49 protein-coding genes, 1 tRNA gene and 1 pseudogene (2 of these 51 only partly in view) are annotated in these 56513 nt (G+C 73.1%); 13 read left to right on the top strand and 38 right to left on the bottom strand.

Annotated features, from left to right (window positions below; genetic code table 11):
* Window positions 1-667 carry the 3' portion of a TetR/AcrR family transcriptional regulator gene (locus PUR26_RS26105; RefSeq protein ID WP_329875634.1) on the top strand. The gene continues 8 nt to the left of window position 1, outside the view, so the window shows 667 of its 675 coding nt (coding positions 9-675); its start codon lies beyond the left edge, outside the window; it ends in the stop codon at window positions 665-667.
* A gap of 201 nt (window positions 668-868) precedes the next feature.
* Here the strand turns inward: PUR26_RS26105 and PUR26_RS26100 are convergent, their stop codons facing one another.
* Window positions 869-1699, bottom strand: a complete 831-nt coding sequence (locus tag PUR26_RS26100; protein ID WP_329875892.1) for a trans-aconitate 2-methyltransferase — start codon at window positions 1697-1699, stop codon at window positions 869-871.
* A 131-nt stretch (window positions 1700-1830) separates the two neighbouring features.
* Here PUR26_RS26100 and tamR point away from each other — a divergent pair, with 131 nt between their 5' ends.
* Window positions 1831-2328 (top strand): MarR family transcriptional regulator TamR, encoded by a 498-nt coding sequence (gene tamR / locus PUR26_RS26095; protein WP_329875632.1) that lies wholly within the window; start codon window positions 1831-1833, stop codon window positions 2326-2328.
* Here tamR and PUR26_RS26090 read toward each other — a convergent pair.
* The 9 genes from PUR26_RS26090 to PUR26_RS26050 form a co-directional block, all read right to left on the bottom strand.
* Window positions 2287-3051, bottom strand: a complete 765-nt coding sequence (locus PUR26_RS26090; RefSeq protein ID WP_329875890.1) for a response regulator transcription factor — start codon at window positions 3049-3051, stop codon at window positions 2287-2289. The two genes, tamR and PUR26_RS26090, sit on opposite strands and share 42 nt — an antisense overlap.
* A 293-nt stretch (window positions 3052-3344) precedes the next feature.
* The gene (gene galK / locus PUR26_RS26085) at window positions 3345-4487 is read right to left on the bottom strand and encodes a galactokinase (protein ID WP_329875630.1); all 1143 of its coding nucleotides are present in this window, start codon (window positions 4485-4487) and stop codon (window positions 3345-3347) included.
* A complete protein-coding gene (gene galE, locus PUR26_RS26080; RefSeq protein WP_329875628.1) occupies window positions 4484-5512 on the bottom strand; it encodes a UDP-glucose 4-epimerase GalE in 1029 nt (342 codons plus the stop codon). The genes galK and galE overlap by 4 nt, the downstream gene beginning before the upstream one ends.
* Window positions 5509-6552, bottom strand: coding sequence for a galactose-1-phosphate uridylyltransferase (galT, locus tag PUR26_RS26075; protein ID WP_329875888.1), 1044 nt, complete (start codon window positions 6550-6552; stop codon window positions 5509-5511). Before galT ends, galE begins: the two co-directional genes overlap by 4 nt.
* A gap of 352 nt (window positions 6553-6904) precedes the next feature.
* Entirely contained in the window at window positions 6905-7597 is a 693-nt protein-coding gene (locus tag PUR26_RS26070) for a response regulator transcription factor (RefSeq protein WP_329875626.1), read from the bottom strand.
* 229 nt (window positions 7598-7826) lie between these two features.
* The gene (locus PUR26_RS26065; RefSeq protein WP_329875624.1) at window positions 7827-9704 is read right to left on the bottom strand and encodes an outer membrane protein assembly factor BamB family protein; all 1878 of its coding nucleotides are present in this window, start codon (window positions 9702-9704) and stop codon (window positions 7827-7829) included.
* A gap of 127 nt (window positions 9705-9831) precedes the next feature.
* Window positions 9832-11517 carry an outer membrane protein assembly factor BamB family protein gene (locus PUR26_RS26060; RefSeq protein WP_329875622.1) on the bottom strand — a complete coding sequence of 562 codons (1686 nt, stop codon included), beginning with the start codon at window positions 11515-11517 and terminating at the stop codon, window positions 9832-9834.
* A gap of 16 nt (window positions 11518-11533) precedes the next feature.
* Window positions 11534-13372 (bottom strand): outer membrane protein assembly factor BamB family protein, encoded by a 1839-nt coding sequence (locus PUR26_RS26055; RefSeq protein WP_329875620.1) that lies wholly within the window; start codon window positions 13370-13372, stop codon window positions 11534-11536.
* A gap of 247 nt (window positions 13373-13619) precedes the next feature.
* A complete protein-coding gene (locus PUR26_RS26050; RefSeq protein WP_329875618.1) occupies window positions 13620-15422 on the bottom strand; it encodes an ABC-F family ATP-binding cassette domain-containing protein in 1803 nt (600 codons plus the stop codon).
* 143 nt (window positions 15423-15565) lie between these two features.
* Between PUR26_RS26050 and PUR26_RS26045 the strand changes: the two genes are divergently transcribed.
* On the top strand, window positions 15566-16219 hold the full coding sequence (locus PUR26_RS26045; protein WP_329875616.1) for a lipoprotein: 654 nt from the start codon (window positions 15566-15568) through the stop codon (window positions 16217-16219).
* A gap of 37 nt (window positions 16220-16256) precedes the next feature.
* On the opposite strand, the gene PUR26_RS26040 is transcribed toward PUR26_RS26045, so the two are convergent.
* From PUR26_RS26040 to rsmI, 7 genes are all read right to left on the bottom strand, one after another.
* A complete protein-coding gene (locus PUR26_RS26040; protein ID WP_329875614.1) occupies window positions 16257-17594 on the bottom strand; it encodes an acyltransferase family protein in 1338 nt (445 codons plus the stop codon).
* Between the two features lie 48 nt (window positions 17595-17642).
* A complete protein-coding gene (locus PUR26_RS26035; protein WP_329875612.1) occupies window positions 17643-18551 on the bottom strand; it encodes a 4-(cytidine 5'-diphospho)-2-C-methyl-D-erythritol kinase in 909 nt (302 codons plus the stop codon).
* On the bottom strand, window positions 18548-19408 hold the full coding sequence (gene rsmA, locus PUR26_RS26030) for a 16S rRNA (adenine(1518)-N(6)/adenine(1519)-N(6))-dimethyltransferase RsmA (protein WP_329875610.1): 861 nt from the start codon (window positions 19406-19408) through the stop codon (window positions 18548-18550). Before rsmA ends, PUR26_RS26035 begins: the two co-directional genes overlap by 4 nt.
* Window positions 19405-20751 carry a ubiquitin-like domain-containing protein gene (locus tag PUR26_RS26025; RefSeq protein WP_329875608.1) on the bottom strand — a complete coding sequence of 449 codons (1347 nt, stop codon included), beginning with the start codon at window positions 20749-20751 and terminating at the stop codon, window positions 19405-19407. The genes rsmA and PUR26_RS26025 overlap by 4 nt, the downstream gene beginning before the upstream one ends.
* Window positions 20752-20857: 106 nt before the next feature.
* A complete protein-coding gene (locus PUR26_RS26020) occupies window positions 20858-21727 on the bottom strand; it encodes a TatD family hydrolase (protein ID WP_329875606.1) in 870 nt (289 codons plus the stop codon).
* A gap of 28 nt (window positions 21728-21755) precedes the next feature.
* Window positions 21756-22289, bottom strand: coding sequence for a hypothetical protein (locus PUR26_RS26015; RefSeq protein ID WP_329875604.1), 534 nt, complete (start codon window positions 22287-22289; stop codon window positions 21756-21758).
* Window positions 22290-22417: 128 nt separating this feature from the next.
* Window positions 22418-23317: a 16S rRNA (cytidine(1402)-2'-O)-methyltransferase gene (rsmI, locus tag PUR26_RS26010; RefSeq protein ID WP_443077167.1), complete on the bottom strand. Its 900-nt coding sequence runs from the start codon at window positions 23315-23317 to the stop codon at window positions 22418-22420.
* 52 nt (window positions 23318-23369) lie between these two features.
* Here rsmI and PUR26_RS26005 point away from each other — a divergent pair, with 52 nt between their 5' ends.
* The 4 genes from PUR26_RS26005 (at window position 23370) to PUR26_RS25990 (ending at window position 28134) form a co-directional block, all read left to right on the top strand.
* Window positions 23370-25130, top strand: coding sequence for a dolichyl-phosphate-mannose--protein mannosyltransferase (locus PUR26_RS26005; RefSeq protein WP_329875600.1), 1761 nt, complete (start codon window positions 23370-23372; stop codon window positions 25128-25130).
* 133 nt (window positions 25131-25263) lie between these two features.
* Window positions 25264-26886 carry a penicillin-binding transpeptidase domain-containing protein gene (locus PUR26_RS26000; RefSeq protein ID WP_329875598.1) on the top strand — a complete coding sequence of 541 codons (1623 nt, stop codon included), beginning with the start codon at window positions 25264-25266 and terminating at the stop codon, window positions 26884-26886.
* A 117-nt stretch (window positions 26887-27003) separates the two neighbouring features.
* The gene (locus tag PUR26_RS25995) at window positions 27004-27855 is read left to right on the top strand and encodes an EamA family transporter (protein WP_329875596.1); all 852 of its coding nucleotides are present in this window, start codon (window positions 27004-27006) and stop codon (window positions 27853-27855) included.
* A gap of 66 nt (window positions 27856-27921) precedes the next feature.
* Window positions 27922-28134 (top strand): hypothetical protein, encoded by a 213-nt coding sequence (locus tag PUR26_RS25990; protein ID WP_329875594.1) that lies wholly within the window; start codon window positions 27922-27924, stop codon window positions 28132-28134.
* Here the strand turns inward: PUR26_RS25990 and PUR26_RS25985 are convergent, their stop codons facing one another.
* From PUR26_RS25985 to PUR26_RS25970, 4 genes are read right to left on the bottom strand one after another with little or no spacing between them, the layout of a single operon-like run.
* Entirely contained in the window at window positions 28135-29310 is a 1176-nt protein-coding gene (locus PUR26_RS25985; protein ID WP_329875592.1) for a serine hydrolase domain-containing protein, read from the bottom strand.
* A 45-nt stretch (window positions 29311-29355) separates the two neighbouring features.
* A complete protein-coding gene (locus tag PUR26_RS25980) occupies window positions 29356-30117 on the bottom strand; it encodes an energy-coupling factor ABC transporter ATP-binding protein (RefSeq protein WP_443077166.1) in 762 nt (253 codons plus the stop codon).
* The gene (gene cbiQ, locus PUR26_RS25975; protein ID WP_329875588.1) at window positions 30114-30875 is read right to left on the bottom strand and encodes a cobalt ECF transporter T component CbiQ; all 762 of its coding nucleotides are present in this window, start codon (window positions 30873-30875) and stop codon (window positions 30114-30116) included. The genes PUR26_RS25980 and cbiQ overlap by 4 nt, the downstream gene beginning before the upstream one ends.
* A 1-nt stretch (window position 30876) precedes the next feature.
* Window positions 30877-31947, bottom strand: coding sequence for an energy-coupling factor ABC transporter permease (locus PUR26_RS25970; RefSeq protein ID WP_329875586.1), 1071 nt, complete (start codon window positions 31945-31947; stop codon window positions 30877-30879).
* Window positions 31948-32105: 158 nt separating this feature from the next.
* Between PUR26_RS25970 and PUR26_RS25965 the strand changes: the two genes are divergently transcribed.
* Window positions 32106-32462 carry an SsgA family sporulation/cell division regulator gene (locus PUR26_RS25965; protein ID WP_329875584.1) on the top strand — a complete coding sequence of 119 codons (357 nt, stop codon included), beginning with the start codon at window positions 32106-32108 and terminating at the stop codon, window positions 32460-32462.
* Window positions 32463-32611: 149 nt separating this feature from the next.
* Here the strand turns inward: PUR26_RS25965 and PUR26_RS25960 are convergent, their stop codons facing one another.
* Entirely contained in the window at window positions 32612-34861 is a 2250-nt protein-coding gene (locus tag PUR26_RS25960; protein WP_329875582.1) for an MMPL family transporter, read from the bottom strand.
* A gap of 192 nt (window positions 34862-35053) precedes the next feature.
* Entirely contained in the window at window positions 35054-35626 is a 573-nt protein-coding gene (locus PUR26_RS25955) for a TetR/AcrR family transcriptional regulator (protein ID WP_329875580.1), read from the bottom strand.
* A 224-nt stretch (window positions 35627-35850) separates the two neighbouring features.
* Between PUR26_RS25955 and PUR26_RS25950 the strand changes: the two genes are divergently transcribed.
* Entirely contained in the window at window positions 35851-39180 is a 3330-nt protein-coding gene (locus PUR26_RS25950) for a S41 family peptidase (RefSeq protein WP_329875578.1), read from the top strand.
* Window positions 39181-39589: 409 nt separating this feature from the next.
* Here the strand turns inward: PUR26_RS25950 and PUR26_RS25945 are convergent, their stop codons facing one another.
* The 4 genes from PUR26_RS25945 to PUR26_RS25930 all read right to left on the bottom strand — a co-directional run bounded on the left by PUR26_RS25945 (window position 39590) and on the right by PUR26_RS25930 (window position 43203).
* A complete protein-coding gene (locus tag PUR26_RS25945; RefSeq protein ID WP_329875576.1) occupies window positions 39590-39793 on the bottom strand; it encodes a hypothetical protein in 204 nt (67 codons plus the stop codon).
* A gap of 100 nt (window positions 39794-39893) precedes the next feature.
* The gene (locus PUR26_RS25940; protein ID WP_329875574.1) at window positions 39894-40790 is read right to left on the bottom strand and encodes an SDR family oxidoreductase; all 897 of its coding nucleotides are present in this window, start codon (window positions 40788-40790) and stop codon (window positions 39894-39896) included.
* On the bottom strand, window positions 40787-41707 hold the full coding sequence (locus PUR26_RS25935) for an alpha/beta fold hydrolase (RefSeq protein WP_329875572.1): 921 nt from the start codon (window positions 41705-41707) through the stop codon (window positions 40787-40789). Before PUR26_RS25935 ends, PUR26_RS25940 begins: the two co-directional genes overlap by 4 nt.
* Window positions 41704-43203 (bottom strand): flavin-containing monooxygenase, encoded by a 1500-nt coding sequence (locus tag PUR26_RS25930; protein ID WP_329875570.1) that lies wholly within the window; start codon window positions 43201-43203, stop codon window positions 41704-41706. The genes PUR26_RS25935 and PUR26_RS25930 overlap by 4 nt, the downstream gene beginning before the upstream one ends.
* A gap of 150 nt (window positions 43204-43353) precedes the next feature.
* Between PUR26_RS25930 and PUR26_RS25925 the strand changes: the two genes are divergently transcribed.
* The gene (locus tag PUR26_RS25925; RefSeq protein WP_329875886.1) at window positions 43354-43983 is read left to right on the top strand and encodes a MerR family transcriptional regulator; all 630 of its coding nucleotides are present in this window, start codon (window positions 43354-43356) and stop codon (window positions 43981-43983) included.
* 39 nt (window positions 43984-44022) lie between these two features.
* Here the strand turns inward: PUR26_RS25925 and PUR26_RS25920 are convergent, their stop codons facing one another.
* Together PUR26_RS25920 and PUR26_RS25915 are read right to left on the bottom strand one after the other, a co-directional pair.
* On the bottom strand, window positions 44023-45072 hold the full coding sequence (locus PUR26_RS25920; RefSeq protein WP_329875568.1) for a DUF6528 family protein: 1050 nt from the start codon (window positions 45070-45072) through the stop codon (window positions 44023-44025).
* 71 nt (window positions 45073-45143) lie between these two features.
* Window positions 45144-45944 carry an exodeoxyribonuclease III gene (locus PUR26_RS25915; RefSeq protein ID WP_329875566.1) on the bottom strand — a complete coding sequence of 267 codons (801 nt, stop codon included), beginning with the start codon at window positions 45942-45944 and terminating at the stop codon, window positions 45144-45146.
* 50 nt (window positions 45945-45994) lie between these two features.
* Between PUR26_RS25915 and PUR26_RS25910 the strand changes: the two genes are divergently transcribed.
* Both PUR26_RS25910 and PUR26_RS25905 read left to right on the top strand, forming a co-directional pair.
* Window positions 45995-46528 (top strand): GNAT family N-acetyltransferase, encoded by a 534-nt coding sequence (locus tag PUR26_RS25910; RefSeq protein ID WP_329875564.1) that lies wholly within the window; start codon window positions 45995-45997, stop codon window positions 46526-46528.
* Between the two features lie 127 nt (window positions 46529-46655).
* Window positions 46656-47660 carry a trypsin-like serine peptidase gene (locus tag PUR26_RS25905; protein ID WP_329875562.1) on the top strand — a complete coding sequence of 335 codons (1005 nt, stop codon included), beginning with the start codon at window positions 46656-46658 and terminating at the stop codon, window positions 47658-47660.
* A 96-nt stretch (window positions 47661-47756) separates the two neighbouring features.
* Here the strand turns inward: PUR26_RS25905 and PUR26_RS25900 are convergent, their stop codons facing one another.
* From PUR26_RS25900 to galU, 9 genes and pseudogenes are all read right to left on the bottom strand, one after another.
* A complete protein-coding gene (locus tag PUR26_RS25900) occupies window positions 47757-48254 on the bottom strand; it encodes an FBP domain-containing protein (RefSeq protein ID WP_329875560.1) in 498 nt (165 codons plus the stop codon).
* 25 nt (window positions 48255-48279) lie between these two features.
* Window positions 48280-50220, bottom strand: coding sequence for an RICIN domain-containing protein (locus PUR26_RS25895; RefSeq protein ID WP_329875558.1), 1941 nt, complete (start codon window positions 50218-50220; stop codon window positions 48280-48282).
* A 724-nt stretch (window positions 50221-50944) separates the two neighbouring features.
* A tRNA-Ala gene (locus PUR26_RS25890) sits at window positions 50945-51018 on the bottom strand.
* A 60-nt stretch (window positions 51019-51078) separates the two neighbouring features.
* The gene (gene sepX, locus PUR26_RS25885) at window positions 51079-52200 is read right to left on the bottom strand and encodes a divisome protein SepX/GlpR (RefSeq protein WP_329875556.1); all 1122 of its coding nucleotides are present in this window, start codon (window positions 52198-52200) and stop codon (window positions 51079-51081) included.
* A gap of 145 nt (window positions 52201-52345) precedes the next feature.
* Entirely contained in the window at window positions 52346-52969 is a 624-nt protein-coding gene (locus PUR26_RS25880) for a GNAT family N-acetyltransferase (protein WP_329875554.1), read from the bottom strand.
* Window positions 52966-53463, bottom strand: a complete 498-nt coding sequence (locus tag PUR26_RS25875; protein ID WP_329875552.1) for a MogA/MoaB family molybdenum cofactor biosynthesis protein — start codon at window positions 53461-53463, stop codon at window positions 52966-52968. The genes PUR26_RS25880 and PUR26_RS25875 overlap by 4 nt, the downstream gene beginning before the upstream one ends.
* A gap of 119 nt (window positions 53464-53582) precedes the next feature.
* Window positions 53583-54056 (bottom strand): annotated as a pseudogene (gene moaC, locus PUR26_RS25870) (cyclic pyranopterin monophosphate synthase MoaC); the annotation flags it as partial.
* A 153-nt stretch (window positions 54057-54209) separates the two neighbouring features.
* Window positions 54210-55508: a molybdotransferase-like divisome protein Glp gene (gene glp, locus PUR26_RS25865; protein WP_329875550.1), complete on the bottom strand. Its 1299-nt coding sequence runs from the start codon at window positions 55506-55508 to the stop codon at window positions 54210-54212.
* 5 nt (window positions 55509-55513) lie between these two features.
* A complete protein-coding gene (gene galU / locus PUR26_RS25860; RefSeq protein ID WP_329875548.1) occupies window positions 55514-56416 on the bottom strand; it encodes a UTP--glucose-1-phosphate uridylyltransferase GalU in 903 nt (300 codons plus the stop codon).
* Between the two features lie 93 nt (window positions 56417-56509).
* Between galU and PUR26_RS25855 the strand changes: the two genes are divergently transcribed.
* On the top strand, window positions 56510-56513 hold the start of the coding sequence (locus tag PUR26_RS25855; RefSeq protein WP_329875545.1) for a 5-formyltetrahydrofolate cyclo-ligase. 590 nt of this gene lie beyond the right edge of the window; the window shows 4 of its 594 coding nt (coding positions 1-4); its start codon is at window positions 56510-56512; the stop codon falls past the right edge of the window.

The raw sequence follows: 56513 nt of genomic DNA, 5'->3' as shown, positions 1-56513 counted from the left end.
CGACGTGGCGATCGACGGCGGCAATCCCAGCAACGACAAACCCAGGCGCGGGCGCAGGGTCCGGATGACGGGCGCCGAGCGCCGCCAGCAGCTGCTCGACATCGGTCGCGCGCTCTTCGCCGAGCGGGGTTTCGAAGGCACGTCGGTGGAGGAGATCGCGGCGAAGGCCGGGGTCTCCAAGCCGGTGGTGTACGAGCACTTCGGCGGCAAGGAGGGGCTCTACGCGGTCGTGGTGGACCGTGAGATGCGCGAGCTCCTCGACATGGTCACCGGGGCCCTGACCGCGGGCCATCCGCGCGAGCTGCTGGAGCAGGCCGCCTTCGCGCTGCTCGACTACATCGAGTCGTACACGGACGGCTTCCGGATCCTGGTCCGGGACTCGCCGGTGGCGCAGTCGACGGGTACGTTCGCCTCGCTGATCTCCGACATCGCCACCCAGGTCGAGGACATCCTGGGCCTGGAGTTCAAGGCGCGCGGCTTCGACCCGAAGCTGGCCCCGCTGTACGCGCAGGCGCTGGTGGGCATGGTGGCGCTGACCGGCCAGTGGTGGCTGGACGCCCGCAAGCCGAAGAAGGCCGAGGTCGCGGCACACCTGGTGAACCTGGCCTGGCACGGCCTGGACGGCCTGGAGCCCAAGCCGCGGCTGATAGGCCACCGCAAGAGCTGAGCGCCGGGGCCGGTGCCCCCCGCGCGGGCGTGCCGCACCGCGGCCCGCGCCCGGCCCCGGACGACCGACCGGGACGCCGCACCCCTTCGACGCCCCGGTCTTCGTAAGTCGTCCTGCAAGGACGGGCTCACCGCGTCGTCTCCGCCGGCGCGGTGGGGGCCGGTGCCGCCGGCGATGTGTCCCGGTGGATCGCTGCCGGCATCACTCCCCCTTCCGCGCCACGGCGAAGATCCGGCGGAACGGGAAGACCGTGCCGTGCGGGCCCGGCGGATACGCCTCGCGCAGCAGGTCGCGGTACTGGCCCATGAACTCGGCGGCGGCCTCGTGGTCGTCGTCGAGGGCGGTGAGCACCGGACGCAGCGCGGTGCCCTTCACCCAGTCCAGGACCGGGTCGGGCCCTTGGAGGAGCTGCGAGTAGACCGTCTCCCAGACGTCCACCCCGGCACAGCCCAGGTCGGTGAGCCGGCCGAGGTAGTCGGCCGGGTCGAGGACGTGGTGGAACCGGCGGCCGTGATCGCCGAGCCGGGAGCGCCACTGCGGGGTGTCGCAGAGTTCGCCGAGGAGGGCGTGGCTGGGCGAGGTGAAGTTGCCGGGGACCTGGAAGGCCAGGACTCCGCCGGGCGCGAGCCCGTCGAGCCAGACGGGGAACGACTCGGGGTGGTTGGGAACCCACTGGAGCGCCGCGTTGGAGACGATCAGGTCGTACGGCTCCTCCGGCGTCCAGTGCGCGGCGTCGGCGGGGCGGAAATCGAGCCAGCCGCCGCCGGGGGTGGTGCCGGAGTAGTACTTGCCGGCCTGTTCGAGCATCTCGGGCGAGAGGTCGAAGCCGGTGATGCGGGCGTCGGGCCAGCGATCGGCCAGGAGCGCCGTGACGTTGCCGGGCCCGCAGCCGATGTCCGCGATGCGGGCGGGCCGGCCCGTCGCGGCCGCCGGAAGGTCGGGTATCCGGGTGAGCAGGTCCAGGAACGGCCGGGTGCGATGAGTGGAGTGGCGCAGGTACTGCTGTGGATCCCAGATCGGTGCGGAATGCATCATGAAGCCCCCTTGCTGGAACGGCGTACCGAAGCGGAACAGAGTCCCGGCCCGGTTCTGCCCAGAGGTCCAGCAGAATATATCTTGACATCAAGAGACTTCATGTCGACAGATCCCCTACACTGATCGACATGGAGGACGAGGTCGATCGACTGGTCGCAGCATGGCGTCGCGAGCGCCCCGACCTCGACGTGGAACCGCTGGAGGTGCTCAGCCGGGTCTCCCGACTCGCACGCCATCTCGACCGCGCGCGCCGGCTCGCGTTCGCCGAGCACAGTCTCGAGCCCTGGGAGTTCGACGTCCTCACGTCGCTGCGCCGGGCCGGTGCCCCCTATCAGCTCTCGCCGGGGCAGCTGCTCACCCAGACCCTGGTCACCTCGGGGACCATGACCAATCGCATCGACCGGCTCGCCAAGAAGGGCCTGGTCGAGCGGCTGCCCGACCCCAGCGACCGGCGGGGGGTGCTGGTGCGCCTCACCCCGGAGGGCCGTGACCGGGCCGACCAGGCCCTGGCCGGTCTGCTCGACCAGGAACGCGCCATCCTGGCCGAGCTGTCCCGGGCCCAGCGCGCCGAACTGGCCGCGCTGCTACGCCAGCTGACCGCCCCGTTCGACAACATCCCCGGCTAGTTCCGCCGGCCCCACGCCCGCCCTGCGCGCCAGCGCGACGGCGGCCAGCGTGGAGTGCACCCCGAGCTTGCCCAGCACGTTCTGCATGTGCGTACGGACGGTGTGCGGGGACAGGAACAGCCGCTCGGCGACCGCCTTGCGGCCCAGGCCGGCCACCATGCAGCGCAGCACCTCCCGCTCGCGCGGGGTCAGCGACTCCACGAGCCGCTCGCTCTCGGTGCGGTGCTTGCGCGCGGCCGTGAGCTCCCGCAGCACGCCCGTGAGCAGCGCGGGCGGCAGATGCGTCTCGTCGCGCAGCACGCCCCGTATCACCGCGAGGAGCCGCTGGAGCGAACAGTCCTTGGCCACCCAGCCCGATGCGCCGGCCTGGAGCGCCAGCGCCGCCCGGCGGGGGTCGTCCTTCTCCGCGAGCACGACCGTGCGCACGGAGGGCTGGCCGGAACGGACCCCGCCCACCAGCGAGATGCCGTCCACGATGCCGTCCGCGCCGTTGTCGGGGACCACCCGGGCCACCGTCCCGGCGGCCGCGGCCCCCAGGTCGGCGTCGACCAGCAGCACATCGAACCTGCGGCCCTCGGCGGCCGCCCGATCGAGGCAGCGCAGCGCGGCGGGGCCGCTGCCGGCCGCCGTGACATCGACGTCGGGCTCGGCGGCCAGGGCGGCTGCCAGCGACTCGGCGAAGATGCGGTGATCGTCCACCACCAGAACCCGGATACGGACCACTGACACCCCCATGCGTCGAGGAAGCGGACCAGCCGCGGGTACGGCGCCCGGAGAGGGAGAGGCACAGTGGCCGCACGGCCGCCGCCGTGCAGTGACTGCTACCCCCGCCCCGGGCGTCGTACCCGGCTGTCTCGCCCCCTGATCAGCACCGGCCCCCACCGGCGCTGTGCATCAGAGTACGGGCGGCCGGACGGAGCGGAAGGTGATTTGCAGAACTGACCGGCCGGGGTGTTCATGGTGTGCCGGTTGTGCCGTAACGCAGCGGAAGTCGACTGACTTCCGCCCGGTTCGGGTCAGTACAGGCGCCGGGCACCCGCCGAGGGCACGGCCGGGAAGACCCGGGGCGCCATGTGACCGGCCTCCGCGAACGCGGCCTCGACGGCCTTGGTGACGGTGTCGGCCTCGGCCGCCTCGGTGAGCACGATCGCGGAGCCCCCGAAGCCGCCGCCCGTCATCCGGGCGCCCAGCGCCCCGGCGTCGTTCGCGGCACGGACCACCAGGTCCAGCTCGGGGCACGAGACCCGCAGATCGTCCCGGAGCGAGGCGTGGCCCTCGGTGAGGACGGCGCCCACCGCCCGGACGTCTCCGGCGTCCAGCAGGGCTATGGTCCGCTCGACCCGGTGGTTGTCCGTCACCACGTGCCGGACGTACGAGCGAACCGTCTCATCGCTCAGACGGCCGAGTGCCTCGGACAGCTGCGCGTACTCGACCTCGCGCAGCGTGCGCACGCCGAGCGCCCGCGCACCGGCTTCGCACCCGGCGCGCCGCTCGGCGTACGCGCCGTCGCCCAGGGCGTGCTTGACGCGGGTGTCGACGACGAGCAGCCGAAGTCCGCGCGCGGCGAGGTCGAAGGGCACCTGACGCAGCGACAGGTCACGGGTGTCGAGGTACAGGGCGTTGCCGTCGGCGCAGCAGGCCGACGCCATCTGGTCCATCACGCCGCAGGGGACGCCCACGAAGGCGTTCTCGGCGCGCTGGGCGAGGACCGCCAGCTCGCGGCCGCTCAGCCCGAGCGCGTACAGGTCGTTCAGGGCCAGCGCCGTGACCACCTCGAGAGCGGCCGACGAGGAGAGCCCGGCGCCCGTGGGCACCGTCGAGGAGAGATGGATGTCCGCACCGGTGACGGCGTGACCGGCCTCGCGCAGCGCCCACACCACGCCCGCGGGGTAGGCGGCCCAGCCGGTGTCGGACAGCGGGCGCAGCGCGTCGACGTCCAGCTGCACGACCCCCTGGTCCACGTCGGCCGAGTGCACGCGCAGCCGGCCGTCGTCACGCCGGGAGACGGCGGCCACGGCGGTGTGCGGGAGCGCCAGCGGCATCACGAAGCCGTCGTTGAAGTCGGTGTACTCACCGATCAGGTTGACCCGCCCGGGGGCGGCCCAGACACCTTCGGGCGCCGCCCCGTACAGCTCCCGGAACCCGTCCGCGACGCTCACGCGCCCGCCCCCCGCTCGCCGTGGCGCTCCTGCGCGAACTTCCACGCGTCGGCGACGATGCCGGCCAGGTCCGCCCGGGACGGCTGCCAGCCGAGCCGCTCGCGCGCGGTGGCCGCCGAGGCGACCAGCACGGCCGGGTCGCCGGCGCGACGGGCGGCGACGACCTCGGGGACGGGGTGGCCGGTCACCTCGCGGACGGTCTCGACGACCTCGCGGACCGAGAAGCCGTTGCCGTTGCCGAGGTTGCAGATCAGATGCTCGCCCGCGGGGACCGCCCCGGTGGACATCGCGGCCATGGCGAGCAGGTGCGCCTCGGCGAGGTCGGCGACATGGATGTAGTCGCGTACGCAGGTGCCGTCCGGCGTCGGGTAGTCGTCGCCGTACACCGAGATCGACTCCCGCAGGCCGAGCGCGACCTGGAGCACCAGGGGGATGAGGTGCGACTCCGGGTCGTGGCGCTCGCCGCAGTCGCCGTGGGCGCCCGCGACGTTGAAGTACCGCAGGGAGACGGCGGCCAGTCCGTGCGCGGCCGCCTCGCCGGTGATCATGTGGTCGACGGCGAGCTTCGAGGCACCGTAGGGACTGGTGGGGGCGGTGGGGTCGGTCTCGGTGATCGGGGTGGAGACCGGCTCCCCGTACGTCGCCGCGGTGGACGAGAAGACCAGCCTGCGCACGCCCGCGTCCCGCATCGCGGCGAGCAGCGCCATCGTGCCGCCGACGTTGTTCGACCAGTACTTCTCGGGGTCCGTGACGGACTCGCCGACCTGGGAGAACGCGGCGAAGTGCAGCACGCCGTCGTACGAGCCGTCGAGGTGTCGCGCGGCGTCCTGCACCCGGCCCTCGACGAACTCCGCGCCCGCCGGGACGCCGGCGCGGAAACCGGTGGACAGGTCGTCCAGCACGGTCACCGTGTGGCCGGCCGCCAGCAGATGCGCGGCGACCACACCGCCGACGTAACCGGCCCCGCCCGTCACCATGTACTTCGCAGGTCCGGGGGTGGCCCCCCGGACGGATGCAGCCTTCATGCGCTCGCTACCTCTCGCAGTCGCCTGGCCGCGGCCTCCGGCGGTACGTCATTGATGAACACGCTCATGCCGGATTCCGAGCCCGCCAGGAACTTCAGCTTGCCGGAGGTACGGCGGATGGTGAAAAGCTCGAGATGCAACGCGAACTCCTCGCGGCGCGCGTCGCCGAACGGCGCCTGGTGCCAGGCGGCGATGTACGGCGTGGGCGGCTCGCCCTCGCCGAAGATCCGGTCGAACCGCCTCAACAGTTCCAGGTAGACCTGTGGGAACTCTGTGCGCGCCGGGTCCTCCAGCGCCCGCAGGTCGGGCACCCGGCGCGTGGGGTACAGGTGGACCTCGTACGGCCAGTGCGCGGCGTACGGCACGAAGGCCACCCAGTGGTCGGTCTCCAGCACGACCCTGGTGCCCGCCGCGCGCTCCCGCTCCACGAGGTCGTCGAAGAGGTTGCGGCCGGTCTTCTCGTGGTGGTCCGCGGCCGTGCGCTGCATCAGCGCGGTGCGGGGGGTGGTGAAGGGGTAGCCGTAGATCTGCCCGTGCGGATGGCCGAGGGTCACCCCGATCTCCGCGCCCCGGTTCTCGAAACAGAACACCTGCTCCACGCCGGGCAGTTCGGCGAGCTCGGCGGTGCGGTCGGTCCACGCCTCCAGGACGAGGGCGGCCTGCTCCTCGGTGAGATCGGCGAACGAGGCGTCGTGGTCGGAGGTGAAGCAGACGACCTCGCAGCGGCCGGAGTCGCCGGCGAGCGAGGGGAAGCGGTTCTCGAAGACCGCCACGTCGTAGTCGCTGTCCGGGATCTCGCTGTGCCGCCCGTCCCGGGACGGGCACAGCGGGCACTCGTCGGCCGGCGGGTGGTAGGTGCGGGCCTGGCGGTGCGAGGCGATGGCGACGTGGTCGCCGAGCAGCTCGTCGTGGCGGACCTCGGAGGCGGTGGCGACCGGGTCGAGCGGCCGCTGGTCGACGGCGTCGCGCACGGCGTCGTCCCGGGAGTCGTAGTAGACCAGCTCACGCCCGTCGGCGAGCCGGGTCGACGTCTTCTTCACTCCGGGACCCTCCATCGGCATCCACTGCCCCATACACCCAACATAACCTCACACAAGAAATCACAATCCAACAGGAGTCGTCAACGCTCCGCGCGGGTGAACCGGCGCCCCCGGCCCGGTGGCCCCAGGCACGACGAAGCGCCGACGGCCCGTGGGCCGTCGGCGCTTCGTCGATCCGGGCGGGCGTCACACCGGCGGGCGTACACCCGGGCGGGTGCCACACCGGCGGGCGTACACCCGGGCGGGCGTCCCGCCCCTCCCCCGCCCCCTCCGCCCCCGGCGCCGGAAGCGGCGGGGGCCGGAAGCGGCGGGGGTCGGACCCCGGGCCAAGCGGCCGGGGCGGGCCGGGGGATCACCCGGCTTCCTGCCCCTTCGGCGCCCCGACCGCGGCGCGGTCCAGCAGGCCGGTCCGGGCGGCCAGCGCCGCCGCCTCCAGCCGCGACCCGACGCCGAGCTTCATCAGCACCCGCTGCACATGGGTCCGGGCGGTGCTGGGCGCGATGCCCATGCCGGCCGCGATCAGCCGTGTGTCCTCGCCCTCGGCGACCCGGACCAGCACCTCCACCTCGCGCGGCGTGAGGATCCGCAGCAGCCGCTGACCCTCGTCGTCGGGCTGCGCGGCCGGGTTCAGCAGCTCGGCGAAGGCCCCCTGGAGCAGTTGCGGCGCCACCGCCGCCTCGCCCGCCCTGGCCTTGACCATGGCGCGCTCGACGCCTTCGATGCGCTCGTCGTGGCGTACGTAACCGGAGGCTCCGGCCGCGAAGGCCGCGGCGATCCCGCGCGGGCTGGGCACCGGCCCCAGCACCACCACCGCGACCTGGGGGCGGTCCCGCTTGATCCGCACGATCGGCTCGAAGACGCCCGGTTCGGCCGGCGACGCCGTACCCAGAAGACACACCTCGGGCGCTCTGCTCACCACCAGTTCGGCCGAGCCCGCCGTGGGCGCGGCCGCCGCGAGCACCCGGTGCCCGCGCAGCTTCAGAGCCGAGGCGAGCGCCTCGGCGAGCAGTCGGTGATCGTCGACCACCATGAGCCGCACGCCCATCGAGCAACCCCCATCCCCCTGGAGTCGGCCCCCCGCCCCCAGCCAGTGCGCCCAGCCCTATTGCCCCGGCAAGCTACACGCTTGTTCGACGTCGTGCGCCCCTTACTTGTCAGAAGCCCCCCAGAATGTCGAATTCTTCGTCAAACAGGGCTACTTGACGCCTCTCATGCTGACGGCCCGGCACGTCGGACGTCCGACGTGCCGGGCCGCTGAGCGGATTTCCGTGCGATCAGCTGGTGGAGTACGAGAGAGCCAGGTACTCCTTGTCGTCGGAGGAGGCCGACGTGCTGGGCGCGGAGAGCATCGTCTCGGAGATGAACATCCGGCCGGCCGCGTAGTGGATCTCGGCGTACTCCGGGGAGAAGCTCGTCTCCGCGTCACGGACCGCCTCGTCGGCCGGGTTCTCCAGCAGGACCGTCTGCTTGAAGGTGCCGCCGTCGATGCTGACGATCTGGCCGCCCTTGTCGTACGGCGGGACCTTGTAGACGATGATGTTGCCGCCGTCCATGCGCAGCGGGAACATCGAGTACCGGTCGCCGGCGTCGGCCTTGTCGCTGGTGGGCTTGCCGGTGGTGAGGTCGAACGACACGATCTCGTTGGTGTCGCCGTACTCCCCGGTGCCCTCGTGGTCCTCGGTGGGCAGGTAGATCCTGCCGTTGCCGACGGCCACCTTCTGGCAGCTCTCCACCTCGGTGGAGCGGCAGCGGGCGGCGAACCGGTCGGCGTCCGCGGCGATCTTCACCTTGAGCTTGCCGGTCTTCTCGTCGATGGAGAAGAAGTCCGAGATGCCGGAGCCGTCGCCGGCGGTGTCGCCGACGTCGGCGGCGACGACCAGCGGCTTGGTGGAGACGATGCTCGCGTACTCGACACCCGCCGGAAGCTTGAACGACGAGAGCGGCGCCCCGGTGGCCGGGTCGAGGTTCTGGATCGTCACGTACTGGTTGTCGTACGGCCCGCACTTGCGCGCCGCCACGAGGGCCTCGCCGCCGCCGTAGCCCATGTCGTAGCAGGACTCGGCGTTGACCTGGGGCTTCCACAGCTCCTTGCCGGTGGCGAGGTCCCAGGCGGCTCCGCCGTCGGTGCCGCCCGCGGCGACCGTGCCGGCGCCCACCGTGACCTCGGTGAAGCGGGCCTTCTGGTCACCGGAGTTGCCGCCGGTGACGGACTTGCTCCACAGCAGCTTGCCCGTGTTCAGGTCGATGACGCCGACCTCGCTGCAGGGCTGGTAGTTCTTCGGCGGCACCCGCTTGGCGGGCTCGAAGGCGATGGCCGTCCGGTTGTCCTTGGAGACGTGCCGGGACGCCGCGCAGACCTGGCCCGTGAGCGGGATGGTCCAGAGGGTGGATCCCTTGGCGATGTCGTAGCCGACGACCGAGTTGACGCCCGTCTTGACGTACGCCTTGTCGGTGACCCATGAACCGCCCACGTCGGTGGTGTCGGTGACCTTGGGCTGGGGCAGCTGGAAGGCCAGCTTCGCCTGGGTGTTGGCGGGCGCCTTCTCCTTGCCGCCACCACCGAGGCCGCTCGTGCCGCCGGAGTCCTTGCCGCCCTCGGTCGAGCCGGAGGTCCCCTTGGCCTCGTCCGGCTTCCCGTCGCCGCCACTGCTCGTGGCGTACCAGACGCCACCACCGATGATCAGGACCACGGCGACGGCCGCGGCGATGATGATCTGCATCTGGGCGGACAGCTTCCTGCCGCCGCCGCCCGGCTGGGGCGCCATCGGCTGCTGCATGGGAGCGGTCGGGTAGCCGTAGCCGTACCCGGGCTGCTGGCCCGGGGCCTGACCGGGGTACTGCGGCTGGGTCGGGTACTGCCCGGGGGCCTGGTTCGCGTACGGGCCGGGGGCCTGCCCCGGGGCCTGCGGGTAGCCGTAGCCCGGGGGCTGGGCGCCCGGCGGGGGCGTCTGCGGCGGCTGGCCGGGGGCCTGCGGGTAGCCGTAGGCGGGCGGGCGGTCGCCCTGCGGCGGCGGGGTGGGCGCGCCGAAGCCTCCCGGGGGCGGGTCCTGCGGAGCGCCGAAGCCGCCGGGCGGAGGGTCCTGCGGAGCGCCGAAGCCGCCCTGCGGGGGCGGGCCGGGCGGCTGGTTCGGCGGGGGCGGTGGCTGCGTCATGGGGTGCGTACCTCTGAGGAGTCTGAGGAATTGGAGGAGTGCGGTGTCCGAGGAGGAGGCCCGGGCCGGGCGCTCCGGCGGACGCGAAGGTGCGGGCGTCGGTGGCTGTGCCGGGGTCGGGACGCGGTCACTTGCCGAAAACCATCATGGTCTCCCTCTTCCTCTCCTCCTCGTCGTTGGCGGCGAAGACGGTGCTGGTGACCACGGTGTAACGGCCGTCCTGGTACAGGGCGTCGGGGAAGTCCAGATGGCTCTCGACGCCGGCCGCCGCGGTGGGCAGCCGGAGCAGGACCCGAGGCGTGGTCGCGCCGGGCGCGACGACCGCCAGCGACCCCCGGTCGCCGTCGAGCGCCGCGAACACCCGGACCAGCAGGTCGGGCCCTTCCATCCGCATCGGCGTCATGATCCCCTGCGTCGGCGCGGTGATGCGCCGCACCTCCCGGCCGGAGGCGAGGTCGAAGGCGACGATGGTGTTCGTCTTCTTGGGGTCCGATTCCAGCGAGGCGATGTAGAAGGTCGTGGCGTCCGCGACGACCCGGCATGCCTGGAGGTCGTTCGTGGCGGAGACATTGTCGTCGCACGCCCGGTTGAACGGTCCCTTGCCTTCGAGCGCGGACCGCTTGGTGCCGTTGTCGTTGAGGACGATCGTGTCCCGCTGGTCCGTCTTGGGGGCGTGGATCGCCACGATGAGCGGCTGGACCGAGTAGATGAACTCGACCTTGTACCCGCGCGCCAGCTCATGGGTCCAGCGGGCCTTGCCGGTGGCCGGGTCGAGCTCCTGGATCTGCTCGTGCGGCATCTCCACGGTGCTGTCCTCGCAGCTGACCGCGGCGATCAGCTTGACGCCGCCGCCGAAGGAGTACGGATGGCAGGTACCCGGTCCCCGGCCGAACAGCCGCGTGCCGTCGCTCAGCCGGTACCCCGTGGAGTAACTGGTGCGGCCCGCGGTGACCGTGTTGCCGCTGATCACCACGGAGATGTCGGCGAAGACGTCGAACTGCCCCTCCTTGGTGATCTTCTGCTGCCAGCTCTCCTTGCCGTCGGCGAGGTCGATCACCTTGAGCAGCCGGCAGTTGCTGTCCGAGGACGTGGTCTCCCGCACCAGTACGGCGATCTTCCCGTCGGCCGACATCTGGCGCGAGGCCCGGCACAGTTCGGTGCCGAGCGGCACCGTCCACTTCAGCCGGCCGTCCTTGGCGGAGTAGCCGGTGACCGAGCGGTACAAGGCCGTGACGACCGTGTCGCCATGGCTCCAGGGGCCGAACATCTCGCCGCCCCTGCTGGGCATGTCGACGGTGTTCTTGCGCATCCACAGCATCGTGGCGTCGCCGGCCACGCGGCTGCCGTTGACGCGGGCGGTGGTGGCGGGGTCGAGGCCCTCGGTGGCGGTCCCGCCCGACGGGCCGGGCGAGGCGCCCGCCGCGGGCCCGGACGCCGAGGGGCTCTTGGCGCCCGCGGCGGCGGGCGTGTCGTCCTGGCCGTCGCCGGACAGGGCGTACCAGGTACCGCCGCCGACGACGAGCACGGCGGCGAGGACCGCGGCGAGCAGGGCCGTGGTCCTCCGGGACCGCGTACGACCGGCGCCACCGGGCGCGGATACGCCGGGGGCGTCACCGGGGGTGCCGGGAGCGCCGGGAGCGCCGGGAGCGCCGGGAGCGCCGGGGAACGGTTGCTGCCGCTGGTCCGGCGCCTGCCCCTGACCGCCGTACGGGTTGAGTCGCCCGTACGGCCCGTCCTGGGGGTACTGGCCCTGCGGAGGCGGGGCGGGTTGCTGCGGTTGCTGCGAATGAGGCTGTTCGGGTGTGTGGGTCATCGAAGTCGCGTGGCCGTCACTTGCCGAAGGCCATCATGGTCTTCGTCTGCTTCTCCTCGGCGTCGTTACGGGCGCTGACGCGGCCGCTGGCGATGAAGAACCTGCCGCCGGCGTAGGCGTACTGCGCGTCGTAGAAGTCGCTCTCGATCTCCGCCGTCGAAGCCGGGTGCTGGAGCAGCACCTTCGGGGCTCCACCGGTCGGCGCGAGCGTCGCCACGGCGCCGCCGCGGTCCCACGAGCCCTCCATGTACACCAGGACGTCACCGCCCTCCATCCGCAGCGGGAGCATGGTCCGCTCGGCGCCCGCGGGGGCACGCCACTTGGGCTTGCCGGTGTTCAGGTCGAAGGCCACCACGTCGTTGGTGCCGTTGGTGAGCTGCGTGGGCACGGTCGACATGTAGAAGGTGCTCGCGTCGGCGGCGACGCCCACACAGCCCTCCAGGTTCTGGCCGAAGATGACGAAGGTGCCACCGCAGTTGGGCTGGAACTTGTCCTTGCCGCCGTCGAGCGTGGAGCGGAGCTTGCCGGCGTCCGTGAGCGAGAAGACGCTCCACTTCTTCTGCTCGCGCTGGGTCGCCGAGACGACGAGCGGGCTCACCGAGTAGACCTTGTCCACCTCCCAGCCGGTGGCCAGGGCGTAGGACCACTTCGGCTTGCCGGTGACCGGGTCGACCTCGCTGATCTGCTGCTTGGGGTTCTTGTAGTCGCTCGTCGGGCAGCTCGACGCGGCGATGAGCTTGGGCCCGCCCGCGAAGGCGTACGGCTGGCAGCCGCTGGCCGGCTTGGAGAAGAGCTGCTTGCCGTCGGCCAGCGAGTAGCCGTACGAGTTGTTCGTGCCGGCGGCCGTGACGGTGTTGCCGCTGATGGCCAGCGTGATGTCGGAGAGCGAGCTGAAGCCGGTGCCCTTGGGGACCGACACCTTCCAGCCCGCCTTGCCGGTCCTGAGGTCGATCTGCTGGAGCTGGGTGCAGTCGGCCTTCTCGGTGGGGCCGTCCTTGATGCCGATGACGAGCGAGCCGTTGGCCGCCGCCGCCACCGGGGCGGCGCACACCTCGGTGGTGAACGGCAGGTCCCACTTCTTCTTGCCGTCGGCCACCGAGTAGCCCGAGATGCCCTTGTACATGGCCTTGACGATGACGTCGCCGACTATCCACGGGCCGAACACGTCGGAGCCGTTGCGCGGCAGGTCCACGTCGTTCGTCGCGAGCCACTCGACCTTCGCCTCGCCCGGCTTGCGCCCGGCGTTGAGGTCGTCCTGCGCGTCACGGCCGCCACCGGAGCCGTCGCCCTGGTCGACGGAGGGGGAACCGGTCGGCTGCGGTGCGGAGCTGGAGCCCTTTGCTTCCGGCTTGCCCCCGGATTCACTGCCGCTCAGGGCGAACCAGGTACCGCCGCCGACGACCAGCAGCGCGGCGACGGCCGCGCCGATGACGACCGCGGACCTGCCCTTGAAGGGCCCCCGTCCGCCGCCGGGCGGGACGGGCGCGCCGGGGTACTGCGGCTGCCCCGGGTGGGCGCCGTAGGGGCCGGGCTGCTGGCCGTAGGGGCCGGGCTGGCCGGGCGCCTGCGGGTGGCCGTAGCCCGGCTGCTGGCCGTACGGGCCCGGCTGGCCGGGCGCCTGCGGGTAGCCGTAGCCGGGCTGGACGGGCGGGGCCCCCGGGTAGCCGTAGCCGGGCTGGCCCTGCGGCGCGGCGGGGCCGGCGGGCGGGGCCGGCGGCATCTGCGGCGCGGTGGGCGGGACCGGCGGCATCTGCGGCGCGGCCGGCGGCTGCACGGGCGGCTGCGCGGACTGCTGGTGCGGGTCCGGAGACCCGAAGCCTCCCTGCGGCGGCTGCTGGTCGGGTGGCTGAGTCATCAACGCTTCCCCCTTTTTCGCGGGTCCGCTGGCCGACCGGCCTCCCCCGCGATTCCGGCGAGCACGTACCGCCGGAAAGGAGCGAATCGGACATGGATTCCGCAGTGTTACGTGTGTCGAGCGGGGCTTCTTTCTATCACTCGGGCCCTTCGCGAAACGGGCCGGACCGCCCCTGTTCCCAAGGGAGGACCGGCCTGTGACGCCCTCGTTATCCGCTCTCCACGCCTTCTCTACGCGGGATGCGGCCCTATGCGTCCTCGGCGAGTTCCAGCCAGCGCAGCTCCAACTCTTCCCGCTCCACCGCCAGTTCGCGCAGCTGCGCGTCCAGTTTCGCCACCTTTTCGAAGTCTGTAGCGTTTTCGGCGATCTGGGAGTGCAGCGTGCTCTCCTTGCCGGAGAGCTTGTCGAGCTGCCGCTCGATCTTCTGGAGCTCCTTCTTCGCGGCCCGTGCGTCCCCCGCGGACTTCTCCTTGGCGGGCGCGGAGGAGGTCGCGGGGGCGGGCACCGCCGCCTCGATCATCTTCTGCCGTCGCTCCAGGTACTCGTCGATGCCGCGCGGGAGCATCCGCAGGGTGGCGTCGCCGAGGAGGGCGAGCGTGCGGTCGGTCGTGCGCTCGATGAAGAACCGGTCGTGGGAGATGACGACCATCGAGCCGGGCCAGCCGTCGAGCAGGTCCTCCAGCTGGGTCAGCGTCTCGATGTCCAGGTCGTTGGTGGGCTCGTCGAGGAAGAGGACGTTGGGCTCGTCCATCAGCAGCCGCAGCATCTGGAGCCTGCGCCGCTCACCGCCGGACAGGTCGCCCACCGGCGTCCACTGCTTCTCCTTGCCGAAGCCGAACTGCTCGCACAGCTGACCGGCGGTCATCTCCCGGCCCTTGCCGAGGTCCACCCGGTCGCGGATCTGCTGCACGGCCTCCAGGACCCGCAACTGCGCGGGGAGTTCGGTCACGTCCTGCGACAGATAGGCGAGCTTCACGGTCTTGCCGACGGTGATCCGCCCGGCGGGCGGCTGGACCTCGCCCTGCGTACGGGCCGCCTCGGCGAGCGCCCGCAGGAGCGAGGTCTTGCCCGCGCCGTTCACCCCGACCAGGCCGATCCGGTCGCCCGGTCCGAGCTGCCAGGTCAGGTGCTTCAGCAGCAGCTTCGGCCCGGCCGTGATGGTCACGTCCTCCAGGTCGAAGACCGTCTTGCCCAGCCGGGCGTTGGCGAACTTCATCAGCTCGCCGGTGTCGCGCGGCGGCGGCACGTCGGCGATCAGCTCGTTGGCTGCCTCGATGCGGTAGCGCGGCTTGGAGGTACGGGCGGGGGCACCGCGCCGCAGCCAGGCCAGCTCCTTGCGCATCAGGTTCTGCCGCTTGGTCTCCTCGGTGGCCGCGATCCGCTCGCGCTCGGCACGGGCGAAGACGTAGTCGCTGTAGCCGCCCTCGTACTCGTACACCGAGCCGCGCTGGACGTCCCACATCCGGGTGCAGACCTGGTCGAGGAACCAGCGGTCGTGGGTGACGCAGACGAGCGCGGAGCGCCGGGTCTGCAGGTGCTTGGCCAGCCAGGCGATGCCCTCCACGTCGAGGTGGTTGGTGGGCTCGTCGAGCACGATGAGGTCCTGCTCGGCGATGAGCAGCTTGGCCAGCGCGATCCGGCGGCGCTCACCACCGGAGAGCGGGCCGATGACGGTGTCCAGGCCCTTCTCGAAGCCCGGCAGATGCAGGTCGCCGAAGAGTCCGGTCAGCACGTCGCGGATCTTGGCGTTGCCCGCCCACTCGTGGTCGGCGAGGTCGCCGATGACCTCGTGCCGCACGGTGGCCTCGGGGTCGAGCGAGTCGTGCTGGGTGAGCACGCCGAGGTGCAGCCCGCCGCTCTGGGTGACCCGTCCGCTGTCGGGCTCCTCCAGCTTGGCGAGCATGCGGATGAGGGTCGTCTTGCCGTCGCCGTTGCGGCCCACGACACCGATCCGGTCACCCTCGGAGACACCGAGGGAAACGCCGTCGAGCAGGGCACGGGTGCCGTACACCTTGCTGACTGCCTCGACATTGACCAGGTTGACGGCCATTTCACTCCTGTGCAGGGGGCGGGACACCTCTCCCGGGCGACACGGATCGGTCGCGGGCCGGAGGAGGATCGACATCCCAGGGTAGTCGCCGCGGGCGGTGCGTTAACGTGCGGCGATCGAACAGGCTCACGGGTGGGGACTTCATGGCGCGTCATACGGGAACGGTGCTGGTCGCGGCGGTGCTGCTGGCCGGCTGCACATCGGCGGCGGAGGACGGCGGCAGCCGGGCGGCGGGCGGGGCCGCCGGGCGGACGGCGTCGCCGTCCGCGAGCGCGTCGCCGGGACCGGCCGCCGCCGCCCGGGGCGGCTCGGTCGGCGGGGCGGGCAGCCCGTGCGCGCTGCCGGTCTCCTTCGCCACCGCCAAGGACTGGGTCCCGAAGAAGGTGACCCGCCCCGGGGAGCCCGAGCTGGCCGATCTGGTCGAGCAGGGCACGGTGGAGGTGGTCTGCGAGATCGACGCGAAGCCCGCCGGGAACATCGGCTTCCTGCGGGTGTGGACCGGCGCCCGGACCGACTCCGCGTCCCCGCGCGAGGTGCTGGAGGCCTTCCTCGCCGACGAGAAGAAGACGGGCGGCGTCCGCTACCGCGAGACGAAGGCGGGGGCGCTGGCCGCCACCGAGGTGACGTACACCGTGACCAACGAGCTGCTGGACGAGACGAAGGACGAACGCGCCTTCGCCGTCCGTACCGCGCGCGGACCGGTGATCGTCCACCTGGGCGGGCTGGACTCGCAGGAGCACGCGCAGATGCTCCCGGCGTACGAGCTGGCGAAGAGCTCCCTGACCCTCACTCCCTGACGCCGCGGCGCCGGGGAGTGGGGAGGGCCGCGGCCGGCTACCGCCGTGCGCGTCCCGCGCGCTCGACCAGGAGCCAGCCCGCGAGGGCCATGCCCACGGCCGCGGGGGCGGTGACGCGGACGGCGATCAGCATCGCCGAGCGGCCCTCCAGCAGTCCGCCGAAGCCGACCGTCGACAGGCCCAGCACGCCGAACAGGCACAGCGTGATCCCGAGCGCCGCCAGGGGCCCCGAGCCCCGGCCGCCGGACGGCGGCTCGGGGCCACCGTCCGGGGCGGCCGGGCGCGAGGGCCGTTCGAAGGTGCGGAAGGCCGCCACCAGGAGGGCCGTCAGGGCCGTCGCCACCGCGAGCCGCGCGGGCACCTGCGCCCACCACGCCCCGGAGGCCGGCCCGGGCAGCGGCACCCCCAGCGCGAGCATCGCGCCGTACACCCCGAGCATCGCCGTCAGATGCCACAGGAACGCCGTCATGGCGACGCCGTTCGCGGCGACGACCAGCCGCCACACCCGGGCCCTGCGCAGAAGCCGGCCGCCGGGGCCCTTCAGCAGTTCCACCGCGCCGACCAGCCACAGCCCGTGGCACAGCAGGGCCAGGGTCGGCGGCGCCATGTTGGAGACCTTCTCACCGGGCATGCCGACCATGGACAGCGGATACGGCCCGAGGGCCACCAGCGCCGCCGCGCCCGCCAGGCCGCCCGCCGCCAGCGCCGAGGGCATCCGGATGCGCCCGTCGGCGCGCAGGAAGCCGAGCTGGTGCACGGCCAGCCAGACGAAGGCGAAGTTCAGGAACTCCACGAACGGCACCCCGACCGTGAAGCGCAGGACGTCCACGGCGACGGCCCCCGCGGCCAGTGCCGCGAACGCGCCCCAGCCCCAGCGCTCGTGCAGCGCCAGCAGCGGCGGGGTGAACGCCACCATGGCGAGGTAGATGCCGATGAACCACAGCGGCTGGGCGACCAGGCGCAGCGCGGCGCCCGTCAGCCCGCTGCCCGCGCCCATGAGCTGCAGGACGAGCGCCGCCGCGCCCCACACCAGGACGAAGACCATCGTGGGCCGCAGCAGCCGCTGCGACCGGGCCCGCAGGAACGCCGGGTAGACCGGCCCGCCGCCCTGCCGCCGCCGCAGCGAGCGGTAGGACAGGGCGTGCGAGAAGCCGCCGACGAAGAAGAAGACCGGCATGATCTGCAGCACCCAGGTGAGCGGTTGCAGCGCCGGTACGACGGCGAGGAGGTTGCCGACACCGCCGTCGCCGGTGACGGCGGCCATCAGCCAGTGGCCGAGCACCACGGTCCCGAGGGAGGCGACCCGCAGCAGGTCGACGTATCGGTCCCGGGTGCCCGGAGTGTTCTCGGCGAGCTCGCGAACGCTTGGTCCCATGCCGGTACGGTCCCGTGCGGGGCCCCACCGGCGTGAGGGCGTTCGTACTCAGTCGCGAACGTGAGTAGCCCCGGCCGCCGGGGACGTCGCCACGCGGGCGGTACGGCAGGTGCCGGAGGCGATCAGCGCGTCGGCGACCGCGCACGCCGTGTCCGCGTCCTTGGCGAGGAACGCGGTCGTGGGCCCGGAGCCGGAGACCAGGCCCGCCAGGGCACCCGCCGCCGTGCCCGCCGCGAGGGTGTCGGCCAGCTGCGGGCGCAGGGAGAGCGCGGCGGGCTGGAGGTCGTTGGCGAGCGAGCAGGCCAGGGCGCCCGCGTCACCGGTGCGCAGGGCCTCCAGCAGGGCGGGGGAGGCGGTGGGGGCGGGAACGTCGGTGCCGGCCGTCAGCCGGTCGAACTCGCCGTACACCGCGGGCGTCGACAGACCGCCGTCCGCGACCGCGAAGACCCAGTGGAAGGTGCCGCCCACCTCCAGCGGGGTGAGCCGCTCGCCCCGCCCGGTGCCCAGCGCCGCCCCGCCGACCAGCGAGAACGGCACGTCGCTGCCCAGCTCGGCGCAGATGTCGAGGAGTTCCTCGCGGGAGGCGCCCGTCTTCCACAGGGTGTCGCAGGCCAGCAGCGCACCCGCGCCGTCGGCGCTTCCGCCCGCCATGCCGCCCGCGACAGGGATGTCCTTGGCGATGTGGATGTGGACGTCCGGGGAGATGCCGTGCCGGGCGGCGAGCAGCTCGGCCGCCCGCGCCGCCAGGTTGGTGCGGTCCAGCGGGACCTGGGCGGCGTCCGGCCCCGAGCAGGTGACGCGCAGCGCGTCGGACGGGGTGACGGTGATCTCGTCGTGGAGGGAGACGGCGAGGAAGACGTTGGCCAGGTCGTGGAAGCCGTCGGGCCGGGCGGCGCCGACCGCGAGCCGTACGTTGACCTTGGCCGGGACCCGTACGGTGATGCCGGTGCTGCTCACGCCTTGGCCTCCGCGATGCGTGCGAACTCTTCGACGGTGAGGGACTCGCCCCTGGCCTGCGGGGAGATGCCCGCGGTGACCAGCGCCTCCTCGGCGGCGGCGGGGGAGCCCGCCCATCCGGCGAGGGCGGCCCGCAGGGTCTTGCGGCGCTGCGCGAAGGCCGCGTCGACGACCGCGAAGACCTCCTTCTTGGAGGCGGTGGTCTTCAGCGGCTCCGTACGGCGCACCAGCGAGACCAGTCCGGAGTCGACGTTCGGGGCGGGCCAGAAGACGTTGCGGCCGATGGATCCGGCGCGCTTGACCTCGGCGTACCAGTTGGCCTTGACCGACGGCACGCCGTACACCTTGTTGCCCGGCCGGGCGGCGAGCCGGTCGGCGACCTCCGCCTGGACCATGACCAGGGTGCGCTCGATGGTGGGGAACCGGTCGAGCATGTGCAGCAGGACGGGGACGGCGACGTTGTACGGGAGGTTCGCGACGAGCGCGGTCGGCGCGGGCCCCGGCAGCTCCTCGACGTGCATCGCGTCGGAGTGGACGAGCGAGAACCGCCCGGCCCGGGACGGCATGCGGGTCTCGATGGTCGTCGGCAGCGCGCCGGCCAGCACGTCGTCGATCTCGACCGCGGTCACCCGGTCCGCCGCCTCCAGCAGCGCCAGGGTCAGCGACCCGAGGCCGGGCCCGACCTCCACCACCACGTCGTCGGGGCGCACCTCGGCCGTGCGGACGATCCGCCGCACGGTGTTGGCGTCGATGACGAAGTTCTGGCCGCGCTGCTTGGTGGGGCGTACGCCCAGCGCGGCGGCCAGTTCACGGATGTCGGCGGGGCCGAGGAGTGCGTCGGGCTCAGTGGTGCTCACCGATACAGCCTACGGCCGCAGTGCGGCCACGGACTCGACCCCTGCTGCACGTAGAGCTTCTTCGCCCGGTATGTCTGCTCGGAGGCGGGGGCGTCCTGGGCGCCGCCGGTGCCGCCGAGGGCCTGCCAGGTGCCGCGGTCGAACTGGTACAGCCCGCCGTAGGTGCCGGACGGGTCGACGGCGTCCGGCCGGCCGCCTGACTCGCACTGGGCGAGGGCGGCCCAGTTCAGGTGGTCGGCGCCGGCGACGGAGGTGGGCATGGGCATGGTGCCGACCTTGATGATCTCGGTGACCGGCTGCCGTACGACCTCCTCGGCGATCCTGCGGGGCCGTTGCGCCACGCCGTTGACCGTGCGCAGGCCGTAGATGACGCGGCGCGAGCCCTGCCGCCCCTGGCGTTCGACGACCTCGGTGCCCACGAAGAGGGTGGGGTCCGGGGTCCGCCGCACCGCGTACGCGATGGGTTCCTCGCGGACCTCCCTCCCCCCGGTGATCCGCATCACGGTGATGGTCTGGCCGTCGCGCGGGAAGCTGCCGGGCGGTACGGAGGTGGTGTCCTGGCCGCTCAGGGTGATCCCGGCCTGCTCGACGGCCTCGCGGACGGTCGCCGCGTTGGTGCGGACGGTGCGCTCGCGGCCGTCCGCCATGAAGGTCACGGTCCGTTCGGTGCGGACGTCCAGGGTGAGTCCGCCGCGGGAGATGGCGGAGGAGCGCGGGGCGGAGAGATGGGCGCCCTCGGCGCGTACGCCGAGCAGGCGCAGGGCCTCCTCGACGGTGCGGCCGGTGGTCCACACCTGGTGCCGGTGGCCGTCGAGGGTGAGGGCGACGGGTCTGCCGTAGCGGACGGCGATCTCGTCGCCGCTGGCCAGGCGCGCGCCGGGGCCGGGGGCGACGATGTCGTGGGCGCCGACGTCCACGCCCTCGTCGGTGAGGAGTTCGGCGACGTCGTCGGCGAAGGTGTGCAGGGTGCGCGGTACGCCGTCGACGCTGAGCCTGATGGCCTTGTCGTCGGCGATGAAGGCGCTGGTGCCCCCGGCCAGGAACGCGACGACGAGGGCCTGCGGGACGAGCCGCCGCAGCCCTTCGGGGCCACCGCCGGTGGCGCGGCGGCGGCGCGCGCCGCGCCGGGCCCCGGCGCGGCCCCCGCCGGTGCGACCGGGCTCGTGAGCGGCCGCGGGGCCGGCGGGCGCCGCGGGCGCGGGAACCCGGGCCGGGGCGGCCGCCGGGGCCTCGGGGGCCGCCGGAACGGAGGCGTACCCGTACGGAAGCGGCGCCTCGACCGTGCCGGCGGCGCGGTGCCCGCCACGGGCGGGGGCGCGGTGACTGCCCTGCGAGTTGCTCACGAGGCCCGGACCCTAGCGGAGGCTCCGTCACTCTCCAAAGCGGGCCGGTCACGGAGTGTCGCGAGCCCCGCGCTTCACCGCCCCCGGTCGCGGCCCGGGGCCTCGGTCAGTAGCCGAAGGCGCGCGCGGTGTTGTCGGCGATCGCGGCGGCCAGCGTGTCCTCGTCGACGCCCTTCACCTCCGCCATGGCGCGGACCGTGATCGGAATGAGATACGGGGCGTTGGGCCGTCCGCGGTACGGCGCGGGCGTCAGGAACGGCGCGTCGGTCTCGACCAGGATCAGCTCGCGCGGGGCCACGGCGAGCGCGTCGCGCAGCGGCTGGGCGTTCTTGAAGGTCACGTTGCCGGCGAACGACATGAAGTACCCGGCGTCGGCGCAGACCCGGGCCATCTCGGCGTCGCCCGAGTAGCAGTGGAAGACGGTCCGTTCGGGAGCGCCCTCCTCGGCGAGGACGCGCAGCACATCGGCGTGGGCCTCGCGGTCGTGGATGACCAGCGCCTTGCCGTGCCGCTTGGCGATCTCGATGTGGGCACGGAAGGAGCGCTCCTGGGCCGCCCTGCCCTCGGGGCCGGTGCGGAAGTGGTCCAGGCCCGTCTCGCCGACGGCCTTCACGTGGTCGAGGGCCGCCAGAGCGTCGATCTCGGCGAGCGCCTCGTCGAGCGCGGCGTCGCCGCCGGCCTCGCGGCCGCCCTGCCGCGACCACCCGTCGGGGTCGCCCAGGACGATGCGGGGGGCCTCGTTCGGGTGCAGGGCGACCGCGGCGTGCACGTTGGCGAACCGGGCGGCCGTCTCGGCGGCCCAGTGGGAGCCCTTGAGGTCGCAGCCCACCTGGACCACGGTGTCGACGCCGACGGCGGCGGCCTTGGTGAGGGCCTCCTCCACGGTGCCGGACTGCATGTCCAGGTGGGTGTGCGAATCGGCGACCGGAACCCCGAGGGGCTCGGGCAGCGGCGGCGGGGCGTCCTTGGAACTCATGCCCCGATCGTACGAGGGAGGGCCGGAGTCACTTGCGGTGGAAGGGGTGCAGCAGGTCCGAGAGGTGCCAGTGGCGCGCCTCCCGGGCCGCGCCTTCGCCAGAGGTGGAGGTGGAGCCGGAAGGGGAGGTGGAGCCGGGAGAGGAGGTGGAGCCGGCGGGTGCGGCCGGGGAGGCGGCCGCGCTCGGGGAGGCGGTGGGGGCCGGGGAGGCGGTGGGAGCGGGGGAGGCGGTGGGGGCCTCCTTCTGACGGCCGATCGGCCCGGCCGGGGCGCCCGCGCCGGGGGCCTGGCGCTGCCCCTGGGCCCGGGCCATCAGGTCGAGCACCGACGAGACCTGGCCGGAGCGCATGATGCGTACGACATGGGCGCCGCAATTGAGGCAGGTGGGACTGGTGAGCGGTGAAGGAACCCGCTTCCCGTTCGTTGTATAGACGACGAACTCATGGCCGGAGACATCGACGTGGTGCTCTATGTCATAGGACTGTTCCCAGCCGTACCCGCACTTCATGCAGGCGAAGGCGTACGCCTCGTGGGCGACCGAGGTGCTTGTGGTCTCGCTCATGCCAGCTCCTTTCCACCGCACCAGTGGACGCCTCTGACGGCGGGAGTGCATGGGCCCCTGTCGAATAATGGGGTGCTTTTTGGACTTCCCATGCCGAAAGGCGCGGTGCGCGGCCCCGGCTTTGCCTTTCACGATAGTCCTTTACCGTCTCCATGGCCGTTCCGCTCCGCGTTCTTTGCCGCCACCACGGCATCGAACACCTCGCGCTTGGGAAGGCCCGCCTCGGCGGCGACGGCGGCGATCGCCTCCTTGCGCCGCTCCCCCGCCTCCTCGCGCACCCGCACCCTGCGCACCAGCTCCTCGGGGTCCAGGTCTCCGGGCCCGGCCTCGGGCGCGCCCTCGACGACCACGGTGATCTCCCCGCGGACGCCTTCGGCCGCCCACCGCGCCAGCTCGCCGAGGCCGCCGCGCTTCACTTCCTCGTACGTCTTGGTGAGCTCCCGGCAGACCGCGGCGCGCCGCGACACGCCGAACACCTCGGCCATCGCGGAGAGCGTGTCGTCGAGCCGGTGCGGGGCCTCGAAGTAGACGAGCGTGCGCCGCTCGCCGGCCACCTCGCGCAGCCGTCCGAGCCGCTCGCCCGCCTTGCGGGGCAGGAAGCCCTCGAAGCAGAACCGGTCCACGGGCAGCCCGGACAGCGCGAGCGCGGTCAGCACCGCCGAGGGCCCGGGCACCGCCGTGACCTTGATGTCCCGCTCCACCGCGGCGGCGACCAGCCGGTAGCCCGGGTCGGAGACGGACGGCATGCCCGCGTCGGTGACCAGCAGCACCCGGGCGCCGCCGGCCAGCGCCTCGACCAGTTCGGGCGTACGCGCGGACTCGTTGCCCTCGAAGTACGACACGACCCGGCCCCGGGTGTGCACCCCGAGCGCCTGGGTCAGCCGGCGCAGCCGGCGGGTGTCCTCCGCCGCCACGATGTCGGCCGTCTCCAGCTCCGTGGCGAGACGCGGTGGCGCGTCCGCGACGTCGCCGATCGGGGTCCCTGCGAGTACGAGCGTTCCGGTCACCGTTCCAGTCACAGGAGTCATCCTCGCAGCCCGCTGGAGCGACTCGCACAGGCGCGTTCCCTACGATGGCGCGGTGACCAGTACTGCTCATGAGGCCCTGCGCGGGCGGGACGCCGGGAAAGAGCCGCCGTCGTGGCAGCGGCGGCTGCGCCGTTTCGGCTATGTGCCGCGGCCGGTGACCGGGTTGCGGGAGCGGCTGGTGCCCCCGTACACGCGTCCGTCGGACCGGCTCTGGACGGTGCTCGGTGTTCCTCCGCTGCGGGCGGAGCGGCTGTGGCGGCTGATGTCGTGGACCGGCCCGCTGCTGGTGGCGGTGGTCGCCGGTGCGCTGCGGTTCTGGCGGCTGGGCGAGCCGAAGGCGGTGATATTCGACGAGACGTACTACGCCAAGGACGCCTGGGCCCTGTTCAACCAGGGGTACGAGGGCTCCTGGCCCAAGGACGTCGACGGGTCGATCCTCAAGAACCCGGACGGGGTGCCCATCCCGACCGATCCGGGCTATGTGGTGCACCCGCCGGTCGGCAAGTGGGTGATCGGACTGGGGGAACACCTCTTCGGTTTCGATCCGTTCGGCTGGCGTTTCATGGTCGCCCTGCTCGGCACGGTGTCGGTGCTGATGCTGTGCCGGATCGGGCGCAGGCTGTTCCGCTCGACCTTCCTGGGGTGCCTGGCCGGCACGCTGCTGGCGGTGGACGGGCTGCACTTCGTGATGAGCCGCACCGCCCTGCTCGACCAGGTGCTGATGTTCTTCGTGCTGGCCGCCTTCGGCTGCCTGCTCGCCGACCGGGACTGGGCGCGGGCCCGGCTCGCCGCAGCGCTGCCCGCCGACCCCGGCGACCCCGGTGACCCGGGCGAGGCGGGCGGGCGGCTGCGGCCGGACGCGGTGGTCGCCGGAACGCTGCGCCTGGGGTGGCGTCCCTGGCGGATCACCGCGGGGCTGATGCTCGGCCTGGCGTTCGCCACCAAGTGGAACGGCCTGTACATCCTGGCCGCCTTCGGGGTGATGGCCGTGCTGTGGGACGCGGGCGCGCGCCGCACGGCCGGTGCGGTGCGGCCCTACCGGGCGGTGCTCCGCCGGGATCTGCTGCCCGCGTTCGTCTCGACGGTCCCGGTCGCGATCGTCACGTACATCGCCTCGTGGACCGGCTGGATCGTCACCGACAAGGGGTACTTCCGCGACTGGGCGGCCACCGCGGGCAGGAACAGCGAGTGGTCCTGGCTCTTCCCGGACTGGCTGCGCAGCCTGTGGCACTACGAGACCGAGGTCTACAGCTTCCACGTCAGCCTGACGTCGGGCCACACCTACCAGTCCAATCCCTGGAGCTGGATCGTGCTGGGGCGCCCCGTCTCGTACTTCTACGAGGACCCGGAGCCCGGTACCGGCGGGTGCCCGAAGGGCGCGGCGGAGAAGTGCGCCAGCGAGGTCCTGGCGATCGGGACGCCCCTGCTGTGGTGGGCCGCCTGCTTCGCGGTCCTGTACGTCCTGTGGCGCTGGTTCTTCCGGCGCGACTGGCGGGCGGGGGCGATCGCCTGCGCGATCGCGGCCGGCTGGGTGCCGTGGTTCCTTTATCAGGAACGCACGATCTTCCTTTTCTACGCCGTGGTGTTCGTGCCGTTCCTGTGCCTCGCGGTGACGATGATGATCGGGGCGATGCTGGGGCCACGGGGGGCCGACGGTTCGGCGGAACGCCGAAGGACCATCGGGGCGGTCGGTGCGGGAGTTCTCGTCCTTCTCATCATCTGGAATTTCATCTACTTCTGGCCGCTTTACACAGGGCAGTCGATTCCGATGGATTCCTGGCGCAATCGCATGTGGCTCGATACCTGGGTGTGAACAGGAACGCTTCATTCCGAGCGTTCCGTTCAGGTAACAACCACCTCTGCTATCCCACCCGTCCCGTAGAGTTCGCCCGAGTCACTCGCTTGAACATGTTCAAGTGAGCTTCTGGGGAGGGGGAACCGCTCGGATGCGCAGTGGAGCGAAGGTCGCCGTCATCGGCGGCGTGTTCGTCGTGGTCGCCGGTGGGGTGGGCTACGGCGCCTACAACGTGTGGAACGGAGTGACGGGCGGGGTCACCACCACGTCCGCGTCCTCGCCGAAGAAGGGGCCCGTCACGGCGGACGAGGTCGAGACGACGGCGAAGGACTTCCTCGCCGCGTGGGCGGCCGGGGACGACGTCAAGGCCGCCCAGTTCACCAACAACCCGACGTCCGCCGGGACGGCGTTCGCCGGCTACCGCAACGCGGCGCACATCGGCGGCCTGAAGCTGACCCCGGGCAAGGCCGTCGGCGCGCGGGTGCCGTTCACGGTCGAGGCCGTGGTGTCGTACGACGGCGTGCGCAAGCCGTGGACGTACGCCTCCGAACTGACCGTGGTGCGCGGGCTGTCGACCGGGCAGCCGCGGGTCGAGTGGAAGCCCACCGTCGTCCACCCCCAGCTCAAGGACGACGAGTCGCTGAGGACGACGGCCAAGGGCGCGCCGCCCATCAAGGCCGTCGACCACAGGGGCGTGGAGCTCACCAAGGAGAAGTTCCCCTCGCTCGGGCCGGTGCTGGAGCAGCTGCGCGCCAAGTACGGCGCGGACGCGGGCGGCACCCCCGGCCTTGAGCTGGTCATCGAGGGCCCCGAGGGCGCGGCGCCCGCCCGGAGCCTGGTCACCCTGCGCGAGGGCGTGCCGGGCAGGCTGGAGACGACGCTGGACGCGGACGTGCAGGCGGCCGCGGAGCAGGCGGTGAAGCGGAACAGCGAGGCTTCGGTCGTCGCCGTCAAGCCGTCCACGGGCGAGATCCGGGCCGTCGCCAACAACCGCAAGGACGGCTGGAACGCCGCCTTCCTCGGCAAGCAGGCGCCCGGCTCCACGATGAAGATCGTGACGGCCGCGCTGCTGCTGGAGAAGGACCTGGTCGGCGCGGACCGGAAGGCCGAGTGTCCGAAGGAAGCGATGTACCAGGGCCGCACCTTCCACAACCTGGAGAACTTCTCCATCCCGGACGGCACCTTCACCGAGAGCTTCGCGCGGTCCTGCAACACCGCCTTCATCAAGCTGATCGACGACACCGAGGACGACACGGCGCTGGCCAAGGAGGCGCGGGACGTCTTCGGCATCGGCCTGACGTGGCGGACCGGCATCCCGTCGTTCGACGGTTCGGTGCCCGAGTCGTCGGGCGGCGAGGCGGCCGCGCAGTACATCGGGCAGGGCACCGTCCAGATGAACGCGCTGAACATCGCCTCCATCACGGCGACCGCGAAGAACGGCACCTTCCGCCAGCCGGTCATCGTGCCCCGCTCGCTGGACGACCGCGAACTGGCCACCGCTCCGCGCGGCCTGGAGAGCTCCGCCGCCCAGCAGCTGCGCGACATGATGCGGGCCACCGCGCGCGGCAACGGCACGGGCGCCAGGGCGATGGCCGGCGTCGGGGGGGACAAGGGCGCGAAGACCGGATCGGCCGAGGTCGACGACCAGGCCACGTCCAACAGCTGGTTCGCCGGATTCTCCGGGGATCTGGCGGCGGCCGCGGTCGTGCAGTCGGGCGGCCACGGCGGCGACAGCGCGGGCCCTCTGGTCGCCTCGGTGCTGAAGGCCGGGTAGGGCGACGGGGGCGGGCGGGAACGGGCGGGGAATGAGGGCGCACACTCGCATGGCACGTACGTCTACCGCTGGAGTGCGGACCATGAGCGCGTCCGGGTCCCTGCCCGGGGAGGTGGCGTGACGCCCCTCGTCGCTGCCGCGGTGCTGATCGCCGCGGTGACCCACGCGAGCTGGAACGCCATCGCCCACCACATCAGGGACCAGTTGCTGTCCTTCACCCTGATATCCGGCGGCGGGGCTCTGATCGGGGCGGTCACGGCGCTCTTCGTCCCCCTGCCGGCGGCGGGGGTCTGGCCCTTCCTGATCCTCTCGGCCGTGCTGCACGTCGGCTACATGGCCCTGCTGATGCGCTCGTTCACCCTCGGCGACTTCGGCCAGATGTACCCGATCGCCCGGGGCACGGCACCGCTGGTGGTGACCGTGCTGGCGGCCGTGTTCCTCCACGAGACACCGGACGGCCGGCAGCTGACGGGCGTCGCGGTCGCCTGCGCGGGCCTGGTGGGCCTGGCCCTGTGGGGCATCCGAGGCTCCGGCCGCCGGCCGCACTGGCCCGCCCTGACGGCCGCACTGGCCACGGGGCTGGCCATCGCCGGATACACGGTGGTGGACGGCGTCGGGGTCCGCACCGCGGGCACCCCGCTCGGCTACATCGCCTGGCTGATGATCCTGGAGGGCCTGCCGATCCCGCTGTACGCCCTGTGCCGCCACCGCGCCGCGCTGGCCGCGCGGCTGCGTCCGTACGCGGCCCGCGGCCTGCTGGGGGCGGCCCTGTCGGTGGCTGCGTACGCCCTGGTCCTGTGGGCCCAGACCCGGGCCCCGCTGGCCCCCGTCGCGGCGCTGCGGGAGTCCTCGATCATCGTGGGCGCGGCGATCGGCACCCTCTTCTTCAAGGAACGCTTCGGCGCTCCCCGGCTGGCCGCCGCGGGCCTGATGGCGGCGGGCATCGGGCTGATGCTGCACGGGGGGTAGCGGGCCGTCGCGCTCTCCGTCGGCGGGGCGGGACCGGCACCCTCGTCCGCCGGGTAGCCTGCGGACATGAACGACCGGCCGCCGGAACTGGATCCCCTCCCCGGGCCCGAGATCACCGAGACCGAGTGCCGCAAATGCGGGACCAGGGTCGCGGGCCTCGACGGGCGGTACGCCTGCGGGGTCTGCGGGTGGGTGAACGACCACACGGAGGGCCACCGGGCCCTGCCGACCGCCGAGGAGGACGCCGACTTCCCCTGCCGGCGCGGGCGTCGGGCCTGATCAGGCGCCGGTGGTGGCCGTCGCCGTACGGACCGCGCGGATCAGGGCCTGCGCCCTCGGGTCGGCCGTCACTCCCTTGCGCATGCCGTTGGTGACGTAGCCGAGGGCGATGCCCGAGGCGGGGTCGGCGAAGCCCAGCGAGCCGCCGCGGCCGGGGTGCCCGAAGGAACCGGGGGCCAGCAGCGGGGAGGCGGGCCCGTGCAGCATGAAGCCGAGACCGAAGCGGGTGGACACCACCAGGACCCGGTCCAGCCCCACGGACTCCTCGGTGCGCGCCATGGCGAGCGTCGCCGGGGCGAAGAGGCGGTGGCCGTCCACCGGCCCGAGCGTCGCCGCGTAGAAGCGGGCCAGCGCGCGGGCGGTGGAGATGCCCGCCGACGCGGGGAGTTCGGCGGCCCGGTAGAGCGGGTCGTTCTCGTCGGGCATCGGGTCGATCGCCCCGAAGGCGCGCCGGGTCAGCGAGGACGGGTCTCGGTAGGCGTCCGCGACGGAGCGCTTGGGGCGCAGCCTCAGCCCTCCCCCGGCCGCCGTGGCGGGCTCCTCGACCGGTCCGATCCGGCCCACCCGGTGGGCCTCCTCGTCGGGCAGGCCCAGCCACAGGTCCAGGCCGAGCGGGCGGGCGATCTCCTCGGCGACCCAGCGGCCGATGGTGCGGCCGGTGACCCGCTGGACGAGACCGCTCAGCAGCCAGCTGTAGGTCTGGGCGTGGTAGCCGTGGTCGGTGCCCGGCTCCCAGGCGGGGGCCTGGGCGGCGACGGCGCGGGTCGCGGTCTCCTGGTCGACCGCCTCCGCGAGGGTCAGCGGGCGGTCCAGCACGGGCACTCCCGCGCTGTGCGACAGCAGGTGGCGCACGAGCGTCCGTTCCTTGCCCGCGGCCTTGAACTCGGGCCAGTACGTGCCGACCGGGGCGTCCAGGTCCAGCTGGCCGCGCTGGTGCAGCAGCAGCGGCACCGCCGCGGCGACGCCCTTGGTCGCCGACCGCACTATCTGGGCGGTGTCGACCGCCCAGGGAGCCGTACCGTCCACGTCCCGCGTGCCCGCCCACAGGTCGACGACCTTGCGGCCGTCCCGGTAGACGGCGACCGCCGCGCCCCGTTCGCCGCGCTGCTCGAAGTTGCGCACGAAAGCGTCCCTGACCGGCTCGAACCCCGCCTCTGCTGTGCCCTGGACGTCCACGCCCCACGCTCCCTCTCGCGATCGGTCCCACCATGGTGCAACGTGTCAGCGCGGCGCCGGATTCCGGGTCGGGTCGAAGCCGAAGGGCAGCTCCAGCCGGTGCTGCCGCATCAGCTCCGCGTCGGACAGCAGATCGCCGGTCGGCCCGTCCGCCACGATGACGCCGCCGCTGAGGACGACCGAGCGGGGGCACAGTTCCAGGGCGTACGGCAGGTCATGAGTGACCATCAGGACGGTGACGTCCAGCGACCTCAGGATGTCGGCCAGTTCACGGCGGGAGGCGGGGTCCAGGTTGGACGACGGCTCGTCCAGGACGAGGATCTCCGGCTCCATCGCCAGGACGGTGGCCACGGCGACCCGGCGCCGCTGGCCGAAGGACAGGTGGTGCGGGGGCCGGTCCGCGTACTCCTCCATGCCGACCCTGGACAGCGCCTCGACGACGACGGCCTCCAGCGCGGGGCCGCGCAGCCCGGCGGCCGCCGGGCCGAACGCGACGTCCTCGCGCACGGTCGGCATGAACAGCTGGTCGTCCGGGTCCTGGAAGACGATGCCGACGCGTCGCCTGATCTGTGCCAGGTTGTCCTTGGCGACCGGCAGCCCGGCGACCTCCACCGTCCCGGCGCCGCCCGTGAGGATGCCGTTGAGGTGCAGGACGAGCGTGGTCTTGCCGGCGCCGTTGGGGCCGAGCAGCGCGACCCGCTCGCCGCGTTCGACGCTCAGGTCGACGCCGAAGAGCGCCTGGTGACCGTCGGGGTAGGCGTAGGCGAGGCCGCGGACGTCGAGCGAGGGGGCGAAGGACATGGTCATAGGGTCCATCCCAGCAGACGGATGAGGAGTGCGGTCAGCGGCAGGAGCGCCGCGCAGGCCCACTGGGCGCGCGAGGCGGTCACCTCGTCGATGACCGGCATGGAGCCCGTGTAACCCCGGCTGATCATGGCCAGGTGGACGCGTTCGCCGCGCTCGTAGGAGCGGATGAACAACGCGCCCGCCGACTTGGCGAGGACGCCCCAGTGGCGTACGCCCCTGGCCTCGAAGCCGCGGGAGCGCCGCGCGATCGACATGCGCCGCATCTCGTCGGTGATCAGGTCCCCGTACCGGATCATGAAGGAGGCGATCTGGACCAGGAGGGGCGGCAGCTTCAGGCGCTGGAGGCCCAGCAGCAGCGCGCGCAGCTCCGTGGTGGAGGCCAGGAGCACCGACGCGGCCACGCCGAGGGTGCCCTTGGCGAGCACGTTCCAGGCGCCCCACAGGCCCGGTACGGAGAGGGGGACGCCGAGGAACGACGTCTGCTCGCCCGGCACCACGAACGGCATGAGGAACGCGAACGCGACGAACGGGATCTCGATCACCAGGCGCCGCAGGACGAACCGCGCGGGGATCCGGGACACCGCCGCGACGGCGCCCAGCAGCGCCGCGTACAGCGCGAACGCCCAGATCGCCTCACGCGGGGTGGAGACCACCACGACGACGAAGGCGAGGACGGCGACGAGTTTGCAGTGCCCGGGGAGCCGGTGGACGGGTGAGTTCCCGGGCCGGTACAGCCGGTGGGCGTGACCCGCGCCCATGTCAGGCGGCGCCCTTCGCCGGCACCTCGGCGGCGGCCCGCCGGCGGCGCACGGCCCAGAAGACGCCCGTACCGACGAGGACGGTGGCCCCCACGCCGATGGTGCCCGCCAGGCCGCCGGAGAGGCGGGCGTCGGTGACGCTGCTGACGCCGTAGTCGGCGAGCGGCGAGCCCGCGGCGGCGTGCTCCTCGGCCTTCTCGTCGAAGCCCTGGTCGGCGGCGACCTTCTCCAGGCCGTCGGGGTCGGCCGAGGCGTAGTACGACACCCCGCCGGCCAGCACGAGCGCGGCCGCCAGGCCGGTGACCCAGACCGCCTTCGTGGAGCGGGCGGCGACGGGCGCGGCGGCCGGGGCCGCGTCGACCAGTTCGCCGCCGACGCGCAGCTTGAGCGGCGTGGCCAGACCGCGGGCGCCGTGGACCAGGTCGGGGCGGACGGCGAGGACGGCGCCGACGGTGGCGGTGGTGATGACGGCCTCGCCGATGCCGATCAGGACGTGGACGCCGACCATGGCGGTGAGCACCTTGGGGACCGGTACGTCGGTGGTGCCGCCGATCGCGTAGAGGAGCGTGAACGCGGCGGCCGCGGCCGGCACGGAGACCAGGGCGGCGACGAAGGAGGCGACGGTCACCGAGCGGCGGGTGCGCGGGAGGATTCCGACGAGGCCGCGGAAGAGGCCGTACGCGACGACGACGGTGACCACGCCCATGACGGTGATGTTCACGCCGAGGGCGGTGAGCCCGCCGTCCGCGAACAGGATGCCCTGCATGAGCAGGACCACGGCGACGCACAGCACGCCGGTGTACGGCCCCACGAGTATCGCGGCGAGGGCGCCGCCGAGCAGATGTCCGCTGGTGCCTGCCGCGACGGGGAAGTTCAGCATCTGCACGGCGAAGATGAACGCCGCGACGAGGCCCGCCAGCGGCGCGGTCCGCTCTCCCCCGGCGCCTCCCCCGGGCGAGGCGCCGCCGAGTTCCCGGCGGGCGCCGCGCAGGCTGACGGCGACGGCGCCCACGGCGACGAGACCGGCGGCGGCCGAGACGGGAGTGTCGATGAAACCGTCGGGAACATGCATGGCGGGACCGCTTTCGGACGGCGGGTTTCGGACCGTTCGATGATGGGTCCACCTGCAAAGAGGTTGCAAGAGCGTACTGGTCACAGAAAGAGCCGGGGCGCACGCCCCCGAATAATGGGACATTAGACACATACAGGGCGAGTGTGAGGAGTCAGCCGATGTGCCCAGCTGACGAAGGTCCTCGCGTGGAGTTCCACGCCAAGGGTCTGATCGTGACCGACGACCCCCTTCCCGTCCCCGTGCCCGTCGCACTCCGCTTCGACCCCGGTGACGACCAGGTGCGCTTCGTCTTCCCCGGCGGCAACGAGTGGGTCTTCCCTCGTGACCTGCTGGAAGCGGGCCTGCGCGCCCCGGCCCGGCGCGGCGACGTGGGGGTGTGGCCGTGCGGCCGGGTCCAGACGGTGGTGGAGCTGCACGTGCCGGACGGGGTGGCGATGATCCAGTTCGAGTCCTCGGCACTGGTCCGCTTCCTGTCACGCACGTACGCCGCCACCGCGTCGTACGTGACGCGATGACGGCGTGACGCCCGCCCCTCGGCCCCCGCCACCGCGGGCCGGGCGGGGGCGGGCGCCCCGGAAGACCGGGGGCGCCCACCGCTCGGCGGTACGCCCCTGGAGGGCGCTGCTCCCGGCGGGGAGCGGTGCCCCGGTCTCCCGGGCCGGCCTCAGACCCGTGCGGGATCGCGGTCCGCGCCGGGACCGCTCCCGGCCAGTTCCTTGCGCAGGCCCTCGCCCTCGACGTCCACGTCGGGCAGGGCCCGGTCCAGCCAGCGCGGCAGCCACCACGCCTTGTGGCCCAGCAGCGCCAGGACGGCGGGCACGATCGCCATGCGCACCACGAAGGCGTCGAAGAAGACGGCGACGGCGAGACCGAAACCGATCATCTTCACCATCTGCTCGCTGGAGCCGATGAACCCCGCGAAGACCGCGATCATGATCACCGCCGCGGCGGTGACCACCCGGGCGCCGTGCCGGAAGCCGGTCACGACCGCCTCCCCGGGCCGCTCCCCGTGGACGTACGCCTCGCGCATACGGGTGACCAGGAAGACCTCGTAGTCCATGGCGAGTCCGAAGACGACGCCCACCATGAAGATCGGCATCATGCTCATGATCGGACCGGTCTGCTCGACGCCGAACAGCGAGCCCAGCCAGCCCCACTGGAAGACCGCCACGACGGCTCCGAGGGCCGCGACCACCGACAGCAGGAAGCCCAGCGCCGCCTTCAGGGGGACCAGGACCGAGCGGAAGACCAGCATCAGCAGGAGGAAGGCGAGCCCGACGACGAGCGCGAGATAGGGCAGCAGCGCGTCGTTCATCTTCTGCGAGAAGTCGATGTTCATCGCGGTGGAACCGGTGACCAGGACGTGGTCCCCGCTGACGTCCCGGATGGAGTGGACGAGCTCCTCGGTCTCGGCGGACGAGGGCCGGTCCTTCGGCACGACGGTGATCACCGCCGCGTCACCGGCCTTGTTGGGCGTGGCGGGGGTGACGGCGGCGACCCCGTCGAGGCCCTTGATGTCCTGGACCGTGCGGTCGGCGGCGCTCCGGTCCCCGTCGACGACGACCATCAGCGGCCCGTTGGAACCGGGCCCGAAGCCGTCCGACAGCAGGTCGTAGGCGCGGCGCTGGGTGGTGGAGGTGGGCCCCGAGCCGTCGTCGGGCAGGCCCATCTCCAGCGAGGAGACCGGCACCGCGATCACGCCGAGGCCGACCACGGCGGTGAGCAGCACGGCGACCGGGCGGCGCAGCACGAACCGCGCCCAGCGGGTCCCCATGTTGGGCCTGTCGCCCGCGGAGGCGGCCTGGCCGTCCTCGCCGGCCCCGCTGTCCGTGCCGGACCGGCGGGCCTTGTCGTCGGTGCCGTCCTCGCCGGCCCCGCTGGTCCCGCCGGACGTGCGGGCCTTGCGGCCGAGCACGCGTTCACCGGCGAAGCCGAGGAGCGCCGGGATGAGCGTGAGGGCGATGAGCACGGCGATCACGACCGTGCCGGCGGCGGCGAAGCCCATCTTCGTCAGCATGGGGATGTTGACGACCGCCAGGCCGACGAGCGCGATGACCACGGTGAGTCCGGCGAACACGACGGCGGAACCGGCGGTGCCGGCGGCCCGCCCGGCCGCCTCCTCGCGGCCGCGGCCCTCGGCGAGCTCGGCGCGGTAGCGGGAGACGATGAACAGCGCGTAGTCGATCCCGACCGCGAGGCCGATCATCATCGCCAGGGTGGAGGTGGTGGAGCCGAGGTCCAGGACACTGGCGAGCGCGGTGATCGTGGAGACACCGATGCCCACACCGATGATCGCGGTCAGCAGCGGCAGCCCGGCGGCGACCAGGGACCCGAAGGTGATGACGAGGACGATGCCGGCGATGACCACGCCGACGATCTCGCCCGCTCCGGTCGACGGCACGGTCTGCAGCGCGTCACCGCCGATCTCGACGGTCAGCCCCGCGTCGCGCGCCTCCGTGCCGGTCTCCTCCAGCGCCTCGCGGGTCGCGTCGCTCAGCTCCATCCCGCTGACCTTGTAGGCCACCTGCACGTAGGCGGTCGAACCGTCCCGGGAGACCGCCTGGGCGGTGTACGGGTCGGTGACGGAGACGACCTGGCCGGAGCCGGACTTCAGCTCGGTGACGGCCTTCTGCACCTCGGCCTTGTAGGCCGGTTCCGTCATCTTCCGGCCGTCGGGCGCCTTGAAGACGACCCGCGCGGTGGCGCCGTCGGCACCCGCGCCGGGGAAGCGCTGTTCGAGCAGGTCGAAGGCGCGCTGGGCCTCCGTCCCCGGTATGGAGAAGGAACTGGACGTGGCGGCGGGCGCCGAGGCGGCGCCCACCCCGGCGAGCGCCAGGAGCGCGACCCACAGCAGGGTCACGACATGGCGGCGCCGGAAGGCGAGCCGGCCGAGTTTGTAGAGGAACGTGGCCACGGGGGCGTCTCCCGGATGGTGAGGGGCGGGACAGGGCATGGGGAGCCGGCCCGACGCGTGAGCGGTACGTGTCAGGTGAAGCGGGTGGTGCGCACCGGGCCGCCCTGGGGACGGGGCGGCCGTCCGGCGTCCCCCGCCGGTGCGGGGGAGCCGTGGGCCGGGCCCGGGGGTACCGGGCGGCGGCCCGGGGTGTCAGACGCCCAGCGCGGGGAGCACCACGGCGTCCATGTACTGGGTGAGGAAGTCCTTGTCGATCGGCCGGTCCTCGATCAGCGGACGGGCCACCAGGGCGCCGAGCAGCATGTGCGGGACGAGCGTCAGCGCGGGGTTGTCCGAGGCGACCTCGCCCCGTCCGACCGCACGCCGCATGATCTCGTCGAGCCCGGTCATCTCGGGTTCGATGAGCAGCTCGCGCAGCGCCTGGAGCAGTTCGGGGTGGTCGTGGACGGCATGGGCCAGACCCCGCATCAGCGCGGAGTCCCGCTCCATGCGGCAGTCGTCGGAACGCCTGAGCATCTCGTGGAAGTCACCGCGCAGCGAGCCGGTGTCGATCTCGGCGAGGCTGACCGGCTTGTCGTGCCGCAGGGCACGGGCGACCAGCTCCGGCTTGCTCCCCCACTGGCGGTAGAGGGTGGCCTTGCTGGAGTGGGTGCGGGCGGCGACGGCGTCCATGGTGAGGGCGTCGTAGCCGACCTCGCAGAGCAGGTCGACCACGGCCTGGTACAGCTCGGACTCGCGTTCCGGGGTGAGCCTGCTGCGGGCCATGCCCGACCTCCCATCGAGACGAAACGGTTTCGTACACCTTGAGCATACGACAGGGCTTCAGCGAAACGAAACCGTTTCGTACGTGTGCCGGGTCACCCGGCGGCGAGGGGGAACGAGGAGGGCCGGGGGGCGGGGGTTGGGAAGCGGTGACGGGACGGGGCGGGTTCGGAACAGGAACAGGCAGTCGAGTTGCCGGGCCCCCCTCACACGGAAAGCATTGCTGTGTGAGCAGCGACGGCGCGTACCTCCGGTATCCCCATCTCCATCAGGACCTGCTGTGCTTCGCGGCCGAGGACGACCTGTGGGTCGCTCCCCTCGTTCCCGACGGCGATCCACCCGGCCGTGCCTGGCGGCTCACCGTCGACCGCACCCGGGTCGGGCACCCGCGCTTCTCGCCGGACGGGCGGTACATCGCGTACACGAGCTGGCGCAGTCTCGACCCGGAGATCCACCTCGCCCCGGTGGAGGGCGGCCCCTCCACCCGGCTGAGCCACTGGGGTTCGCTCGACACCCGGGTCTGCGGCTGGGCGCCGGACGGTCACATCCTCGCGGTGTCCTCGCACGGCCAGCCGTTCTCCCACTTCGCCTGGGCCTACAGCGTGCCGACCGACGGTTCGCCCGGCGGCCGGCTGCCCTGGGGGCCGGTCTCGGACATCGCCGTCGCCGACATCGACGGGGAGCGGCGCACCCTGCTCCTGACGGGGAAGCCGCCGCACGAGCCGGCCGCCTGGAAGCGCTACCGGGGCGGCGCGACCGGCCGCCTGTGGCTGCACGGGGAGCGGCTGCTGCCGGACCTCGGGGGCCACCTGGACTGCGCGATGTTCGTGGACGGACGGATCGCGTTCCTCTCCGACCACGAGGGCGTCGGCAACCTGTACTCCTGCCTCCCGGACGGCTCCGACCTGCGGCGCCACACGGACCACGCCGACTTCTACGCCCGGCACGCCTCCTCCGACGGGCGGCGGGTGGTCTACCAGTGCGCCGGCGACCTGTGGGTCGTGGACCCGCTGTCCCCGGACTCGGCCCCCCGCAAGCTGGCGGTACGGCTCGGCGGGCCCCGGACGGGGCGGCGCGTCTACCAGGTGCCCGCCGCCAGTCACCTGGACGCGGTGTCGGTGGACGAGACGGGCCGGGCCAGCGCCGTCTCCGTGCGCGGCAGCCTGTACTGGCTCACCCACCGCGACGGTCCGGCCCGGACGATCGCGGACACCCCGGGCGTACGGGTGCGGCTTCCGGAGATGCTGGGCAGCGGCGGCCGGATCGCCTATGTCACGGACGCCGAGGGCGAGGAGGCGGTCGAGGTCGCCTCCCTGCCCCGGGCGAGCGGCGAGCGGGAGCCGAGGCGGCTGGCGGCGGGCGAGCTCGGGCACGTACTGGAGCTGGTCGCCGACCCGGACGGCGAGCGGCTCGCGATCGCCTCGCACGACGGGCGGCTGCTGCTGGTGGACGTGTCCGAGGAGGAGGCCGGCACGCCGGACGACGAGGAGCCGGGCGGCAGCGCCGGCTCCCCGGGCGCGGACGCCGGGGGAAGCGCGGGCCCGAGCGGGGCGACGGAGCTGGTCCGCTCGGCCAACGGCCCGGTCCGCGACCTCGCCTTCTCCCCCGACGGCGGCTGGCTGACCTGGTCCCAGCCCGGCGTCGGCCGGTCGCTGCGGCAGATCAGGATGGCCCGCATCAGCGACCGGACGATCGTGGACGTCACCGACGGCCGCTTCGAGGACGAGAACCCGGTCTTCACCCGGGACGGGCGCTATCTCGCCTTCCTCTCCTGGCGGGGCTTCGACCCGGTGTACGACGTGCACACCGGCGACCTGTCCTTCCCGCTCGGGTGCCGGCCCTACCTGGTGCCGCTGTCCTCCACCACGCCCTCCCCCTTCGCGCTGTCCCCGGAGGGACGGCCGGCGGCGGGCGGCCTCGACCCGGCGGACGACGAGACGGGCGACGGGACGGCGGTCGTCGAGGTGGAGGGGCTGGCGAACCGGGTGACGCCGTTCCCGGTCGCCGCCTCCAAGTACTCGGCGCTGCACCCGGTCAGCGGCGGCGGACTGGTGTGGCTGCGGTGGCCCATCTCCGGCGCGCTGGGCGAGACGTTCGCGAACCCGGCCGACACCTCGGGACGCCCGACGCTGGAGCACTTCAACCTCGTCAAGGCCCGCAGGACCGAACTCGTCGGCCATCTCGACTGGTTCGCCGTCAGCGGTGACGGCACGCGCCTGGTGGTGGTCGACGAGGGCGAGCTGCGCGCGGTCCCGGCCACCGAGCCCGGCGACAACGACAGCACGGTCTACCTGGACCCCCGGCGGATCCTGCACGAGGTGCACCCCGGCGAGGAGTGGCGCCAGGCGTACGACGAGGCCGGGCGGATCATCCGGGCGTACTTCTGGGACCCGGACATGAGCGGGATCGACTGGCAGGCGGTCCTCGACCAGTACCGGCCGCTCGTCGAACGGGTCGCCACCCCCGACGAGTTCGCCGACCTGCTGCGCGAGGTCCTCGGCGAACTGGGCACCTCGCACGCGTACGTCACCCCCGCCCGCCGCAACGAGGGCCCGCCGCACTACCAGCGGGCGATGGGGCTGCTGGGCGCCAACCTCGTGTGCCGGGAGGGGCAGTGGCTGGTGCTGCGGATCCTGCCCGGCGAGTCGTCCGACTCCAAGGCGCGCTCGCCGCTGGCCGGTACGGGGGTGCGCGAGGGCGCGGTCCTCACCCATGTCGACGGGCGGCCCGTGGACCCGGTGACCGGACCGTTCCCGCTGCTGTCCGCGGCGGGCGGTACGACGGTCGAGCTCACCTTCCGGCCCGCGGAGGGCGAGGGCCGCCCCCGCCGGGTCGCCGTGGTGCCCCTGGTCGACGAGCGGCCGCTGCGCTACCAGGACTGGGTCGCCAAGCGGCGGCAGGTCGTCAGGGAGCTGAGCGGCGGCCGGTGCGGCTATCTGCACATCCCGGACATGGGCGGTTCGGGCTGGGCGCAGTTCAACCGGGACCTGCGCCTGGAGGTCTCCCGGCCCGCGCTGATCGTGGACGTGCGCGGCAACGCTGGCGGGAACATCAGCGAGCTGGTCATCGAGAAGCTCAGCCGCAGGATCCTGGGCTGGGACCTGACCCGGGACGCGGAACCCGTCTCGTACGCCTCGAACGCGCCCCGTGGTCCGGTCGTCGCCCTCGCCGACGAGGCGACCTCCTCGGACGGCGACATGATCACGGCGGCGTTCCGGCTGCTGGGCCTCGGGCCGGTGGTCGGCCAGCGGACCTGGGGCGGCGTGGTCGGCATGACGGGCCGGCACCGGCTGGGCGACGGCACGGTGATCACGGTGCCGATGAACGCGGCGTGGTTCGACCAGTACGGCTGGTCGATCGAGAACCACGGCGTGGAACCCGACATCGAGATCCTGCGCACGCCGCTGGACTGGGCGGAGGGCCGCCACCGTCAGCTCTCGGACGCCGTCGAGGTGGCCCTGGACCTGCTGGCGACCCGGCCCGCCGCGCAGCCCCCGGACTACTCCCAGGTCCCCGACCGCCGCCGCCCCCCGCTGCCGCCGCGCTCCGGCCGCTGACCGGCCGGGCCGCCCTGGGCGAGGACCCCCGCGAGGACCGGCCGAGGACCGGGCGAGGCCCGCGCGAGGAACCGGCCGAGGACCGGCCGAGGACCCGCGCGAGGACGCCCGGGTCCGGGAAGGCCCCGGGCCCGGGCGTCTCGCGGTCGGCACGGCGGAGGTCCGGAGGTGGTCCGGAGGTGGTCCGGAGGTGGTCCGGAGGTGGTCCGGGCGGCGCCGGGACCGGGACGCGGGCCCACGAACCCGCGGCCGGGCGTGCCCCGGCGGGACCGCACGCGCGCGAGGCGCACCCGGCGTCCCGGGTGCGCCTCTGGGGACTGGCGCTGTGCCGTGCTGTCAGTCGCCGTCAGGTCGTGTCCGGAGAGTCCCGGCCCCGCCCTCCGGCGGACGCCGTCGCTTTCCGGACGCCCTAGTTGCGGCGCTGCCGCTCCTGGACGGGCTGCGTCGCGTCGTCGAGGTGGTGCTCGGCCCGCTCCGGGCGCTCCGGACGCTCAGTGCGCTGACGGCCCTTCGACGCGCGCTGCTGCGCCTCGTCCTTGGCGCCCTGCGCGCGCTGCCGCGCCTGGTCCTTGAGTTCCTGCGCCTTGTCCTTGAACTGGTCCTGAATACCCATCGAGTTCACTCCTACTGGGGGTGAGGGGGAGGCCCGGGGCCGTTACCGGCCCCTGGTGCCTCGACCAGCCTGGCACGCCCGGACATACAGCGCATTTCGATCAAGTTGTAGCCGTGTGGACACGCTCCGTGCGCGCCTGCTCGTCCGCCGCGCCGCCCGCTCCCACCAGCCCCTTCGGCACCTCCGCGAGCCTCGGTTCGAACCGCCGCATCTCGCGCTGCCCGACCGTCGCGATGATCCCCGGCAGATGGCCGCGCACCGACTGCATGCCCCTCAGCCACCACTGCGCGTACACGTGTGCCGAGCGCCGCTCGATCCCGGCGACGATCCGGTCGATGGCCGGACCCAGCGGGTACGTACGGTTCGTCGGCCACGGCAGCCGCTGCCGCAACTCCCGCATCACGTCGTCCTGGTCGGCGCCCCGCACCATGTCCGTGTCGGTCCACGACAGGTACCCGACCCCGACGCGCACCCCCCGGTGGGCGACCTCCGCCCGCAGACTGTGCGCGAACGCCTCCACCCCGGACTTCGAGGCGCAGTACGCCGACATCATCGGCGCCGGCGTGAGCGCGGCGAGCGAGGCGATCTGGAGGAAGTACCCCCGGCTCTCCATCAGGGCCGGGAGGAACGCCCGTCCGGTCACGGCACCGCCGATGAGGTTGACCTCGATGACCCGGCGCCAGGCCACCGGGTCGGAGTCCACGAAGGGCCCGCCGGCGGCGACACCGGCGTTGGCGACGACGATGTCGACCTTGCCGAAGCGCGCCTTCACCTCGCCGGCCACCCGGGCCATCGCCTCGTGGTCGGTGACGTCCGCGTGCCACCAGTCGCTCTCGGTGTGGAGACGGGCGGCGACCTGCTTCAGCTCGTCCGGCTCCAGTCCCACCAGCGCCACCTTCGCGCCGCGCGCGGAGAGCTTGCGCGCCAGCAGCTCGCCCACGCCTCGCGCGCCGCCCGTGACGACGGCGACCTGCCCCTCCAGGCTGACCCTGCTCATGCCGCTTCCTCCTTCTCGCGCGCCGGCCCGCCCGCGGCCCTCGCTGTGGTCGCCCCGGGGTCCGTCCCCGCGGTGAGATACGTCGTGACGAGGTCACGGATCCGGTTCGTGACGGCCTCCGGCGCCTCCACCGGGGTCATGTGGCCGACGCCCGTGAGCTCCTGGAACCCCACGCACTCGGGCAGCGCCGCCGCCAGGGCGCGGGCCTGCACGGGCGGGGTGAGCCGGTCGGCCGTGCCGACGACGACCGATGCGGGCACGCGCAACTCGCGCACCGCCGCTTCGAGATCGAGCCCGGCGAGGACGTGCGCCCAGGCCACCCGGACCGCGCGCGGGCAGGCGTGCACGATACGGGCGCACTCCGCGACCCGGTCGGGCGCCGCACCGGGGCCCATCGTGCCGTACTTGAGGAACGCCTTCGACAGGGGCGTGACCGGCCCCAGCGGAGCCCGCGCCCCGAGGATCATCCGCGTCAGCCGGGTCCGCAGCCGTCCCGGGCGCATCGGCACGACGAGCGCCTCGGCCACCAGCCGGGACGGGCCGGTGCTGCACAGCAGCACGGCGGCCGCGCGCTCGCGCAGTCCGGGCCGCGCGGCGGCCGCCATGAGCGTCATCCCGCCCATGGAGTGCCCGGCCAGCACGGCCTTCTCACCCGGCTCCAGCGTGGCGGCCAGCACGGCCTCCAGGTCGTCCGCGAGCGCGTCCGTGGTGTAGCCGGCCGGTCCCACCGCCGGGGTACGGCCGTGGCCGCGCTGGTCGTAGACGATCACCCGGTGATCCGTGGACAGGTCCCTGACCTGCGCCGCCCAGAACTCCGTCGAACACGTCCAGCCGTGCGCCAGCACCACGGCGGGCGCGCCGTCCGGTCCGTGCACCTCGACATGGATCGCGGACCCGTCCGCCGAGACCGCCCTCATGCCACGGCCTCCTTCTCGCGCACGCGCACCACTTCGTACTCGGACAGGTCGATCCGGCGGGTCGCCCGCCGGAACTCGCTCGTCGTGCCCGGCCAGAGCGTGGTGTTGCGGCCGTTGGCGTCCAGGTACCAGCTGTCGCAGCCGCCCGCCTTCCACACGGTCCGCTCCATCCGGGCCTGCACCCGGCGGTTCCACGCCGCCACCGCCGACGGCCGTACGGCGAGCGCCGCCCGGCCACCGAGCACGTCCAGCTGCCGCATGTAGTCCGCCAGGTAGTTCAGCTGGGCCTCGATCATCAGGATCATCGAGGAGTTGCCGAGGCCGGTGTTGGGGCCGATGATCGTCATCCAGTTGGGGAAGCCGGCCGCGGTCGCCCCGCGCAGCGACTCCATGCCGTCCTTCCAGCTCTCGGCGAGCGTGATCCCGTCGGCGCCCACCACCCGGTCGGCGATCGGCATGTCGGTGACGTGGAACCCCGTGCCGAAGACGATCGCGTCGACCTCGGTCTCGGTCCCGTCGGCGGCGACGACGGTCCTTCCGCGGATCTCGGACAGCCCGGAGGCGACGACGTCCACATTGGGCTTGGCGAGGGCCGGGTAGTACTCGCTGGAGAGCAGGATGCGCTTGCAGCCGATGCGGTAGGACGGGGTGAGCTTGGCCCGCAGAGCCGGATCCTTGATGGCCTTGGCCATGTTGGCCTTGGCGAGCGACTCGACGAGCCCGAGCTCGCCGGGCCGCTTGGTGAAGGCGCTGACCTGCAACTCCCGGATGCCCCAGAGCAGTCCGCGGCGGGCGGTGCCGGTGAACGGCAACTGGCGGTGCAGCCAGCGCTCGACGCCCGTGATGGCGCGGTCCATCCGCGGCATCACCCACGGCGGGGTGCGCTGGAACAGCGTCAGCTTCCCCACCTGCGGCTGGATCGCCGGGACGATCTGGATGGCCGAGGCCCCGGTACCGATCATCGCCACGCGCTTGCCGGCCAGGTCGTAGTCATGGTCCCAGCGGGCGGAGTGGAAGACCTTGCCGCCCGCCTCCTCGAAGGCGGCGAGGCCCGGCACGTCCGGGATCTTGGGATCGGAGAGCGGGCCGGTCGCGGAGACGACGACATCGGCGGTGAGCCGGCCCTGCGAGGTCTCGATCTCCCAGCGCAGCTCATCGGTGTCCCAGTGCATCATGAGCACTTCATGGTTGAGACGGATGTGCGGGCGCAGCCGGAAGGTGTCGGTGACGTGTTCCAGGTACGCGCGGATGTGGCGCTGGCCGGAGAAGGTGCGCGGCCAGTCGGGATTGGGCGCGAAGGAGAACGAGTAGAGGTGGGACGGCACGTCGCAGGCGCAGCCCGGGTAACTGTTGTCGCGCCAGGTCCCGCCCACCGAGTCGGCCCGCTCCAGGACGACGAAGTCGGTGATCCCCTCGCGGCGCAGCCGGACGGCCGCCCCGAGGCCGCCGAATCCGGATCCGATCACCGCCACTCGTACATGCTCGTGCTGGCTCATGCCGCCTCCGCATCCAAGACTCTGCCAGCAATCACTGGCACAGTTGGGAGAGTAGAGCAGCTCCCTACCGAGCGGTAGGGGTCGGACCAAGGAAAGTTACCGGCGGTACGACATAGGGTTGCGGGCGTGACGAACGCGCGTGAGTACCGCATGGAGGAGCTGGCCGAGGCGGCCGGTATCACCGCTCGCACCCTGCGCTTCTACCGCGAGCGCGGCCTGATCGCACCACCCCGCCGCGAGGGCCGGATCGCCTGGTACGGCGAACACCACCTGGCCCGGCTGCGCACGATCGCCGCCCTGCTGGAGCGCGGTCACACCCTCAACGGCATCGCCGATCTCGCCTCCGCCTTCGAGAGCGGCCGCGACGTGGGCGAGGTGCTGGGCCTGGGCGAGCCGACCGAGGAGGAGCCGGTCCGGCTCACCCCCGAGCAGCTGGCCGACCACTTCGGTGACCAGGTCACCCCGGAGAACTTCGCCGCCGCCCTGGAACTGGGCTACCTGGCCACCGACGGCGCGGAGATAGTCCACGTCAGCCGCCGTCTGCTGGACGTCTCCGCCGCCCTGGTCCGGGAGGGCGTCCCGCTGGCGGCCGTCCTCGCCGCCGCCGCGCGGGTACGGGTGCACGCGGACGCCCTGGCGACGCTCTTCACCGACCTGCTGGCCGACCACGCGACCGGCGACGACGACATCGCCCGTCTGCGCCCGCTGGCCAAGAGCGTCGTGGAGGCGGAGCTGTCGATGGCCCTGGACCGGCGGCTGCGGGCCCTGCTCAAGAGCTGAGGACCGCCGCCCGGCCGCGCACCCTCCCCCGTCCGCCGCTCACCTGCCCGGCAGCCACCAACGCGCCTTGTAGAGACCCCCGTCCACGAGCCGGTAGGACCCGCCCGGCCGGTGCACGGTCACCCTGCGGGTCCACCACGTCTCACCCAGCCCGCTCTCCGGCACGGTCGAGGCGACCTGCCCGGTCCGCGGGTCGTCACCGACCGCCTTGACCGCGGGCCGGCTGATGACCGCCGCGCCGGCGAAGTCCTGGACGAAGGTGCCGGAGCTCTTCACGTACTGGTACACGGCGCTGCCACTGCTGACCCACAGCCGGTCGGGGTCCGCCGCCACCTGCCCCAGGTCGTGCCCGTGAGGGGTGGGCAGGGGCACCTCGAAGTCCTTGGTGAGGGCCGGCGCCGCCGCCGTGCCGCCCGCCTTCAGCGCCACCAGCCGGTCGCCGCCCAGGGCCCACAGCACCCCGCGCCCGGCATCCCACTGGAGCCCGTGGGCGTCCTCGAGCGCGTACGTCGCGAAGGGCACGTCCACCGTGCCCCGCGAGGCCGCGTAGAGCCGTACGACATCACCGGTGCTGGCCGCCACGGCCACGTTGCCGTCGGGGAGCAGTTCGATGCTGTGCGGATTGTGGCGGGTGGTGCCGCGCGAGAGCGTGTCGCCCCAGTACCGCTCGCCCGACGGGTGGGCGACGACCGCGGCGAACCCGTACGAGGCGGTGGTCAGCACATACGTCCTGCCCCGGTGGACCCTGCGCTTGGCCTCGTTCGGGTGGACCCAGCTGATCCCGGGCTCCAGGTCCGCGTACCGGGCGTCGCCGACCGGCGAGAAGGCCCACCGCACGGCGGACGGGTCGGCCGCGTCCCACTCGCGCCGCGCCCCGTCGAGCAGCAGGAGCCGCTTGGACGCCTGATCGGTGACCAGGACGTCCGGCGTCCCGGCGGGGACCGGGTCGGCGGCGCGCCCGCCGGCGGAGAGGACCGCGCCCGCGGCACCCGCGCCGGCGGGCGGCACGGACGGCTCGGAGACGGGCCCCCCGAGCGCGAGCGAGGCGAGCAGGGCGGACGTCAGCGTCCGTACGACGGCGATGCGCACGGCACCCGACTGTGCCAGAACGGGCCCCGTCCGCAACCACCCTCGGGGACCGGTGGGCGATTTCCCGTCGGTTACCGGTCTCCGTAGACCGCCGTCACCGGCGCGTGGTCGCTCCAGCGCTCACCATGGGTCGCCGCCCGCTCGACCCACGCCTTCACGGCGCGTGCGGCGAGGCCCTCCGTCGCCACCTGGTAGTCGATGCGCCAGCCTGCGTCGTTGTCGAAGGCGCGCCCCCGGTAGGACCACCACGAGTACGGTCCGGCCTGGTCGGGGTGGAGCGCCCGCACCACGTCGACGTACGCCGCCTCGTCGAAGACCCGGGTGAGCCACTCCCGCTCCTCGGGGAGGAAGCCGGAGCTCTTCCGGTTGGCCTTCCAGTTCTTCAGGTCGGCCTCCTGGTGGGCGATGTTCCAGTCACCGCAGACCAGCACCTCGCGGCCGCCGGCGGCGGCCCGCTCCTTGAGCGCCTTCAGATACGGCAGGAACTCGCCCATGAAGCGCAGCTTCTCGTCCTGCCGCTCCGTGCCGACCTCCCCGGACGGCAGGTAGAGGCTGGCGACCGTGACGCCCGGCAGGTCGGCCTCCACATAGCGTCCGCTGCCGTCGAACTCGGCCGAGCCGAAGCCGACACGTACCGCGTCCGGCTCGCGCCGCGTATAAAGGGAGACACCCGCGCGGCCCTTCGCGGCGGCCGGGGCGTGGACGGCGTGCCAGCCTTCGGGGGTCCGTACGGCCTCCGGGAGCTGGGATTCCTCGGCCCGCACCTCCTGGAGGCAGACGACGTCGGCGGCGGTCAGCGCCAGCCACTCGACGAAGCCCTTCTTGGCGGCGGCGCGCAGGCCGTTGACATTGGCGGTCGTCACGGTGAGCATCCCGGCACAATACAGACACCGGGCGCTCGCATACATGTACGATCCATCGCATGGATATGCGCCCTACGCCTTTCGATCACCCCGACGCCGTCAAACTCAACGACCAGGTCCAGCTCGAATACGCCGAGCGCTACGAGGACGAGGGGGATCTCACACCGCTCGACCCCACGATGTTCCGGCCGCCGCGCGGCCTCTACCTCCTCGCCTACGACCCGCAGGGCCGCCCCGTGGCCACCGGCGGCTGGCGCAGCCAGGACGAGAACGAGGAGGGCTACGCGGACGGTGACGCCGAGCTCAAGCGCATGTACGTGGTGCCCGAGGCGCGCGGCCTGGGCCTCGCCCGGCGCATCCTGGCGGCGCTGGAGCAGGACGCGCGCGACGCCGGCCGGACCCGGATGGTGCTGGAGACGGGCACGAAGCAGCCGGAGGCCATCGCCCTCTACACCTCCAGCGGTTACGAGCCGTGCGCCAAGTTCGGCTACTACCGGGAGTACGAGAGCAGCCGCTGCTTCGCCAAGTCACTGACCAGGACCCCGGCGGGTCGGATGGCCGGAAGCACCACGGAGCAGACCCCGAACATGTGACGCGCTCCTGACAGAGTCGCCCGCGCCATGGCACCCTGCCTCACGCACGCCGATCCGCACCGCTCTTCGTTCCCCCACCCTGCCCGGGCCGCACGGTCGCGCCCGGGCACGGCAGAAGGAGACATGCGTGAGAAGCCATCGCACCGCCCTGGGCACCCTGCTGACCGCCGGGATCCTGCTCGCCGGGACCTTCTCCGCCACGGCGGCCGGCGCCGCCGCCCCGGACCCGGGCCCCGGGCCGGTCCCCTCCCGCGTCGCCCCCCTCGCCGAGCAGCACAGGGCCCGCGCCTTCTGGACCGCCGAGCGGATGCGCGGCGCGACCCCGCTGGAGCTGCTGCTCGCCCCCGTGGCGCGGACGTCCCTCACGGCCCCGCGGGCGGACGGTCCGACGACCACCGTCGCACCCACCTCCGCACCCGCCGCCGCGGCCTCCGCCGTCGGTCCTGCCGCGTTCCCGCAGGCGGGCGGCGCCTGGACCGGCGGCGGCGCCGTCGTGAAGACGTCGGGCCGGGTGTTCTTCACCTTCCAGGGCCGGACCGCCTCCTGTTCCGGCAACGCGGTGACCAGCCAGAACGCCAGCACGGTCATCACGGCCGGGCACTGCGTCAAGTACCAGGGCAGCTGGCACACCGACTGGGTCTTCGTCCCCGCGTACGACAACGGGCAGGCCCCCTACGGCCGGTGGACCGCGTCCACGACGCTGACCACCCCGCAGTGGGAGGCGAGCGAGGACATCAACCACGACATCGGCGCCGCCGTCCTCGCCCCGCTGAACGGGCAGAAGCTCACCTCCGTCACCGGCGCGCAGGGCATCCGGTTCAACGGCGGCTACAACAAGCCGATGTACGCCTTCGGCTTCCCGGCCGCGTCCCCTTACGACGGCTCCAGGCTGATCCACTGCAGTGGGAACTCGTCGAAGGACTTCCTGTTGTCGCAGGACCACGGCCTGGGCTGCAACATGACGGGCGGCTCCAGCGGCGGCCCCTGGTTCAGCGGCTTCGACGAGAGGACCGGCACCGGTCTCCAGGCGTCGGTCAACAGTTTCGGCTACACGTTCCTGCCGAACCGGATGTTCGGGCCCTACTTCGGGGACGGGGCGAAGGCCCTGTACGACAGGGCCCAGGCGTCCTGACGCCCGGACCACCCTGGCCGCCTGATCCGCCGGCCCTCCGGGCCTCCGCGCGCCCGGCGGGTCCGGCGGGTCCGGCGGGTCCGGCGGCCGGGCGGGTCAGACGAAGAGCTGGTCCAGGAAGGCGAACAGCTTCCCCGTGGTCCGGTCGATCTGCTCCTCCGGCGTCAGACTCTCCTCGATGCGCCCGCCGCCCGGTGCCGGGTGCTTCTTCCCGCGTACGTAGAGGGAGCAGGCCAGGTCGGTGCACATGTACAGGCCGACCGAGTTGCCCTCCCGTCCGGCCGGTCCCGCCTTGCGGGCCGTCATCAGGGAGACCCCGTCGCCGGGGTGGCTGGTCAGGCACACCGAGCAGAGGCTGCGGTGGAGCACGCCGCGCCGGCGCGTGGCGAAGCGCAGGGCGACGCCCGTCAGCTTCCCGTCCCGTTCGACGACGAGGTAGCTGCGGTCGGGTGCGGACAGATCGCGCCATCCCAGGAAGTCCAGATCGTCCCACGGCTGCTCGGCCAGGTCCCGTGGCACCGGCAGACGCTTGGCCTCACCCTTCGAGCAGTTGACGAACGACGCGCGGATGTTCTCTTCACTGACTTCCCTCATGCCCGGACGGTAACGCCGTCCGCCGTCAGGGGGCATGTCGTTTTTCGCCGGCCTCCCCCTCTCCCGGTACGGCGCGGGGCACGACGGGCCGGGGCGCGGACGCGCCGGACGGCGGAACGGAGGCATCGGGCCGTGCCGGGCCCCGGGGCGGGGCCACCGCGCCCAGGACGTCGGAGCCGCCAGGGCCCGGACCGGGGCCGGTGCCGCCGGCGCGCCGGACTCCTGGACGGTTCTCGCCGGTCCCCGGCCCGGCCGGGGATGGGCGGGCGCCGGGCCGTTCCCGGCCGGCCGTCCTTCCGGGCGGCTCCACGGCCCCCGGTCCGGCGTCGCCGACCTCCTCGGCCGCCCGCCGGGGCCGGGGGGCGGCGGCGGGCGAGTCGGTCAGCCACCGCTGCGCGGCCGACCGGTCCCGGACCCTGACGACCACGCTCGTGGCCGGCTCCATGGTGGCGGGGGCGAGGGCCAGGGCGTCGTTCCAGCGCGGGATCACCTGCCCCTGGACGGTCAGGTCGTACCGTACGGAGTCGGCGGCCGGGGCCGTCCGGCCCGCGCAGGAGCGCAGGACGACGACGCCGGCGGGTTCCTGGGAGCCGGGGCAGAAGTCGGGCGCGGCGGCGTTGCGCAGCAGCCCGTCCTCCGCGTACGTCCACTGCTGGGTTGGGGACCCCGAACAGTTCGCCAGCGTGAGCTCCGCCCCGAGGGCGGGCCGTCCGTCGCGGACGTCGAGACACAGTCCCGTCCCCTCGTTGCGCAGCCGGGTGAGCAGACCGCCGGAGGGGTGCGCGGCGGACGTGGGTGGCGGCGTGGCGGCGGGCGGGGGGTTCCCCGGCGTGGGCCCGGCGGGGGTGACGACGGAGGCGGAGGGCCGGGAGCCGGGCGCGGGCCGGGCGCTCGGTGCGCCGTCGCCCGAAACCGCGGGGCCGGCGGTGTCGTGGCCGCTGGGCCGCAGACCGGCGACGGCCGCCGCGACCAGCACGCCGGTCATGACGATGCCGAGGCCCACCAGCAGCGCGCCCCCGCCGGCCGCCTCGGTTCCCCGGCCCCGGGCGCCGGGCCGGCCCGGCAGGGAGAGCCCGGCGGGCAGCGGGATGCGGCGCGGCACCCCACGGCGGCCGGACGCGCGGGCGGTGGTCCGGGTGTGGCGGCCGGCCCCGCGCCCGTCGGCCGAACCGCTCCGTGTCCGGGCGCTGTTGCGGCCCGGCCGGGTGTCGAGATAGCGGCGGGCGTCACCCTCGCCGAGTACCGCCTCGGCGAGCAGCAGGGGCAGCCGCCCACCGGTCTGCCGCAATTGATCGGCGGCGTACCGGCAGTAACGGCAGCGTGCGAGATGCCGCTCGATGTCGGGGATCAGGTCGGTGCCCCGCCGCAGGGATATGTCGAGCAGGCGGCTGAAATGCCGGCATTCCTGGTCGGGCGCGAGTTCCCGGTGCGCGCTCGCGCAGCCGGACCGGAAGATGTCACGGGCGTGGGCGAGTTCGCCGGACGCGCGCCGGGGATCGGTGGCCAGCAATGCGGCGGGGATCGAAATGCCCTCCGCCTCGACCTCCGTGTGCCACAGCAGCACCTGCGCGGGGCCGGTCATCGCCTGGAATGCGCGGGCGACGAGCAGACGGTTCTCGGCGGGCCGCCGCGGGGGCCGGGGACCGTCCAGGAGCGCGGTGACGCGCGGGTCGCTCGCCCACTCCTCGGCCACCTGCCGGGCGGTCGCCAGGAGGTACGGCCGCAGGGCGGCCACCGCGCCTGTTCCGCGCAGCCCCTCCAGCGCCCGGTCGAAGGCCGCCGAGGTGAGCATCGCCGTGGCCCTGTCGGAGTGCGTGAACAGCGCCAGGTAGTCGGAGACCGGCTGCCAGTGCCGGGCCATCAGCGCGGCGGCGGGATAGGGCTCCTCCTCGCCGGTGACGAGCAGGCCGGTGAGGTACTCGTCGGATCCGCCCGGAGCGGGGCCGTACGGGGGCGGAGGTGGCACCGGACGAGGGTGGCGGGAATTCTGCATGGACGTTCTGCTCCGGTCATCGGACTCGGATTCTTACCCGGGTGAAAAGGCGTGCGCCCGAAGAGGCCGACCGCCCACCCGATTGGTTCGTACCTTTGGGCGGCGCCGCTTTCCGAAGTAACCGCCCCCCATGAATTCGAACTGTTGCGCAAAAGCGGCGTGTTCGGACGTGAGGGAGCTCACCTTTGCACAACTCCCGTCCATGGAACAAGAGTTCCGGCCCTTGGCCATTCGGTCACGGCCCGACAGGGGAAATGGGACCTCTCCGGGACCACTCCACCCCGGAAATACCGGACTCCGTCCGACCCCTCGAACCGCAGGGGACTCTCCCGCGACCCCCACCGGAAAGCCCTCGGGCAGCACCGGATCGCGGGCGGACCCCATGACCGCCGGCCCTCTCGATGGACACGGAGGCGAAGGCGGGACGGAGGCGAAGGCAGGACCGGACGCGGAGGCGGGACCGGAGGCAACGGTGAAGACGGAGGGAGGAGGTGCGGGAAGGGAGGCGGAGGGCGCCCCCGGCCATGGACCGGGGCCCGGTGATGGAGCGGGGCCCGATGGTGGACCGGGGCCCGGTGGTGGAGCGGCCCCGGCCCCGCGCTCGGCCGGCGCGGCGGGACGGTCACGGCAGGAAAGAGGCCGGAAACGCGAGATCCCGTCCGATCTGATCAGATCGGACGGGATCTCGTCATGTGCGTGGACCTGAGGGGATTTGAACCCCTGACCCCCTCGATGCGAACGAGGTGCGCTACCAGTCTGCGCCACAGGCCCTTGCGACGTGTGAAACATTAGCATCCCGATCGGGGTGCTTGGAAATCCGTTCCCCAGGGCTCACTCGTTGGCAGCCCGGGGGCGGTCCTCGTCGGCGTACTGGTCGAAGAGCGGCGTCCGGCCGTGGTCGCGGGAGCGGCGGGGCGCGGTCGGGCTCGGGTTGGGGTTCTGGCGGGTGGGCGGGGGCGGCGTCGGCTCCGCGGCGGAGGAGCGGGCCGCGCTCCAGGTCTCCGGGTCCGTCACGTCCACGCCGCCGGTGGCCCGGGGGGCGACCGGCGCGGTGACGTATGTGGGCAGCGGGACCGGGACCGGGTCCCAGCTGTCGCCCTGGGACGGCCCGCGCTCGCGCTGCTGGTCCACCCACTCCGCGTGGTCGGTCTGCTCGACGAGCGCGCGGCGCCCCGCCTCCTGCGGCGAGAGCACCGGGGCGGGCTCGGGCTGCGGCTCCGGGTGGCGCGCCTCCGGCTCGTCCTCCGGCTCCGGCGCCGGCTGCCGGCGCGGGCGGCTCTCGCGCAGCCGCTGGGCCGCCGCCTCCGCGCGCCGCCGGTCCATGACGTACACGAAACGGCGCCGCTCCTGGCCTCGCAGATGCACGATGTACGCGCTGAGCAGGACGGCCGGGACGCCGGGGGCCCACAGGAAGGCCAGGCCGCCGACGGCCGCCACGATCGCGCCGAGGGTGAAGGCGATGAAGAGGAGCACCGTGGTGCGCCGGCGCCGGGCCAGCACCCGGGACCGGCGGGCCCGCTCGGCCGCCGCGCCGGACGGACGCGGGCGGGGCCGGGGCCGACGGGCCGGGGCGGGCCCGGCGGCCGGGACCGGCACGTCGAGTCTCGCCTCGGTCAGTGCCGGGGGCGCGGCGAAGGCCCGGACGTCGACCGAGCTGAGGTGCTCGGTCTCCGCGCCCGGGTCCACGTCGGTTGCCGCCCGCCCGTCGCCCGACCGCCACTCCTCACCGGGGCCGCCCTGCGGCGGCTGACCCGATTCGGCGGTGCGCTCACGCAACTCCTTGGCGTACCGGCGCTCCATCCCCGCCCGTCCGGACAGGAGCCGGATGGCGGTGCTGAAGCGTTCCGTCGGACGGGCCTCGTTCAGCTCGTCCTGCCTGCGGAGCCACATCGGCACCAAGTAGGCGGCCCAGGCCCCGACGATGACTGCGTAGATGAGGCCGCTGCTGCTCACGCTTCACACCGTAGAGGGGTTCGCATCTGGCCATCCGCCAATTGGGCCGGTGTGTCGCACGATCTGGCTGATATCACTGACTTTTTTTGTGATTGTTCAGATCGATTGATGGTCGACCCCGACTGAATTCGAACACTTATTTTATTTACCGTGCTGCGCCGGGGTGCGCCCGATGCCAGCGGCGCAGCAGCCCCTCCGGCACCTCCTCGGCCGTGAGGGCGTAGACGAGGTGATCGCGCCAGTCTCCGTCGATGTGCAGGTAGCGCGGGCGCATGCCCTCCTCCCGGAATCCCAATTTCTCGACGACCCGGCGGCTGGGCAGGTTCTCGGGCCGGATGCACACCTCGATCCGGTGCAGTCCGACCGGACCGAAGCAGTGGTCGACGGCGAGCGCGACCGCCGTCGGCATGACTCCGCGGCCCGCGACCTCTCGGTCCACCCAGTAGCCGACGTGCCCGGAGCACATCGACCCCCAGGTGATCCCGGCGACGGTGAGCTGCCCCACCAGCCGCCCCTGGTACTCGATGACGAACGGCAGCATCCGCCCGGCGCCGGCCTCGGTCCGAAGATGGCGGACCATCTGGCGGTACGTGGGGCGCAGCGCGACCGGACCGCCGGGGGCGGGCGGCGGGATGGTGGCCTCCCAGGGGCGCAGCCAGTCGCGGTTGCGCCGGTTCACCTCCCGCCAGGCCCGCTGGTCACGGAGCTTTATCGGGCGCAGGACGACATCGCCGTCCGCCAGCGTCACGGGCCAGGCTGCGGGGATCATGACGGTCTGGGGTGGTCGCCGCCGCGCAGCTGGTCGACCGCGTGGACGAGGAGCTTCTCCAGTACCGCGAGGCCGTCGCGTACGCCGCCGGTGGAGCCGGGCAGGTTGACGATCAGGGTCCGGCCGGCGACTCCGGCGAGGCCCCGGGAGAGCGCGGCCGTGGGCACCTTGTCGCGGCCGTACGCGCGGATCGCCTCGGGGATGCCGGGGACCTCGTGGTCCAGGAGGCGGCGGGTGACGTCGGGGGTGCGGTCGGTGGGCGAGATGCCGGTGCCGCCGGTGGTCAGGATGACGTCGTAGGCGGCGGCGACGCCCTCGCGCAGGGCGGTCTCGACGGGGTCGCCGTCGGGGACGACCTTCGGGCCGTCGACGGCGAACCCGAGCGCGGCGAGCCCTTCGGCCAGGACCGGGCCGCCCTTGTCCTCGTAGACGCCCGCGGACGCCCGGTTGGAGGCGGTGACGACGAGCGCGCGGTAGGGCGGGCGCCCGGTCACGAGGGCTGCCCCTCGGACCCCGCGCCCCGCGCGGAACCCGGCTGCCCGGTCTCCGGTGCCGCGGCCTCCGGTGCCGTGGTGTGCGTCCCCGCCGCCGGCTGTCGCACGTCCGCCTCCCCGCGGCGGTAGTCCCCGGACTTGCCGCCGGTCTTCTCCAGGACCCGGATGTCGGTGATGACGGCGGCCTTGTCGACCGCCTTGACCATGTCGACGACGGTGAGCGCCGCCACCGACACGGCGGTCAGCGCCTCCATCTCGACGCCCGTGCGGTCGGTGGTCCTGACGGTCGCGGTGATCTCGACCGCTTCGTCCGTGACCGCGAGGTCCAGTGTCACACCGGAGACCGCCAGGGGGTGGCAGAGCGGGATCAGGTCCGGGGTGCGCTTGGCGCCCATGATGCCCGCGATACGCGCGGTGGCGAGGGCGTCGCCCTTGGGGACGCCCTCCCCGCGCAGCAGCTCGATCACACGGGGCGAGACGAGCACCCGGCCGCCGGCGCGGGCGGTGCGGGCGGTGACGTCCTTCCCGGAGACGTCGACCATGCGGGCCGCCCCCGCCTCGTCGATATGCGTCAGGCTGCCTTGCGTACTCACTGAACTCCGCCTCGCGATCTGGCGCCGGATGCCCCGCGGCACGGCCGGTTTCGCGGCCGGGGGTCCGGGGGTCGTCCCCCGGAAGGCACAGCGGCAGACACGCTACCGCCAAGGGGGTGCGCGCACCCCCGCGAGGGCGCGGGGCCGGGGCGGTCAGCCGAGGGGGACCACGTCGACCTCGGTGCCGGGCTCGACGGTGGTGGTGTCCTCGGGGACGACCACCAGCGCGTCCGCGTGGGCGAGGGCGGCGATCAGATGCGAGCCCGCGCCGCCCACCGGGGTGACGGTGCCCGCTTCGGCGTCGTACGTGCCGCGCAGGAACTGTCGCCTGCCGGGCGGCGACGTCAGCGGCTTGTCGGCCGCGAGCACGGCGCGCGCCATCGGGCGGCGGACCTCCTTGAGGCCCATGAGCGCGCGGATCGCGGGGCGCACGAACAGCTCGAAGGAGACGTAGCTGGAGACCGGGTTGCCGGGCAGCGCGAGCAGCGGCGTGTGGTCGGGGCCGATGGAGCCGAAGCCCTGGGGCTTGCCCGGCTGCATGGCGAGCTTGCGGAAGTCGATGCCGCTGCCGGGCTCGTCCGCGTCGCCCACCGAGGACAGGGCCTCCTTGACGACGTCGTACGCCCCGACGCTGACCCCGCCGGTGGTGACCAGCAGGTCGGCCCGGATCAGCTGGTCCTCGATGGTGGCGCGCAGCGTCTCGGCGTCGTCGGCGACCGCGCCGACCCGGTAGGCGATGGCACCGGCGTCCCGCGCCGCGGCCGTGAGCGCGAAGCTGTTGGAGTCGTAGATCTGCCCCTCGGCCAGCTGCTCGCCGGGCTGGACGAGTTCGCTGCCGGTGGAGAGCACCACCACGCGCGGGCGGGGGCGGACGCGGACGGTGCCCCGGCCGATGGCGGCGAGCAGTCCGATCTGCGGCGGGCCGAGGACCGTGCCCGCCTCCAGGGCCAGGTCGCCGGCCTGGACGTCGCTGCCGCGCGCGCGGACATGGGCGCGGGCCTCGGCCGGCCGGTGGACGCGGACCTCGCCGCTCGCGCCCTCCGGTGCCTGGCCGGCCGGGCGCATGGCCGTGGCGGCGGGGCCGCCGGTGCCGCCGTCGGTCCACTCGACCGGGACGACCGCTTCGGCGCCGGGCGGCAGCGGGGCGCCGGTCATGATGCGTGCGGCCTGACCTGGGCCGACGGTGAGCAGCCCGTCGCTGCCCGCCGCCACGTCACCGATGACGGTCAGCACCGCCGGGAACTCCTCGGTGGCGCCGGTGACGTCCGCGACCCGCACCGCGTACCCGTCCATGGAGCTGTTGTCGAAGGGCGGCAGGGCCACGGGAACCGTGACGTCCTCCACCAGGACACAGCCCTGGGCGTCGGGCAGTTGCAGCTCGATGGGGTCGAGCGGGCGGATGGCACCGAGGATGTCGTCCAGGTGCTCGTCCACCGACCAGGTCGTACTCACGTGGCTTACATCTCCTCGGTGACGTAACTGCGCAGCCAGGTCCGGAAGTCGGGGCCCAGGTCCTCACGTTCGCACGCCAGTCTGACGATCGCCCGCAGATAGTCGCCCCGGTCACCGGTGTCGTAACGGCGCCCCTTGAAGACGACACCGTGCACGGGCCCTCCGGCCTTCTCGTCCATGGCGAGCTTCTGGAGGGCGTCGGTGAGCTGGATCTCGCCGCCCCTTCCCGGCTCGGTCTCCCTGAGTATCCCGAACACGGCGGGGTCGAGGACATAGCGGCCGATGATGGCGTAGCTGCTGGGCGCGTCGGCCACGTCGGGCTTCTCGACCAGATCGGTCACCTTGACCACATCGGGGTCGTCCGTGGCCTCGACGGCCGCGCAGCCGTAGAGGTGGATCTGCGACGGCTCGACCTCCATCAGGGCGATGACGCTGCCGCCCTCGCGCTCCTGGATGTCGACCATGCGCGCCAGCAGCGGGTCGCGCGGGTCGATCAGGTCGTCGCCGAGCAGGACGGCGAAGGGCTGGTCGCCGACGTGCGGCGCGGCGCAGAGCACGGCGTGGCCGAGGCCGCGCGGGTCGCCCTGGCGCACGTAGTGCATGGTGGCGAGGTCGTTGGACTCCTTGACCTTGCCGAGACGTTCCTGGTCGCCCTTCTTGACGAGGGCTTCCTCCAGCTCGAAGTTGCGGTCGAAGTGGTCCTCCAGCGGGCGCTTGTTGCGTCCGGTGATCATCAGGACGTCGGAGAGGCCGGCGCCCACCGCCTCTTCGACCACGTACTGGATGGCGGGCTTGTCGACCACAGGCAGCATCTCTTTGGGAGTGGCTTTCGTGGCCGGCAGGAACCGGGTGCCGAGGCCTGCGGCGGGAATGACAGCCTTGCTGATCCTGGGGTGCGACTGAGTCATGCGGAGCACCATATCCGGTCGGTATGGGTGGAAGATTAGCCTCCGGTTAACTTTCTTCGTATTGAGGCCAATTCGAGAAGTTTGAGAGTCCACATGT

The organism is Streptomyces sp. SP18CS02 (assembly GCF_036322365.1).
In the GTDB taxonomy this organism is placed as follows: Bacteria; Actinomycetota; Actinomycetes; order Streptomycetales; family Streptomycetaceae; genus Streptomyces.
Note: the sequence above shows the minus strand (reverse complement) of the source record. Positions and strands in the feature narration are given on the sequence as shown.

What these genes read in the sequence shown, in the direction of transcription:
- PUR26_RS26060 (WP_329875622.1), bottom strand. Translation starts at nt 11,517, where the DNA reads ATGACCCACACACCCGAACAGCCTCATTCGCAGCAACCGCAGCAACCC.
- PUR26_RS25970 (WP_329875586.1), bottom strand. Translation starts at nt 31,947, where the DNA reads ATGCATGTTCCCGACGGTTTCATCGACACTCCCGTCTCGGCCGCCGCC.
- PUR26_RS26040 (WP_329875614.1), bottom strand. Translation starts at nt 17,594, where the DNA reads ATGGGACCAAGCGTTCGCGAGCTCGCCGAGAACACTCCGGGCACCCGG.
- PUR26_RS26000 (WP_329875598.1), top strand. Translation starts at nt 25,264, where the DNA reads ATGCGCAGTGGAGCGAAGGTCGCCGTCATCGGCGGCGTGTTCGTCGTG.
- PUR26_RS26070 (WP_329875626.1), bottom strand. Translation starts at nt 7,597, where the DNA reads ATGGGCGTGCGGCTCATGGTGGTCGACGATCACCGACTGCTCGCCGAG.
- PUR26_RS25880 (WP_329875554.1), bottom strand. Translation starts at nt 52,969, where the DNA reads ATGATCCCCGCAGCCTGGCCCGTGACGCTGGCGGACGGCGATGTCGTC.
- tamR (WP_329875632.1), top strand. Translation starts at nt 1,831, where the DNA reads ATGGAGGACGAGGTCGATCGACTGGTCGCAGCATGGCGTCGCGAGCGC.
- PUR26_RS25930 (WP_329875570.1), bottom strand. Translation starts at nt 43,203, where the DNA reads ATGAGCCAGCACGAGCATGTACGAGTGGCGGTGATCGGATCCGGATTC.
- PUR26_RS26015 (WP_329875604.1), bottom strand. Translation starts at nt 22,289, where the DNA reads ATGAGCGAGACCACAAGCACCTCGGTCGCCCACGAGGCGTACGCCTTC.
- PUR26_RS25955 (WP_329875580.1), bottom strand. Translation starts at nt 35,626, where the DNA reads ATGGCCCGCAGCAGGCTCACCCCGGAACGCGAGTCCGAGCTGTACCAG.
- PUR26_RS26055 (WP_329875620.1), bottom strand. Translation starts at nt 13,372, where the DNA reads ATGACTCAGCCACCCGACCAGCAGCCGCCGCAGGGAGGCTTCGGGTCT.
- rsmI (WP_443077167.1), bottom strand. Translation starts at nt 23,317, where the DNA reads ATGACTCCTGTGACTGGAACGGTGACCGGAACGCTCGTACTCGCAGGG.
- PUR26_RS25965 (WP_329875584.1), top strand. Translation starts at nt 32,106, where the DNA reads ATGTGCCCAGCTGACGAAGGTCCTCGCGTGGAGTTCCACGCCAAGGGT.
- PUR26_RS26065 (WP_329875624.1), bottom strand. Translation starts at nt 9,704, where the DNA reads ATGACGCAGCCACCGCCCCCGCCGAACCAGCCGCCCGGCCCGCCCCCG.
- PUR26_RS26045 (WP_329875616.1), top strand. Translation starts at nt 15,566, where the DNA reads ATGGCGCGTCATACGGGAACGGTGCTGGTCGCGGCGGTGCTGCTGGCC.
- galU (WP_329875548.1), bottom strand. Translation starts at nt 56,416, where the DNA reads ATGACTCAGTCGCACCCCAGGATCAGCAAGGCTGTCATTCCCGCCGCA.
- PUR26_RS25935 (WP_329875572.1), bottom strand. Translation starts at nt 41,707, where the DNA reads ATGAGGGCGGTCTCGGCGGACGGGTCCGCGATCCATGTCGAGGTGCAC.
- PUR26_RS26020 (WP_329875606.1), bottom strand. Translation starts at nt 21,727, where the DNA reads ATGAGTTCCAAGGACGCCCCGCCGCCGCTGCCCGAGCCCCTCGGGGTT.
- PUR26_RS25945 (WP_329875576.1), bottom strand. Translation starts at nt 39,793, where the DNA reads ATGGGTATTCAGGACCAGTTCAAGGACAAGGCGCAGGAACTCAAGGAC.
- PUR26_RS26050 (WP_329875618.1), bottom strand. Translation starts at nt 15,422, where the DNA reads ATGGCCGTCAACCTGGTCAATGTCGAGGCAGTCAGCAAGGTGTACGGC.
- PUR26_RS26100 (WP_329875892.1), bottom strand. Translation starts at nt 1,699, where the DNA reads ATGCATTCCGCACCGATCTGGGATCCACAGCAGTACCTGCGCCACTCC.
- PUR26_RS25980 (WP_443077166.1), bottom strand. Translation starts at nt 30,117, where the DNA reads ATGACCATGTCCTTCGCCCCCTCGCTCGACGTCCGCGGCCTCGCCTAC.
- PUR26_RS25900 (WP_329875560.1), bottom strand. Translation starts at nt 48,254, where the DNA reads ATGAGGGAAGTCAGTGAAGAGAACATCCGCGCGTCGTTCGTCAACTGC.
- PUR26_RS25925 (WP_329875886.1), top strand. Translation starts at nt 43,354, where the DNA reads ATGGAGGAGCTGGCCGAGGCGGCCGGTATCACCGCTCGCACCCTGCGC.
- PUR26_RS25990 (WP_329875594.1), top strand. Translation starts at nt 27,922, where the DNA reads ATGAACGACCGGCCGCCGGAACTGGATCCCCTCCCCGGGCCCGAGATC.
- galE (WP_329875628.1), bottom strand. Translation starts at nt 5,512, where the DNA reads ATGAAGGCTGCATCCGTCCGGGGGGCCACCCCCGGACCTGCGAAGTAC.
- PUR26_RS25940 (WP_329875574.1), bottom strand. Translation starts at nt 40,790, where the DNA reads ATGAGCAGGGTCAGCCTGGAGGGGCAGGTCGCCGTCGTCACGGGCGGC.
- PUR26_RS25915 (WP_329875566.1), bottom strand. Translation starts at nt 45,944, where the DNA reads ATGCTCACCGTGACGACCGCCAATGTCAACGGCCTGCGCGCCGCCGCC.
- cbiQ (WP_329875588.1), bottom strand. Translation starts at nt 30,875, where the DNA reads ATGGGCGCGGGTCACGCCCACCGGCTGTACCGGCCCGGGAACTCACCC.
- PUR26_RS25910 (WP_329875564.1), top strand. Translation starts at nt 45,995, where the DNA reads ATGGATATGCGCCCTACGCCTTTCGATCACCCCGACGCCGTCAAACTC.